The sequence below is a fragment of the Burkholderia lata genome (genome assembly GCF_902499025.1).
Lineage (GTDB): Bacteria > Pseudomonadota > Gammaproteobacteria > Burkholderiales > Burkholderiaceae > Burkholderia > Burkholderia lata_C.
In genome coordinates this window covers 1-56937 of record NZ_CABVPW010000037.1, presented here as the reverse complement: position 1 = coordinate 56937, position 56937 = coordinate 1, and the positions used below count along the sequence as shown (strand labels likewise).

The window sequence follows — 56937 nt, the reverse complement described above, 5'->3', positions numbered from 1 at the left end:
TTTGCCGCATGCCGCGGCGCGCTTGCGCGCCGTGCATGCGTATCGAGGAACGCCGCGCCGCCGGCGCGGCAGGGACGGTTCAGCCGTTCGCCGCCACGGCGCCGCGCGTCGGTTCGTCGAGCAGCCGCTGCGCCAGCGCGAGCGCGTCGTCGCGGGTGGCTGCCGCGTTCAGCGGATAGCCCCACACCTTCTCGAACGCGCCCGAGAATGCGTTGAGCGCCACGCGCCGTGCCGCGTCGGGCTCGATCGCGATCATCGCGGGGATCCATTCGCGCGACTGCGCGCGGTTGGCCTTGCTCCACTTCGCGAGCTGCTTGCGCAGTTCGTGATCGTCCTCGCCGCGATCGTCGCCGGACGGCGCATCGTCGGTCAGAAGAACGAACGGTTCACGACGCGCCAGCAACGCGTCGAGTTCGGCAATCAGGCGGGCGGGATCGGTGTGCGTCGAACCGGTGTAACGCAACCAGACAAACGGGAATTCAGTCGTGGTGATTTGCATGTCAGCCTCCAAATGAGAACGATTCTCATTTTAAGGATCGAGGCCTGCGGCGTCATTTATTGTTCCGGCCAACTGCTTGCCCAATCCGGCCAAATGCGCACGGGTGGCGCCGGCCGCACCGGTCAGCGTTGCCGGTCGGTCAGGAATTGCGTCGGCGACTTGCCGGTCGCCTTGCGGAACATCGTCACGAAGCTGCTCGCGCTCTCGTAGCCGAGATCGATCGCGATCTGGTGCACGCGGCGGCCGGTCGTCAGCATGCGCAGCGACAGCGCGACGTGCAGCCGCCGGCGCCAGTCGCCGAGGCTCATCCCGAGCTCCTTCGCCGCGAGCCGCGTCAGGCTGCGCTCGCTGATACCCACGCGCCGCGCGAGTTCGGCCAGCGGCGACTTGTCGGCCGGATCGTCGAGCAGATGGTCGATCAGCTTGCGCAGCCGGCGATCGGCCGGCATCGGCAGGTACAGATCCTCGACCGGCGCCGCGACGAGTTCGTCGAGCAGCGTCGCCATCAGCCGGCCCTGCGGCCCGTCGATGTCGTACAGGTTCGGAAAGCTCGCCGCCTTCAGCAGCAGCTCGCGCAGCAGCGGCGACACCGACAGCGTGCAGCAGCGCGCGGGCAGGTCGAGCGCGACGTCGGGTTCGACCAGCACCGCGTAGAACGTCGCGCCGGCCGAGCCGCGTGCCGCATGCGCGACGTCGCCCGGAATCCACACCGTGCATTGCGGCGGCGCGCTCCACACGCCGCCGTCGATCTCGCAGTAGATGACGCCGCTCAGCGTGTAGAGCAGCTGCGCCTGCGGATGGCTGTGCCGCTCGAGCCGCCACTCGGGCTCGACGACCGAGCCGCCGAACACGACGAGCGGACGCGGTACGTGGAAGAGTTCGTCATCCGCTGCGGGATCGGTGGTCGGTGGAAGCTCGCGCATGAAACGATGGACGATGGAGGAAGCCGGACGCGCTGCCCGCGCGCCCTTTCGTGCTTATACCAGAAAGGCGCCGGCGCGGCCCTGCCGCCGGGCGGCCGCACGAGCCCATCTGCAGCCGCGCGCCGAAGCGAATACAATGCCCCGATCCCCTCGCCGCTGCGCCCACCTGCCGGAGCCGCCATGTTCGACCTGACCACGCTGACCACCTTCACGGCCGTCGTTCTGGGCCTGTTCCTGATTCCCGGCCCCGCCGTGCTGCTCGTGCTGAGCCGCACCGTGCAGGGCGGCCGCAAGACCGGCATCCTGACCGGCCTCGGCGTCGCCAGCGGCGACTTCGTTCATACGCTGTTCGCGGCGGTCGGCCTGTCGGCACTGCTGATGACGTCGGCACTCGCATTCAACGTCGTGAAGGTGGTCGGCGCCGCGTACCTGATCTACCTCGGCGTGCGCGCGCTGATCGAGAAGCCGTCCGATCCGTCGCTGCCGAGCGTGTCGCCCGTCACGCCGCTCAAGGCGTACCTGCAGGCGATTCCCGCCGAAGTGCTGAATCCGAAGACCGCGCTGTTCTTCCTCGCGTTCATGCCGCAGTTCGTGCATCCGGAACGCGGCTCGACGTTCGTGCAGTTCGCGGTGCTCGGGCTGATCTTCGTCGTGCTCAGCTCGCTCTACACGACGCTGATCGCGTGCTCGATCCGCCCGCTCGGCCGCATCGTGAAGCGGCTCACGTGGCTCACGCGCTGGCAAGGCAAGATCATCGGCTCGATCTTCATCGCGCTCGGGCTGCGCGTGGCGGTGCAGCAGCGCTAGGCGCACCGACGGGCCGCGCGGCCCCGGCGAGCGCAGGCAAACCGAACAACGACACGACAACAACCGGTAGCGACGCTCCGATACATGGCCGACTCCCCTCGCGCGCCGCGCAAACGCACTGTCCGGCGCATCGCCTGGCCGCTCGCCATCGTCGCGGTATTTACCTTGGCGACAGGCTGGCTGCTGACGCCCCGCGATCCGCGGCCGCCCGAGGTGCTGGCACCGCCCGGCACATCGCACGTGACCATCGCGCTCAGCGATCTCTACATGCCGTTCCTCACGCCGGAAGAAAACGCCGACCTGCGCAACCGGCTGCCCGACCACGTCGATATCGTCGCGCACTACACGCACACGACCACGTCCTACAGCCTGCTGTCGTGCAGTTACGGCCTCGGCTGCCTACCCGGTGGGCAATGGGACCAGCGTATCGACGACGCGATGCGCCCCCTTCCCGCCCGCGTCACGCCGCGCGGCGGCCCCGACACGCAACGCACGATCAGCTTCGACCTGCCGCACCGGCTCGACGGCGGCTATTCGATCGTCTCGTTTCACTTGACGCTATCGGCGGACGCACTGACACGCCAGCCGGGCTACCACGCGCTGCTCGCGAAAGCCCATCAGGCCGACACCGGAATGTCCCGCGACGTCGAGTCGAACCTCGATTACGCGGTCCGCTTCGACGACCAGGATGCCGCCCGCGAGCCGCGAGTCCTGCAGGACTGCCTGCAGACGATCCTGCCGAGCGGCGTGCCCTCGATCGGCATCCCGATCGTCGTCACGATAACGACGGGATCGCCGCACGTATCGCTGACCGGCAGTACGCGCTGCGCGCTGTCGGACGCCGCGGCCGACGCCCTTCGCGCGGTCGACGTGATCCCTGGCGTCAGCGTGCCGGCCGCACCGGGCCGGTTGCCGCCCGGCCGAATTGCCGGCGCGCAGGTCGGGCTCGACCTCGATCACCGGGACGGCGCCACGCTGCTGTGGGGCCAGATCGTGCCGACTGCCGCGATGCCACGCTGGTATCAGCGCAACGACGAAGGCGCCGATGCGTACCTGATCGAATTCGGCCCGTACCGCCAGCTCGAGATCCGCATGCGCTTCGACAACGCGCATCCGGTCAAGGGCATGCTGCCGATCCGCACCGAACGCTGGACGTTTTTCGACAACGCGCTCGTCGGCTACACGGCCGACATCGACTATGTCATGGACACCGAAAGCGGCACGGTCGTGTTCAATACGCACTGGGACCAGTATTTCCACGACGGCAAGACCGTATTCACGCAGACGACGAGCCGACCATGCGACAACGCCGTCATCTGCGGTGACGACATCGCCCGCAATCCGGAAGCGCAGGCCGCCAGCCCCGAGGTGCGGGCGGCCGGGCGCGATGCACTCGCCGAGATCAGGGGCTGGATGGCAAGGCCCTACGACGCGCTGCAGGCCGAAGCGCGTTCATACCTGCAAATCCGCTCGTCGTTGAAGCCCGTCGCCAATCGCTGACGCCACCCATGCCCGCAGACGCAGACATCCTCTACACCGACCCGCGGCTCGTCGCGATCTACGACCTGTTCAACGCGGGCGACCAGGATTTCGCGTTCTACGCCTCCGTGATCGGCGCCGCGCGGCAACGCATCCTCGATCTCGGCTGCGGCACCGGCACGTTCGCGCGCCGGCTCGCGGCGGCCGGGCATGACGTCGTCGCGATCGATCCCGCGCCGGCGATGATCGAATACGCGCGACGCCAGCCCGGCACCGACACCGTGCACTGGCTCGCGTGCGGGCTCGACGGGCTGCCGCGTGGCGCACCGCCATTCGATGCGGTCGTAATGACCGGGCACGCGTTCCAGTGCCTGCTGACCGACACCGAAATCGACGCGACGCTGCGCGGCGTGCGACGCGTGCTCGCCGACGGCGGCCGCTTCTTGTTCGACGCCCGCAATCCGCGCATCGCGCCGTGGCGTGCGTGGACACAGGCGCATTCGGCACGCAGCGTCGAGTCGCGCGAAACGGGCATCGTCGATCTTCATCATGCGGTGCGCTCCGTAGACGGCGCGATCGTCACGTTCGACACGCACTACCGTTTCCGCCGCGACGATACGGTGCTGACGAACACGAGCCGGCTACGTTTCATCGCGCAACCCGAACTGCGGGCGCGCGTGATCGCAGCCGGGTTCTCGTCGGCCGACTGGTACGGCGACTGGCAGCACGCGCCGTTCGACGACGCGACCAGCGCGGAGATCATCGCGATCTGCCGCGCGTGAGCGCGCGTCCGTTCTTCGACCGCGTCAGCCCGCCACGGGCAGCGTGTCCACCGCATACGCATGCCGCAGCGTGCGGCCCAGCACCGGATCCTCCAGCTCGACCTCGAACCGCTCGGCCGGCCGGATACCGCCGATCGCCGCGAGCGTGCCACACAGCATCGCGGTACCGTCGACGAAGCGGCCGTCATGGCGCGCGAACTGCGCGAGCAGGTCGTCCGGCGCACGCATCGCGGTCACCTTGCCTTCCTGGTACAGCACGCGCTCGCCGTCGATCGTCGCGTAGGCGCGCAGCACGAGCCGATCCCAGTGCCCAGCCACGTCGTCGAATTTCCACAGCGTGTTCGCACACGGCTTGCCGCACATCTGCTTCGACACGGTGATCCCGTAGGTCTCGACTTCACGATCGGTGTGGTCGGACGCGATGCCGACGAAGGTCTCGCCGCCGTCGCGCACCAGCACGAATTCCGCTTCGCCGCTGCTCTGCCCGCCCGATACCTGGATCGCGGGCGACGGATCGAGACGATCGGCCGCGACGCGGTAGAACACGGGCGTCGTCGCAGGGCGCTTGACGCCGAGTTCCTCCAGCTCGCGGATGTGCTTCTCCATGGCGACCGTGTCGCGGCCGGTCCAGCCCGCGATCACGAGCGTGTCGATCGCGATCGCGCGCTCGGTGCGGCCGTCGCGACCGTCGATCGCGAACGTGATGGTTTTCATCGAATGCTCCTCGTGGCCGGCAGCGCACGCGCTGCGTGCAGCCGCCCGCCGTGTGTCGGTGATCGGCCGTGCTTATGCCGGGTCGTAGTAGTGAATTTCCAGCAGCACGCAGCCGCCGTTCGACTTGAACGGGCCGTGCCATGCACCGGGCGGGCGGACTGCATACGTGTAGCCCTTGAACGGCGTGCCGCCGTTGCCGTGCTCGTCGTTGCCGACGGTCAGGTCGCCCTCGACGAGAAACACCTCCTCCCAATAGTCGTGGACGAACGGCTTCTTCGTGTGCAGCCCGGCCGGCAGGCGCAGCAGGCGCGTGCGGCTGCCGCGCTTGCGCTCGGTGTCGAGCGCGCCGGACAGGATCAGTTCCTGCGCGCCGGACGCCGGGTCATAGCCTTCCGGCAGCCGCCAGTCGCGCTGCATGTCCAGCGTATGGAATTCGTCGTGAAGCTTGTTGATGGCCATCTGTCTCTCCTGTGGCGATAGCGGGTAAGTCGAGCACGACGCGACGCGTCAAGCAGCACGCGGCGTCGACAGTTCCTGGTTAAGCGAATAGCTGCCGAGCATCGAATCGACGAGATGCGATGCGCGCTGCCAGTCGTACGTGCGATACGCATGCCCCTTCGTGACGAACGACGCGCCGGCGTAGAACAACTCGTACTGGTTGTGGCGCGATGCGAATTCGGAGCCGACCGCGTCCCACGCGAGCTTGAAGAACTTCACGCGCTCCTCGGACGAGCACACGGGCGACTTCTGCGTCTTCTCGATGATGCGCAGCAGGTCGGGGTTCTCGAAATCGCGCACGCTCGACGGCAGCATGATCATTCCGCCGCCGGCAAGCTCGCGCAGCGTGTTGAGCACCTTCGAATAGAGTTGCTGCGTGACGACTTGCGAGCCGTACAGCATGTTGCGGTCGGGCACGTAGAAGCCGTTGACGACGGTGCCCTTCGCTTCCATCCCGTAGACCCACGCCTCGACCATCGACGCTTCGGCCGCGAGCTGGCCCAGCGTTTCGCGCACCTGCGGGAACGCATTCGTGCCGTTGACCTCGGAGATCTTCAGCCCGAGCCCGACGAGGAAGCGCAGCTTCGTCATCAGCCGCACCTGGCATTGGTAGTTCTGGTACACGTGGGCGGGGGTCGCGTGGAACTGCTTCGCGCACATCGCCGTATTGCCGGCGACGAAGATCCGCTCCCACGGCACCTTCACGTCGTCGAAATACAGCACCGCGTCGTTCTCGTCGAAGCGGCTCGACAGCGGGTTGTCGAACACCGACGTCGCGTTCTCCTCGTACGACTTGCGCGACAGGATCTTCATGCCCTTCGCGTTCATCGGCACCGCGAACGACAGCGCGTACATCTCGTCGCCTTCGCGCAACGGCTGGATGCAGCTGCAGAACACCTCGTTCGCCATGATCCCGCTCGTCGCGAGCATCTTCGCGCCGCGCACCGTGATGCCTTCGGCATCCTGATCGACGATGCCGACCGCGAGATACTTGTCCTCCTGCTCGTGTGCGGACTTCGACTGGTTCGCCTGCGGATTCACGATCACGTAGGTCAGGAACAGGTCGTTGTCGCGTGCATGGCGGTAGTAGTCGCGCAGCGCGCCCGCACGGGCCGGATCGTATTGCTCGAACACGTCGGCACCCATATACATGCCGGACAGGCACGATGCGACGTGATCCGGCGAGCGGCCCATGAAGCCGTAATGCAGCTCCGACCATGCTTCCAGCGCGGCGCGGCGTTCGACGAGTTCGTCGTAGGACGTCGGCAGCTGCCAGATCCGGCTGACGCGATTGCCCGAGTCGGACGACACGAACGTCATCTTCTCGACGTTCTCGTCGCGCGCCTGGTAGTCGTACAGGCTCGCGTAGCTGCGGATCGAATTGCGGAATGCCGCGTGCGCGGTCACGTCGCCGACCGGCTGGCCGTTCAGGTAGACCTGCCGCCCGTCGCGCAGCGACGCGATGTGCTGAGTCCCGTTCTTGATCATGATGTCCTCCAGGGTGGAATGAAGCGTGGGTTACATTCAGGCAGACGGCGCGTGCATGCCGTCGAGCGAGCGGTAGCGGCCGCCGAAGAAGATCAGCGGGCGCCCTTCCGAGCGCGCGCAATGCCGCGTCACGCGGCCGACGAAGATCACGTGATCGCCGCCGTCGTACTGCGCATAGGGTTCGCATTCGAACGTCGCGAGCGCGTCGGGCAGCAGCACCGCGCCGTCGTCATCGACCGCGTCGGCACGCCAGCCCCACTTGTCGCCGTTCGCTTTCGCGAAGCAGTTCGACAGGTGCTGCTGCGTCTCGTCGAGCACGTTCACCGCATAGCCGCCCGCGCCGGCCAGGTCGCCGAGGCTCAGGCTGCGACGGTCGACCGAGAACAGGATCAGCGGCGGGTCCAGCGACACCGAATTGAACGACGCCACCGTGATGCCGATCGGCATCCCCTCCTTGCGCGGGGCGGTAATCACCGCGACGCCCGTCGCGAACATCGACAGCGCAGTGCGAAAGCGCCGCTGCTCGTCGGCACCCGTACCGGTTCCGGCATGGTTCTCGCTCATCTCGTCCTCCTTGGGTTGCATCGCCGGATTCCGCAGTGGAATCCGGACCAACAAAGCACCGTTATTTAGCTTTGTTATTTAGCTTTTATTAAATGCAAACACAAAGGCGGGTTCAAGCTGTCGTAAACCCTGACCTTGAAAGCTTTGTTTAAAAGACAACCCTACTGTCGGGATGGGTGTTGCGCGGCGCCCGCGAATGTCCACGTACACTGCGGCTACCCTGTTCCGCGGCGCTTTCGGGCACCGCGGGAGACCTCGCTTTCCGGAGCCGCTTCGATGCAATCCCGTCCGATCTACATGGACTACAGCGCGACGACGCCCGTCGATCCGCGCGTGGTCGACAAAATGGTGCCGTTCCTGCACGAGCAGTTCGGCAACCCGGCTTCGCGCAGCCACAGCTACGGCTGGGATGCCGAGCAGGCCGTCGAGGAAGCGCGCGCGCACGTCGCCGCGCTGCTCGGCGCCGATCCGCGCGAAATCGTGTGGACCTCCGGCGCGACCGAGGGCAACAACCTCGCGATCAAGGGCGCCGCGCACTTCTACCAGGGCAAGGGCAAGCATCTCGTCACGGTGAAGACCGAACACAAGGCCGTGCTCGATACGTGCCGCGAACTCGAACGCCAGGGCTTCGACGTCACGTACCTCGACGTGCGTGAAGACGGCCTGCTCGATCTCGATACCCTGCGGCAGGCGCTGCGTGCCGACACGATCCTGGTGTCGGTGATGCTCGCGAACAATGAAACGGGCGTGATCCAGCCGGTGGCCGAGATTGGCGCGCTGTGTCGCGCGCGCGGCATCGTGTTCCACTGCGACGCGGTGCAGGCAGCCGGCAAGATTCCGGTCGACGTGAATGCGTTGAACGTCGACCTGCTGACGGTGACCGCGCACAAGGTCTACGGCCCGAAGGGAATCGGCGCGCTGTACGTGCGCCGCAAGCCGCGCGTGCGGATCGAAGCGCAGATGCACGGCGGCGGCCACGAGCGCGGCATGCGCTCGGGCACGCTGCCGACGCACCAGATCGTCGGGATGGGCGAGGCGTTCCGGCTCGCGAAGGAAGAGATGGGGGAAGAAAGCCGCCGCGTCGGCGCGTTGCGCGACCGGCTGCTGGCCGGCCTGTCGACGCTCGACGAGGTTTACGTGAACGGCGATCTCGCTCGCCGGATTCCGCACAACCTGAACGTCAGCTTCAATTTCGTCGAAGGCGAATCGCTGATCATGGGGATCAAGGGCGTCGCGGTATCGTCAGGCTCCGCGTGCACGTCGGCATCGCTGGAGCCGTCGTACGTGCTGCGCGCGCTGGGCCGCAGCGACGAGCTCGCGCACAGCTCGATCCGCTTCACGCTCGGCCGCTTCACGACCGAAGCCGAAGTCGACAGCGTGATCGCGCAGGTGCGCGACACGGTCGGCAAGCTGCGTGAGCTGAGCCCGCTGTGGGACATGCATCTCGAAGGGGTCGACCTGAATACGATCGAGTGGGCCGCGCACTGAGCGCAACCGCAGCGTCAGGCCCGCCGGCGATCGCTGGCAGGCCCGCGGCGGGTACGCGTCAGCCTTTTTCCTGGCGTGCGATCAGGTGCGCGAGATCGAGCGTCGCGCGGTCGCCGTTGGTGACGAGGCGGTCGACCACCGAGCAGAGTGCCTTGAATTCGGTCTTCGTCACGCCCTCGAACAGCACGTTGTTGATGCGCTGCTGCGTATCGGCGAACGCCTTCAGCAGCTTCGAGCCGGCCGGCGTGACCGTGAGCCGCATCTTGCGTTTGTCGTCGGGGTCCGAGCGTTTGTCGATCAGGCCGAGCTTCTTCAGCTTGCCGGTCTCGATCGTGACGAATGCGCCGCTGAGGTGCAGGTGATCGGCGAGGCGGTTGACGGTCACGACGTCGTCGTGCGACAGATGCGAGACCGAGACGAGCAGCGAGTACTGGATGCCGGTGAGGCCGATCAGCGAACCGAAGCCGTCGCGCACCGACAGCAGGCGGGCCGCGAAAGGCAGCAGCCCGTTGATCAGGTGACGGAATTCCGTGTCCGTGCCGTCGATCAGGCAGGCCGGGTTGGTAATGGTCAGAACGGACTCCTCTTGCTGCTTGGCCATGACTTCGACGCTCCGTACGGTCATGCGAATTTAGCTTTGAAACGAAATTATACGGCAAAGGCACATATGCCCCGGGCCCGGCCCGGCCGATGCATGTGGCCCGATTTCCCGATACAGGAGTCTTGTCCATGCCCTTCCCACTTCATCCCGCGTCGGTCCGTGCGCTGCTCGAATGCTATCTGCGCGCGAAGGACCTGAACCGGCCCGCGCTGATCGCCGACTGCTTCGCGGCCGATGCCGAGCTGAGCTTTTCGCTCGCGAACGACGACATCGACTTTCCGCCGCGCGTGTCGGGCGCGACCGCGATTGCGCGCACGCTGGTCGAGGAATTCGGCGAGCGTTTCGAGCGATGCCGGACCTATTACGTTTGCACGGAACCCGAAGTCGACCCGCACGGCGTCAGCGGGATGTCGTGGCTCGTCGTGATGCGGCAGAAGGACAACGGCGCGTTGCGGATCGGGCATGGCACGTACCGCTGGCAGTTCGCGGGCAACGACGAAGGCGAAGACGTCGCGCGGATTGCCGCGCTGCATATTCATATCGCACGGATGGATACGATCGACGATCCGAAGTCGGCGAAACTCGATGCGCTGCATGCGGCGTTCGGATATCCGTGGCTGCCGGCGCACGCGTTCGCGCGCGGGCTCGCGGATGTGGCGGCAGCGCAGCCGGACTGGGCATTCCTGGCGCCGTTCCGGCAGGCAGCCGCGGCCGGTTGAAGCACGGCCGGCCGCGCAAGCGCGTCACGGCGCGGGCGCTAACCGTCGCGCCCGGCGAGAAGCTGCGCGGCCGTCATCACGCGCGGATCGTCGCTCGTCAGATCCTCGCCGTAGTAGGCAATCGTCGCGCGATCGTCGAGCACTAGCGGAATCGCGACCCGCCCGCACAACGTCCGCTCGACCGCTTCGCCGAACGTGAATCCGCACAGATACACGCCATCGACCACGCAATTGGTCGCGAACACACGCCCCTGCGCATCGACATAAAACTCGACGTAGCCGAGATCGTCCTCGGCAATACCGATCATCGTCGTCCCGAGCGCCTGTTCCCACGCGGCAATCTGGCGATCGTTGCGCGCCAGCGCATGAAACGCGAGCCCCATCCGCGCGCAGGTTTCCCCGCGGCGATCGGCGCGATCCGTTCCCACGATCAACCCGTCGAACGCGCGCAGAATCGCATTGCCCGGATGGTCGTCAGCGCGTGACGACACGCGGCCATCGGCATCGCCGCGCCAACCGGCTGCGACGAACAACGGCCTGACCGTCGACGGAATCTCGATCACGACAACACTCCTGTAGTTTTCACACGCGATACCGCACGCACGACGCCTTGACGGCATGACGCGCACGGGCCCATCACTGCACCCCGTCGAGCGCCTGCCGCACGCCTTCCCAATCCAGCCCGAACCGCGCGAGATACTTGCGCAGCCGGTCCGCATCGTTCGGTTGCTTCTTGCTCTGCCGCGATACCGCGAACAGCGTGCGTCCAGCTTCCGACAGGCTAGCCGATACGCGGCACACGTCGAGCACGCGTTCGAGCTGCGCACGATCGAACAGGTCGAGTTCCGCCGCACGTGCGCCGAACACCGCATCGACGCAAGCATCGGACGCACCCGCGCCGCCCGGGCCCGGCGACGACCACGTGCGCGTCAGCCGTTCGACTTCCTGCTCGGCGAGCGCCTCGGTGATCCGCCCCGCATCGGCGAGCGTCGCCATCCGCGTGACCGACGCGGACAGCTCGCGGAAGTTGCCGGCCCACGCCGCGCGCGCCGATGCGGCGAACGCGAGATAGCGCCGCTTCGCCTCGACGTTGAACCGCACCTGCTCGCCCTGCTCGCGGCCGAAACGGTCGAGCTCGAATTCGAGGTTCGGTTCGATGTCCTCGCGGCGCTCGGCCAGCCCCGGCAATTCGTATGTCCACAGGTTGATCCGCGCGTAGAGATCCTCGCGGAACGTGCCGGCCGCCACCATCTGCCGCAGGTCGCGGTGCGTGCCCGCGATCAGCTCGAAATCGCTGGTCGCCTCGACGTCCGCGCCGACCGGCAGGAAACGCTTCTCCTCGATCGCCTTCAGCAGCATCGCCTGTTCGTCGAGCCCGAGTTCGCCGATCTCGTCGAGAAACAGCAGGCCGCCGTCCGCCGCGCGCAGCAGCCCGGCCCGCGCCGACTGCGCGCCGGTGAACGCGCCCTTCACGTGACCGAACAGCGTCGACATCGCCGCGTCGCCGCGCAGCGTCGCGCAGTTGATCTCGATGAACGGCCCCGCGAGCCGATGGCGGCCGCGCTTCAGCTCGTACACGCGCTTCGCGAGAAACGACTTGCCGGCGCCCGTCGGCCCGACCAGCAGCATCGGCGCGCGCGAACGCACGGCCACGCGCTCCAGTTGCTCGATCAGCGCGTTGAAGCGCGCGTTGCGGGTCGCAATGCCGGCCTTCAGGAACGACACCGTTTCGTCGCGCTCGCGCGTGAAGCGCTGCGCGATCCGGTTGTAGCGCGACAGGTCGAGATCGATCACCGATATCGTGCCCGGTCCGCTCGGCCCCTCGTCGGTCTGCTGCGGCGGCCCCGTCTGCACGAGACGCGCGGGCAGGTAGCGCGCCTCCGCCAGCAGGAACCAGCAGATCTGCGCGACGTGCGTGCCGGTCGTGATGTGGATCAGGTAATCCTCGTGCTCGAGGTCGAACGGATACGCACGCGCGTAGTCATGCAGCGTCGCATAGACCTCCTCGAAATCCCACGGGTCGTGGAGCGTGACCGGCGTGAGCCGCACGTCGGTCTGCGGCGACAGTCGCGCGAGATCGTCCCGCACCTTGTTGGCGAGACGCGTGTAGTCCAGCGAATGCAGCAGTTCGAGCCGGTCGATCGGCAGCTCGGGCTGCTCGCACAGCGAAATCGTCGGCCGCCATTTGCGGTAACGGCGCGGCGCGCGGCCGCCCTGGTCGAGCACGGTGCCGAGAAAGCCGATGGCGACAGTCTTTCGCATGTTTATCTCATGGGATAAGAAGCGATCCGATTGTATCGGATTTTCACGATGACGCGATGCGGGAAGCATCGGCACCCAACCACCCAAGTCAAATAAATTCTCTTTATTTTCAATCGCTTAAAAAATATTCAACTCCCAAACGCGCCCGCTGGCACGCTCCTCGCTAAATAGAAAGCGCCGGATGTCCCGCTGGCCCGCGAGCCAGGGTTCACAAAGCCCTGCTGGTGCGCCGCCGCCGAACCTCGTTCGTCGCGGCAGCGCATGCCGCCATGGACAGATGAAGGCAAAGGGGCGCGCGCCAGGCTGCCTCGTCCGGGTTCGAATCCCGGGGCGCCCACTGTTCGGAAGCTCATTCAGGTCGAGCAGCCGGCGAAAGCCGGCCGGTGGCGGGTTCGAATCCCGTCCGAACGCTGTCCGTAACGACAGCCTTGTAATGAAAGCAGTACCCGCCGGTGCGGGCCGCAAGGCCCGCCGCGCGTCGGACCGGTTGCGGTTCCGCGCGATCGGCCGGGCGGCCGCACGGCCCGCGCGAAGGCGCACGACGACGCAATGCAGGACGCGTCACCGTGCCCTTCGACGCCGGGCCAGCGCGCCGCCCGCCCGGTTGCGTCGCCCCGCGATCCGCACGATGCGCGTCACCCGGCGGCCATTGAAGAAAAGGACAAGAATATGTGGAAGCGACATGTAGTGAAAAAGAACGAACGCGCGCTGCTGATGAGCGAGGGCGATTTCGTGAAGGTGCTGGAACCGGGCGTGTTCAAGGCCTTCGATCCGTTCAAGCGCCTGTCGGTGCAGACCGCGCGTCTCGACGCGCCGCTCGCCGACGCGGCACTGGCCGACTACCTGCGTCACGACGCGCAGGATGTGCTCGCGCAATACTTCGTCGCGATGGATCTCGCCGACGATGAAGCGGGTCTGCGCTACGAAGACGACGTGCTCGTCGAGATCCTGGCGCCGGGCACGCGCCGGCTGTACTGGCGCGGCCTGACCACGCACCGCCTCGAACGCGTCGATCTCGCGCAAAACAGCATGCTGCCGGCCGCGCTCGTGAAGCGCATCGCGCAGCCGGCGCTGCGTGCGCGCGGTGTGGCAGGCCTGACGGGCGTGCTGCTGGCGCAGGTACCGGCGTACCACGTCGGCGTGCTGAAGATCGACGGCAAGATCGAGCGGTTGCTGGACGCAGGAGTAGCGGCGTTCTGGCGCTTCAACCGCGACGTCGCGGTCGAACTCGTCGACCTGCGCGTGCAGGCGATCGAAGTCGGCGGGCAGGAAATCCTGACGCGCGACAAGGTCGCGCTGCGGCTGAACCTGTCGGCGACGTGGTGCTATGCGGACGTGCTGCACGCGTTCGGCCAGCTGCAGAAGCCGGTCGAGCACCTGTATCGCGAGTTGCAGTTCGCACTGCGCTCGGCCGTCGGCACGCGCTCGCTCGACGAACTGCTGGAGGACAAGCAGTCGATCGACGACGTCGTGATCGCGCAGGTGCGCGCCCGCCTCGGCCATTCCGGCGTGGAAGTGCGCAGCGTCGGCGTGAAGGATATCGTGCTGCCGGGCGACATGAAGACGATCCTCGCGCAGGTGGTCGAAGCGGAGAAATCCGCGCAGGCGAACGTGATTCGCCGCCGCGAGGAAACGGCGGCCACGCGTTCGCTGCTGAACACCGCGAAGGTGATGGAAGAAAACCCGACCGCGCTGCGGCTCAAGGAGCTGGAAACGCTCGAGCGCGTCGCGGAACGGATCGACCGCATCTCGGTGTTCGGCGGTCTCGACCAGGTGCTGAACGGACTCGTCAGCATCAAGGGTGCGTAATGCATCAAACGGCGCGGCACACGTGTGCCGCGCCGGACGAACGAATGAATCAGGTGAAGCAAATGACAGACATGGATTACCAGGTGATGGAACTGGCCAACGGCAAGCCGGTGAAGATGTGGACGCAAGGCGTCGCCGTCGAAGACGAAGCACGCGCGCAACTGCGCAACACCGCGCAGTTGCCGTTCATCTTCAGCCACGTCGCGGTGATGCCGGACGTCCACCTCGGCAAGGGATCGACGATCGGCAGCGTGATCCCGACGAAGGGCGCGATTATTCCGGCCGCGGTCGGCGTCGACATCGGCTGCGGAATGATGGCCGCGCGCACGACGCTGACGGCGTCCGACCTGCCGGATTCGCTGGCGGGGCTGCGCAGTGCGATCGAACGCGCGGTGCCGCACGGCCGTGCGCCGGGCCGCCGCGATCCGGGCGCGTGGGGCGACCGCACGCCGGCCGCCGTGACCGAATCGTGGAAGTCGCTGCAACCGGGCTTCCAGCGGATCGTCGACAAGTATCCGAAGCTGGAAAAGACGAACCACTACGCGCATCTCGGCACGCTCGGCACCGGCAATCACTTCATCGAAGTGTGCGTCGACGAAGCGGACCACGTGTGGTTCATGCTGCACAGCGGCTCTCGCGGCGTCGGCAACGCGATCGGCAGCCTGTTCATCGAACTCGCGCAGGCCGACATGCGGCAGCACATCGCGAACCTGCCGGATCGCAACCTCGCGTATTTCACCGAAGGCAGCCGGCACTTCGACGATTACGTCGAAGCGGTCGGCTGGGCGCAGGACTACGCACGGCGCAACCGGCAGGCCATGATGGATGCGGTGATCGGCGCGGCGCGCGGCGTGATCGCGAAGCCGTTCTCGGTCGACGAACACGCGGTGAACTGCCACCACAACTACGTGCAGCGCGAACGCCACTTCGGCGAAGACGTGCTCGTGACGCGCAAGGGCGCGGTATCCGCGCAGAAGGGGCAACTCGGGATCATTCCGGGCTCGATGGGAGCGAAGAGCTTCATCGTGCGCGGGCTCGGCAACCCGGACAGCTTCTGCTCGTGCAGCCACGGTGCGGGCCGGACGATGAGCCGCACCGAAGCGAAGCGCCGCTTTACCGTTGACGACCAGGTGAAGGCGACGCAGGGTGTCGAATGCCGGAAGGACGCGGGCGTCGTCGACGAAATCCCGATGGCCTACAAGGACATCGACGCGGTGATGGCGGCCCAGCGCAGCCTCGTCGAAGTGGTGCATACGCTGCGGCAGGTGGTGTGCGTGAAAGGATAGCGCGGTGCGCGGCCGATGGCCGGCGGCCGCGCACAACGAAAAGGAAGGGACAACAATGAAAACCGACCAGGCGATAACGACCGTGCGCAACGCGCATCCGGTCGACACGGCGGTGCGGGCGCGCGTGATGGCGGAGCTTGCGGAAGTCGAGCGCCGCCACGACGTGAGCGTGCTGTTCGCGTGCGAATCGGGCAGCCGCGGTCGTGAATCACGGCATCGCTCGTTCTCCCAGGTTCGACTACACGAGGGTGCAATACGGATTGCCCCATTCCTGCATGGGAAACATGCACCCTCAGTCGACTTGCGCGACGACGGCAGGTGAAGTCTCGCGGAGGCCGGTGCGAATCACATCGACAAGGCGTTTGATGTCGTCCGCGGTGTTGAACATGGCCAGCGACACGCGGATGCCACCGCGCTCCGGCGAAACCCGCACATCGTTACGTGCAAAATAGCCGGCCCATTTCTCCACCGGCAGATCGAGCACGTAGATGTGATTGCGCTGGCCACGCTCGCGCGGGCCCACAACACTGACGCCGAGCTCATCCAGCCTGGTCAGCAGCGTATCGCCGAGCTCGTTCACGTGCTTCTGAATCTCCAGCACGCCGACGCTCTCGATCAGCTTGATTGCCGCGTCCAGCGCATGCAGATCCGGAAGGTTGACGTTGCCGATTTCGAAACGCAGCGCATCCTTTCGAACGGCCATGTCGTCCGGACGGGCAATGTAGTCCGCCGGCGGGTTCAACATGCTCGACATCGCGAGGTAAGCCGGACGCAGCTCATCGAGGCCGTCTGCCACGTACAGCACCCCCAGACCTTGCGGTACCAGCAGCCCCTTGTGGGTTCCTGCAGCAAGCACCGAAATGTTCAACGCCTTGACGTCGAGCGGAATCACGCCGACCGACTGCATTGCATCGACGACCAGGTAGATGCCGCGTTCCTTGCACAGCTTGCCGATGCTCGCCAGGTCGTGCACCTGGCCGGCGTGGAAGGTCACGTGCGACAGCGTAACGACCTTCGTCCGTTCATCGATGAACGGCTCGAACGTCCTTGCCGTCGCGATCTCGTTATCCTTCAGCGGAGCGAAGCGAACCTCCACGCCCTTGCGCTGCAGGTTCAGCCACGCGTACGCGTTGTTCGGATGATCGCCTTCGATCAGCACGACGTTGTCGCCCGCTTCCAGCGGCACCGCGTTCGCCGCGATGTTCAGGCCTTCCGAGGTGTTCTTCGTGAACGCGATTTCCGATGGCGCCGCATTGAAGAATCGCGCGACGCTCGCGCGCGTTGCTTCGACACGACGCACCCAGACAGGTTTCGGACCGGCCATCTCGCTGCCTTCGGTCAGGAAGGAATACAGCGCGTCACGCACCGGCAGGCACAACGGCGTCTGGTGGGCCGAATCGAGGTAGAGCTGCCGCTTGGTGACAGGAAACTGTTCGCGAACGGATGCAAGCTTTTCGGTGGCAATCATTTTCATTCTCGCTTCAAGGAATATTGGAACGTAGCCTCAACAAAGGCGTTGGGTCGATTTCAGAAGACGGTCGGAAGCACGATCCCCGGCGGGCGCTTCGGTCAAACGTGGGCCGGGCCGCCGTGGTCGTGAATTTCACGCATTGCCGCGGCCTCCCGTTCGCGCTGCGCTTCGCGCTTCGCTTCGAATTTAGCGATGACGGCACATGCGATGCTGTTGCCAACCACGTTCGTCACGGTACGGCCCATGTCGATGAAGGTGTCCGCGGCCAGCAACAGCGCGATGCCGTCTGCCGGGATGCCGAAGAGCGGCAGGGTCGCGGCCACGACAACGATCGATGCGCGCGGAACACCCGCAATACCCTTGCTCGACACCAGCATCACCAGCAGCATGCCGAGTTGCTGCTCGAACGACATGTGGATGCCATAGACCTGCAGAAGGAACACGGAGGCGAACGCCTGATACATCATCGAGCCATCGGCGTTGAATGAGTACGCCAGCGGCAACACGAAAGACGTAATCCGGTTGGAGATGCCGAACTTCTCCAGTTGTTCGAGCATTTTCGGGAAGGTTGCCTCGCTGCTCGAAGTCGAGAACGCGATAAGCATCGGCTCCTTCACGATGCCGAGGAGGCGGAAGACCGTCTTGCCCAGAAACACAAAGCCGATCGCCACCAGACACGCGCAGAGCAGGAGCATCCCCGAGTACACGCCACCGATGAACCTCCCGTAGGTTCCGAGGACGCCCAAACCCTGCACCGTCACAACCGACGCAACTGCGGCGAACACGCCAACCGGCGCGAACCCCATCACAAAACCGGTCACTCGCAACATCACCTTGAATGCACCCTCGATGGCGTGGTTCAAACGCCGGATGGCCGGTTCCTTGTCGCCGTATGCCGAAACGGCAAATCCGAAGAACAGTGCGAACACCAGAATTGCGACTACGTCGTTCTGCGACATCGCATTGAAGATGCTCTGAGGCACGATATGCGCGATGAAGTTCTTCAAACTGAATGCAGCGGTGCTCACCTCGCCGGCAGAACCCGTGTGTGGCGGCGTGACGCCAATGCCGAGTCCCATTTGATTGGACAGCGCGAGCCCGAGGACCAGCGAAAGAATGGACGCCGCAACGAACCAGAGCATCGCGCGAATTCCTACGCGCCCCACGTCTCCCGGGTGTTCGCAATGGCTCATGCCTGCAACGACGCCGGTGAACACCAGCGGGGCAATAATCATCTTGATCAGCCGCAGGAAGATGTCCGTCAGCATCGACAGGTATCCGGCGATCTGCTTGTTGAGCTCGGCGGACCCCGTGGTGCCGTGAATGACTGCACCCATCACCACGCCGGCGACGAGTGCAATCAGAATCCACGTAGAAAGTCGAATGCGCTTCATGGTTGTCTCCTTCCAGGAACTACCAGTCGGACTTATCAAGAGTCCTGATTAATGCAACACTTTTTAATCACGCACGCAGGTGACGCGCGTGATGCTCGAGATGCGAAGCGATGAAGGTCGATATGAAAAAGTAGCTGTGGTCGTATCCGGGCCACCGGCGGAGTCGTAGCTCGACATCGCCTCGAGCGGCCGCCTCGACCAAAAGGTCCGGCCTCAATTGAGATTCGAGGAATTCGTCGGCTTCGCCCTGGTCGACCAGGATTTCCGGACCGCTCCAGCCCCTCTCCGCAATGAGCTGCGTCGCGTCATACTTTTCCCACTGCCCCCGGTCATCACCCAGGTATCCAGTCAACGCCTTCTCGCCCCAAGGACATTGGGCAGGCGCGCAAATCGGCGAAAAGGCTGAAATCGTCCGGAACAGCGACGGATTGCGCAGGCCGATCGTCAATGCACCGTGGCCGCCCATCGAGTGCCCGGAAATACCGAAGCGCTTCGCGTCGACCGGGAATTCCGACGCAACCCGTTCGCGTAGTTCGTCCACGATGTACGAATACATACGGTAGTGCTGCGACCACGGCTCCCGAGTCGCATCGACATAGAAGCCGGCACCTTGGCCGAAGTCATACGCATCATCGTTCGGAACGCCGGCGCCACGAGGGCTCGTGTCCGGGGCGATGACTGCGATACCGAGCGCGCTGGCCGCGCGCTGCGCGCCCGCCTTGGTGATGAAGTTTTGTTCGGTGCAGGTAAGGCCGGAAAGCCAGAACACGGCGGGAACGTGCCGGGTGACGGCTGCCGGCGGCAGATAGACCGCGAAGCGTGCATCGGACTTCAAAGCTTCCGACTTGTATGAATAGACGCGCTGACTGCCGTCAAAGCAGCGACTGCTCGAGATGAGATCAAGACTCATACCGACTCCGCGTGGGCTTGCGCCCGTCCCTTCAGTGCAACTGCTGTTCGGACGTCCATGCAATCCTCTGTAGTAGAAGCGAAACCATCGATCAACCCAGCAACATCACCGTCTTGTTCCAATTTTTGGTTCTCAAAATCCCACTGTCAAGGATTCATCTTTGCAGCATTCGCTGAGTACTTGATGCTGAATTGGCGCCTCTCCTTTACCGTGCAAGCCTAAGCGAGGACTCGCGCTGTTTTGTGCAGCGATCCTCGCTAGGGATAGTCCCTACGACAAACCCCATTTAATGGAACCATGAAGTGCCTTTTTACGGGAAATGGCGAGTACACTATCTCCACCATGCAGGCTGAGCGATTTGTAACTTCACCATGAGAGACATTGCGATGACGCAGACCGATAGCAACCGCATCGAGCACGACCTGCTCGGGGACCGCGAGGTACCCAACAACGCGCTTTATGGCGTTCATACCCTTCGGGCGCTCGAGAATTTCCCGATCAGCGGCATCCCCATCAGCCAATACAGCCGGCTCGTTCGCGCGCTCGCGGAAATCAAGCTGGCAGCCGTGCAGACCAATGCGGAACTGGGCCTCATCGACCCGGAGCGAACGAAGGCGATCGCGTCGGCCTGCACGGAAATCATCGCCGGCAAGCATCACGAGCACTTTGTCGTCGACGTCATCCAAGGGGGCGCCGGCACGTCGAGCAACATGAATGCAAACGAGGTCGTCGCAAACCGAGCCCTCGAGATCCTCGGCGCCGAACGGGGCGACTATCACCGCCTCCATCCCAACGAGCATGTGAACATCGGTCAGAGCACCAACGACGTGTACCCGTCCGCCATCAAGCTCGCGCTGCAGTTCTACATCGACGAACTGCTCGTTGCCATGGCTTACCTCCGCGCAGCTTTCGAGGCAAAAGCCGAGGAATTCGCCGGCGTGCTGAAGATGGGGCGCACGCAGTTGCAGGATGCGGTCCCGATGACGCTCGGGCAGGAATTCAGCACCTACGCCGTCATGCTTCAGGAAGACGAGGCCCGCCTGGCAGAGGCGCGTCTGCTGCTACTCGAAATCAATCTGGGCGCTACTGCGATCGGCACCGGCATTACCGCGCATCCCGACTATGCTGCCGGTGTCTGCCGACACTTGCGGGAGAACACCGGCTACGCTTTCCTCACTGCCGGGAACCTCGTTGAAGCGACTCAGGACTGCGGCGCTTTCGTCCAGGTTTCGGGCGTCCTCAAGCGCATCGCCGTGAAGCTCTCCAAAACATGTAACGACCTGCGCCTGCTTTCGTCGGGCCCGCGCTGCGGCCTGGGAGAAATTCAGCTTCCTCCGATGCAGGCCGGTTCCAGCATCATGCCGGGCAAGGTCAACCCGGTGATCCCGGAAGTCGTGAACCAAATTGCGTTCGAGGTTATCGGCAACGACTTGACCGTCACGATGGCGGCCGAAGCCGGGCAGCTTCAGCTCAACGCCTTCGAACCCATCATTGCGTTCAGCCTCTTCAAGAGCATTCAGCATCTCGCCGCCGGCTGCAAAACGCTGGCCGACCGATGCGTACGCGGCATCGTGGCAAATCATGAGCAATTGCGCGCCAGCGTCGAACGGTCAATCGGTGTGGTGACTGCGCTCAACCCGTACATCGGCTACGCGAATGCGACGAAAATCGCGCGCGAAGCGCTCGAAACCGGAGCCCGAGTCTACGACCTCGTTTTGGCGAGCGGCCTTCTGTCGAAAGCGGACCTCGACCGCATCCTGGACCCGCTGGCGCTCACCGTTCCCGAAAACCAACCCCGTTCATATTTGCTGACGCCTGAAATACCGGTCAGTTGCGAGCCGAGCGAGGGTGCGGTGACGCCTGCTCCGAAGGCCGCTCACTAATTCGCAAAGATGCCTGGGCGCCCTTCGGGGCGCTCTGCCCCCTAAATATTTCGGGTATCCTTGTGCGATCACATCCCGTACATATCGCCTGCCGCAGGCACCTCGGCTTGTCTGCAGAACGCGAAACTACGAAAGTCATGCACAAGGTCGACATCACGATTCCCGACGTACCCGAGCCAGAGGTTTCTCCAACCGAGCGCGCGTTTCACATCATCGAGATGACGGCTCAGCTCGGCCGGGTGACGACTTCGGATATCGTGACCGCGCTGGGCATTCCCAAGACGACCGCACACCGGCTGGTCAGCAATCTCGAAGACTTCGGATTTCTTGAGCACGGGATGGAACGCGGGCGATATCAGGTCGGCCCACGCTTGCTTGAACTCGCGACCAACATCCTGGCAGCATCCACCTCCAACGGGCCGATCCATGCGCTCCTGATGGAACTGTCGCGCCGCACTGCAGAGACCGTCAGTCTGGGCGTGATGCGGGGTTCCGAAGTGGTGTACATCGACAGTGCCATTGGCAATTCGCCGCTCACCCTGAACTTCCAGAAAGGGCATCGAGCGCCCGCGCACTGCACATCCAGCGGTCGGGTTTTTCTCGCAAACATGGAGAAAAAGCAGCTCGACGCCTACATGCTGAGCGGACCCTGGGAGCCCATAACGGCGTACACCATCGTGGACCCCGATCGGCTTCGGCTCGAGATCGAGCAGGTCCGCAAGCAGGGGTATGCGACGAACGACTCCGAGTTCGCAATCGGTGTAGTCGGCGCCGCTGTTCCGATCGCCAGCCCCAACGGTCGCATCATTGCGTGCCTGAGCATTTCGGCGCCGAAGGCACGCAAGTCGCTCGAGGAAATCACGCTTCTCGTGCCGATGATGCAAGCCGCGGCGCTTCGCATCACCAAGATTCTCAGTACGGTCGGCTCGGAAGATGTCGACGACGAGCCTGAAGTCAAGACGCCTCGGCGCAAGCGCTCCTAACGCGCCAACGGCGACCTGAGCAGTCGCCCTTCCAACCTCCTCGAACAGCCTGGCCTCGATCGGTTAGGCCGCCTCTCGCCTCTGCCGGGAAGTGGCCTTCGACCGTGCGTGCCGCATCACGACCGCGCAACCTGCTGTTCCCAAGCCGCGCGACGAGCTGCTCCATCGCGCCCCCTCCCGCGAAAGAACGGTTGGCGGTTCCACGACGACCGCAGAGGGCCAAGCACGGGGGTACCGTTGAATCAGTCGAGATGTATCGCAACAGACTGCGCGCGCTCGTCCTGACCGACGCGAATCACATCATTCGAACCCGAACGTCGTGGTGGCTCAAAGCCTGCAGCGCCTGCCGCACCGGGAAAATACCTATTAAATCTCATTTTATGGAACTTGGTAGTTCCGTTTTTTGGATGTATTCTACCAATCGGAGACGGAAACGCCGGTTCTCGGCGTCGGGCATTCCGGTAAGCGACAGGGGCAGACGTGACGGCCGATCCGGTACCGCCGCAAGCCCTCACTTGTCGAACCTCAAGTCCCCCGGCGCATCGCCTCGACGATTGATGAGGCCGTTTCCCTCGCTTGTTCCCACGTCGCTAGTCGAGTCAGACCATGCTCGACGCGTCATCGCTATTGAGGTCTTTATGAAATCACGAGCCGCAGTCGCATTCGCACCTGGCAAGCCTCTCGAGATCGTCGAGATTGACGTTGAACCGCCCCGCAAAGGAGAGGTGCTCGTCAAGATCACTCACACGGGCGTCTGCCATACCGACGCTTTCACGCTGTCGGGCGACGACCCGGAAGGGCTGTTTCCGGCCGTGCTGGGCCATGAAGGCGCCGGCATCGTCGTCGAGGTAGGTGAAGGGGTGACGAGCGTGAAACCGGGCGACCACGTGATCCCGCTCTATACGGCCGAATGCGGCGAGTGCCTGTTCTGCAAGAGCGGCAAGACCAACCTGTGCGTGTCCGTGCGCGCCACTCAAGGCAAAGGGGTCATGCCCGACGGCACCACGCGCTTCAGCTACAACGGACAACCCATCTATCACTACATGGGATGCTCGACGTTCTCCGAGTACACCGTCGTTGCCGAAGTCTCGCTCGCAAAGATCGACCCGAATGCGAATCCGGAGCAAGTTTGCCTCCTGGGTTGCGGCGTGACCACCGGCCTGGGTGCAGTCAAGAACACGGCGAAGGTGCAGCCTGGGGACAGCGTGGCGGTATTCGGGCTCGGCGGCATTGGCCTCGCCGTCATTCAAGGCGCGAAGCTCGCCGAGGCCGGTCGCATCATCGCGATCGACACCAACCCGGGGAAATTCGAACTGGCACGCGTGTTCGGCGCCACCGACTGCGTGAACCCGAAGGACTTCGACAAACCGATTCAGCAGGTCATCGTCGACATGACCGGCTGGGGCGTCGACCACAGCTTCGAATGCATCGGCAACACCCAGGTGATGCGCGCCGCGCTCGAATGCGCCCATCGCGGCTGGGGACAATCGGTTGTCATCGGCGTGGCCGGCGCCGGGCAGGAAATCTCGACGCGTCCGTTCCAGCTCGTCACCGGCCGACGCTGGCTCGGTACGGCGTTCGGTGGCGTCAAGGGCCGCTCGGAACTGCCGGGCATGGTCGAGGATGCGATGAACGGCAAGATCCAGCTTGCGCCGTTCGTGACGCACACGAAACCGCTCGCCGAGATCAACGAAGCATTCGACCTGATGCACGAAGGGAAGTCGATTCGAACCGTCGTTCACTACTGAACCACCGAAAAGGAGCATGACCATGTCCGTCGCCATTCACCCCACTGTCGATCACGGCATTCAAAAGGGCGCCGATCAGTTCGCGGGCGGCACGCTGCGCTGCCTGTGCACGCAGGATCCAGTCGAGGTTCGGATCGATGCCCAGGTCGCATTCAATCACGCGTGCGGCTGCACGAAGTGCTGGAAGCCGGCCGGTGCGCTGTTTTCCGTCGTGGGTGTCGTGCCGCGCGACAAGGTCACCGTGACCGCGCACGGCGAGAAACTGCACGTCGTGGACGATAAGGCATTGATCCAGCGCCATGCCTGCTCCACCTGCGGCACGCATCTGTTCGGGCGTATCGAAAATGCCGACCATGCGTTCTACGGCCTGGATTTCATCCATACCGAGCTGTCGCAGGATGCCGGCTGGGACGGGCCGGGTTTCGCCGCCTTCGTGTCGTCGATCATCGAAAGCGGCACTCCGCCGTCGTCGATGGCGGACGTGCGCGAAACGCTGCGCAGCAAGGGCCTGGAACCCTATGACTGCCTGAGTCCGGCATTGATGGACGCGCTGGCGACGCACACGGCCAAGGCCAAAGGCACGTACCGGGACGCGTGAGTTCAGTGCCACAGCCGAGCGCGGCAGCAGGTTGTCGCGCACGGTATGCTTCGGGCGCCGGCAACTGTCGGTGCCCGGGCCCGCCCTCTACCGCTGCCCGGTCTGTCGACACGACAGACCGTTACCCCCCCTCGCTCCGTCAACACTGTTCAGCACGACGGAAGACATCGATCCCGAATCAACGATCCGGCAACGGCCTGTCCAACGATCAATGGCCACGCCTGTATCGACGCGCCGATGCGGCAGCCAGCCCGCGCTGACGCATCACGTCACGCGCCGACGATCGAGATCGAGAACCCGTCCCAGCCCTTCTGCCCGACCGTCTGCACGGCGGTCGTCGTGAGGTTCGGAGCGGCCACGAGACGCGCGAACCCGTCGCGCACACCGACCACGTCAGGCTCGCGATTGTCCGGATCGGCCACGCGCCCGCCGCGCACGACGTTGTCGACGACGATCACCGTGCCGGGCCGCGACAGCTTCAGCGCCGCGTCGAGATAGACCGGGTTGTTGTCCTTGTCGGCATCGATGAAGATGAAATCGAACGGCGCTTCGCCCGCGTCGACGAGCCGCGCGAGGCTGTCCTTCGCGCTGCCGACCACCACCGTCACGACTTCCGCGAACCCGGCATGCGCGATGTTCCGCGTCGCGACCTTCGCATGCTCGGGGTTCAGTTCGAGCGTCACGAGCGTGCCGCCCGGCGGCAACGCGCGCGCGAGCCAGATCGTGCTGTAGCCGCCGAGCGTGCCGACCTCGAGAATCCGCCGTGCGCCGCGGATCGTCGCGAGCAGTTGCAGCAGCTTGCCCTGGTTCGGCGCGACGTTGATCGCGGGCAGCCCGGCCGCGTCGCTCGCCGCCAGCGCGGCGTCGAGCGCGTCGTCGGACGGCACGAGCGTCGCGGAGAAATACGCATCCACCTGGTTCCAGTGATCCTGGTTCATCGTGTACCCCTCGTTTGCGGAAAGGGCATTTTATGCGTCGCGCCGCCATAAGCAACAAACCATTCGTTCTAAGGGTAGCCGCGCACGTGCTCCTATAATCGCCCGACCACCACAACAACAGACGGAGCACCCATGACCGATCAGGCCGCATCGAACTGGCGCCTCGAAACCATCGCCGTGCACGGCGGATATCGTCCCGACCCGACCACGCGCGCGGTCGCCGTACCGATCTACCAGACCGTTGCGTACGCATTCGACGACACGCAGCACGGCGCCGACCTGTTCGACCTGAAGGTCCAGGGCAACATCTACACGCGGATCATGAACCCGACGACGGACGTGCTCGAGCAGCGGATCGCCGCGCTCGAGGGCGGCATCGGCGCGCTGGCACTTGCATCGGGGCAATCCGCGGTCACGTACGCGATCCAGACGATCGCCGAAGCCGGCGACAACATCGTGTCTGCGAGTTCGCTGTATGGCGGCACCTACAACCTGTTCGCGCATACGCTGCCGCAATACGGGATCACGACGCGCTTCGCCGATCCGCGCGACCCCGCATCGTTCGAGCCGCTGATCGACGCGCGCACGAAGGCGATCTTCGCGGAATCGGTCGGCAACCCGCTCGGCAACGTCACCGACATCGCCGCGCTCGCGGAAGTCGCGCATCGCCACGGGATCCCGCTGATCGTCGACAACACGGTGCCGTCGCCGTACCTGCTGCGCCCGTTCGAGCACGGCGCGGACATCGTCGTGCATTCGCTGACGAAGTATCTCGGCGGCCACGGCACGAGCCTCGGCGGTGCGATCGTCGATTCGGGCAAGTTCCCGTGGGCCGAGCACGCGGACCGCTTCAAGCGGCTGAACGAGCCCGACGTCAGCTATCACGGCGTCGTCTACACGGAAGCGTTCGGGCCGGCCGCCTATATCGGCCGGGCGCGCGTGGTACCGCTGCGCAACATGGGCGCGGCCATCTCGCCGTTCAATGCCTTCCAGATCCTGCAGGGCATCGAAACGCTGGCGCTGCGCGTCGAGCGGATCAGCGACAACGCGCTGAAGATCGCGCAGCACCTCGCGCGTCACGAGCACGTCGAGTGGGTGAACTATGCCGGCCTGCCCGATCACCCGGACCATCCGCTCGTCGCGCGCTACCTGTCGGGCCGCGCGCCGGGCATCCTGACGTTCGGCGTGAAGGGCGGACGTGACGGCGGTGCGAAGTTCCAGGACGCACTGAAGCTGTTCACGCGGCTCGTCAACATCGGCGACACGAAATCGCTCGCGACGCACCCGGCATCGACGACGCACCGGCAACTGTCGCCGGCCGAACTCGCGAAGGCCGGCGTGAAGGAAGAAACGGTGCGGCTGTCGATCGGCATCGAGCATATCGACGACCTGCTCGCCGATCTCGACCAGGCGCTCGCGCACCTGTGACGGAAACGGGCGCGCCGGCTTGCTGGTGCGCCCCGCCTCGAATGGGTTGACCTTGAAGCGGCTTCAAGGTGTTCAATCCCCGGTTGATGCCGGGGCAACGCCCGGCGTGTACGAACGTACAATGCAGCGGGCGGCACGATGCCGAGCCCGCCGCGGTACGCCAACCGTCCGAGAGGCCTCATGACACCGACCGCGAAGCTTGCGCTGCTCACGTTACCGCCCGTGCTGGCGGCCTGCTTCGGTGCCCTCGCGGCCGCCTGGCGCGCACCCGGCCCGAAAACGTCCAGCGTCATCCAGCATTTCACCGGCGGCATCGTGTTCGCGGCCGCCGCGCTCGAGCTGCTGCCGCAGGACCGCGCGCATGCGCTGTTTCCGGTCGTCGTCGGCTTCGTGCTCGGCATCGCGCTGATGCTCGCGATCCGCGCGCTGTCGGGCGCGATCGAGACGCGCTTCGAAGAAGCGCGGCTGCCCATGAGCCTCATCATCGTCACCGCGATCGATCTCGTCATCGACGGCCTCGTGCTCGGCATCGCGTTCTCGGCAAGCGACGAAAGCGGCATCATCCTGACCGTCGCGCTGACGCTCGAAGTGCTGTTCCTCGCGCTGTCGGTCAGCGCGGCGCTCGCGGCCGCCGGCATCGGCCGCCTGCTGTCGATCGTCGTACCGGTCGGGCTCGCGGCACTGCTGAGCCTCGCGGCCGTGGCCGGCAATGCGGCGTTCGCCGGACTTCCGCCCACTCTCTACGCGGCGCTGCTCGGGCTGGGCACCGTCGCGCTGCTGTACCTCGTCACCGAAGAATTGCTGGTCGAAGCGCACGAGGTCCCTGAAACGCCATTCGCGACGGCCGCATTCTTCATCGGCTTCATCGTGTTCTTCCTGCTCGAAGGATCGGTGAAGGCCGGATAAGCCGGGCGCCGCCGCGCACCGGCTACCACGTGGTCGCGCCCGTCGGATACGTATCGACGATGCGCGTGCCGTTCACAGGCGTCACGCCCTCGTTGCGCAGCGCGGCCCACAGATCGATCGCATGTTCGCGCGACTTGCGGCTGCCGTCGTCGGTCAGCACGTTCAGCACGATCACTTCATCGCCTGTCGACAGTTGCAGCTGCTCCTTCAGCTTGCGCGACTGATGCGACGCGGTGCGGACGTCACCAAGCAGGATCCGCTTCTGCGCGGCAGTCGATCCGCCGCCCACATCGGCCGGCACGAACGTCAGCCGGCCGTTGTCGACTTCGCATTGCCCGCGCGTGAACGTCGCGCTCCACTCGCCGGCCGGCACGGCCGCGAACTCGCAGCGCATCCGCTCGTTCGCGCGCCGGCCGACGTCATGGGCCGACGCGTGCGACAACGCACGCTCCGGCCAGCCGGCCGCCATCGCGGCCGTCGACACCAGGCACGCCGCGAGCACGATTCCTTTCGCGAAATTGCGCATGGCACTCTCCTCTTCGTGTGGGGTGCGGCCGGCAGGCACCGCGCCGGTCGGCCGCGAAAGAACGATCAACGCACCGCAAAGCGGTTGTCGTGCGCATCGACCAGCGGCGCCGCCTCGCCGCGATGCACCGTCGCGCGATGGATTTCCTGGTTGCGCGCGACGGTGGCCGGGCTCGCCGGGTAGTCGTGATTCGGGCTCGGGATCACGCCGTCGTGCCGCGCCCGCACCAGCTCCTGACGGACTTCCTGCCGGGTCTTCTGCTGCGCGGCCACGGCCTGCGAAAAGGCCGCCATCGACAGTGCGGCAGCGGCGATGACGATCATCGGTCGCGGAATGTTCATGTTGTTCGCTCCTTGCTGGAAATCCGTGACAGGAGCGTTTACTTTGAGCCGACAGCGGTGCGGAATCGTGATCGCAGCATGACGGTTTCGTCACCGCTTCGACATGCACTGCATCGCACTGCGAATGAAAAATCGCCACGCGTTTCTGCGCTCATGACGCGGCGATGACATTTTTCTCATTTGTCCCTCACCTTCACGATCCGAACGCTTTCCAGAATCGGCAGCGCCATTGCGACATTCCGCGCCCGCCGGCACGACGCGCGGCGCCGAATCGACCGATGCACGAAACGATCATCTTGAACCTCAGGGGCACACCATGAAAACTCCCGTTCGGCTCGCCGTGATGTCGGGTGCACTGCTCGCGACCGCTCACTCGGCACATGCGTCGGAAGTCACGTTATACGGCCTGTTCGATACATCGCTGACGTACGTCTGGAACGCCAACGCGGACGGCAGGAACCTCGTCGGCCTCGGCAACGGCAACCTGCTCGGCAACCGCTTCGGCGTGAAGGGCGCGGAAGACCTGGGCGGCGGATTGAAAGCGATCTTCACGCTGGAAAACGGCTTCAATCCGAACACCGGCGCGCTTGGGCAGGGCAACCGGATGTTCGGCCGGCAGGCATTCGTCGGCCTCGAAAGCGCGCGCTGGGGCACGCTGACGCTCGGCCGCCAATACGACGCGCTCGCGGATGTCGCGTGGCCGGTCACTGGCGACTTCTACTTCGGCAGCGTCTATGCGACACCCGGCGACGTCGACAACTACGACACGTCGTCGCGCACCGACAACGCGGTGAAGTACACGTCGCCCGTGATCAACGGACTCCAGTTCGTCGGTATGTATGCGCTCGGCGGCGTGGCAGGCAAGAGCGGCGCCGGGCAAACCTGGTCGGCCGGCCTGTCGTACAGCAACGGCCCGGTCGACGTGGCGGGCGGCTACTACTACGCAGCCAATCGCTCGTCGCTCGCCAACGGCATCCGCACCGGCTGGAACGGCACCTCCGACGGCACGTTCGACGGGTCGCTGGTCAATGGCGGCTACATCTCGGCAAAATCGATCGGCATCGCGCGCGGCGCGCTGCGCTACAACTTCGCACCATTCGCGATCGGCATCGACTACAGCAACGCGCTGTACAAGGCCGATGCGATGTCCGCATTTCGCAGCACGCAGAAGTACGACACCGCGCGCGGTTTCTTCAACTATCAGGCGACGCCCAGCCTGCTCATCGGCGTCGGCTACAGCTACACGCGTGCCGGCGGCGATACGAGCGCGACCTACCATCAAGTGTCCGCCGGTGCCGACTACGTGCTGTCGAAGCGCACCGATCTCTACGCGGTCGGTGCGTGGCAACGCGCGAATGGCGAACAGCGCACACTCGACGGCGGCACGCAAACGGCACAGGCGTCGATCGGCTCCTATGGCTATGGCGGCACGCGCACGCAGGGCATCGTCAATCTCGGGTTGCGCCACCGGTTCTGATCGCGGCGGCCCTACGCGCGTCGCATGACGAAAATTTCATGTTCCGATCAGGTTCGCGAAGCGTCGTATCGCTACGATCGGAAACGTGACGGGCAGCGCCCGTTCCAGACCACGCAAGCGGGTCGCTGCCGCACGGCACGTCACGCGTTAGGCCCGGACACGTCGAGTGCCGGGCTTCTTTTTTTGGTTGCGCGCCAATGATCAGGGCGTTGAATTGCGCTGTGGAAACAGGCAGTTGTGCGTTTTCACGTACAGGTTCGGATTGCCGCAGCGATGCCCGGCATAGTCGATCTGCTCGCCGGGCATGAGGTCGGCCGGCACCGGATTTTTCGCGGCGGCCGGTGCCGCCAGCTCGGTTGGCGTTGTGCCGGAACGTGTCGATGCGCAGCCTGCGAACAACGGGACGATCAGGACTGCGATCAAGGTTAGGCGAATGGCGGGACGATGCACTTTTCAAGTCCGGTGTGAAAGTCAGAACAGAGCCGCCCGCTTTCCATACAGCTGTCGCGAACGGCGCGAATGCCGCCGGCCACGTCGACCCTCGGCAGTCTTCATGTTCCGCTTCCCGCTCATCGCGCTCATGACGCGAACATGACGATTACGTCACGTCGGTCGCGCCCGAACGGCGCCTCTCCTCATCACGCAATCTGACGCATTTTTCATCTCGCGATCACGATCACGCACGGCTGCTTTCGCATACTGGGTCCATGGTTCGCCACCCGGCGGCCCTGATCAAGGAGAGCACTCGATGAAAACGGCAAAACTCGCAGCACTGTTCGTCACCGCCACGCTGTCGCTCGGCATGGCCACGCAGGGCGCATTCGCGCAGACGCAAACGCAAGGCAAGACCCGTGCGCAGGTCGTCAATGAACTGAAGCAGGCGCAGCACGACGGCGTCGTGCCGGTGAGCAAGACGCAGTACCCGCCGACCGGCGAGCTCGTCGCGCGCAACAAGGAGCTTCACGGGATTTCGGTGCATGGCGGCGAGAAGAAGCCGCAGACCGACAACCACGACAACCTGACCGCGCAGAAATGACGCTCGGTCATGCGACCGCGGGCAGCGCGCCGCGCGCGGCCGCCTTCCGGCGGACGCACGGGCGGGCCCGCCGGCGGTGTCAGGTATGGATGGCCGCCGGCCGTTTCAGCTCGGCCGGCCGTCGCGGAAAGCGCAGCCAGAACGTCGTGCGGCGGCCCGGGTCGCTGTCGACGCCGCATTCGCCGCCGTGGTTGTCCATGATCGACCGGACGATCGCGAGGCCGAGTCCCGTCCCCGACGCCGAGTTGTGCCGCGACGGATCGACGCGATAGAAGCGCTCGAAGATCTTTCCGACATGCCGGGCCTCGATACCGGGCCCCGTATCCGACACGGCAATCGTCGTCGCACCACCCTGCTCCACGCAATCGATCGTCACGACGCTGCCGCGCGGCGCGTACCTCAGCGCGTTGGACAGCAGGTTGCTCAGCGCACGCTGGTACAGCGTCAGATCCGCATCGACCCACGCATGGCCGTCGACCTTCACCGTCACGCCGGCATCCTCCGCCAGCGGCTCGTAGTAGCCGGCGACGCGCCCCGCCTCTTCCGACGCATCCAGGCGCCGCACACTGATCGACGTGCCGGCCTGTTCCGAACGCGCGAGAAACAGCATGTCCTCGATCATCCGGGACAACCGCTGGTATTCGTCGATGCTCGACTCGATCACGTTTCGGTATTCATCCGCGCTGCGCGGCTGCGACAGCACGACCTGCGCGGCCGCCTGCAGGTTCGTGAGCGGCGTGCGCATGTCGTGCGCGAGATTCGACGAAAACTGGCTCAGCCGCGTGAACGATTCGTTCAACCGCTCGAGCATGCCGTTGAACGCGTGCTCGAGTTCCTTCAATTCGCCGGCCGTATCGAGTTCCGGCAGCGGATGGGCGAGCCGGCTCGTCGACATCTGCTCGGCACGCGCCGCGAATCGCCGCAGCGGGCTCAGCCCGAGCGCCGCAATGCCATACGCAATCGCGGCCGCGAGCACGACACCGAACACCTCGATCACGACGATCGTATAGGCGTGCGTGCGTAGCAGCAGCACGTCCGCGCTGCGGTCGTACTGCACCACGACGCGCACCACGGGCGCGCCGGCACCGGCAAGCGACACGGCCGTCACGAGATACTGCTGCCGCGCGCCGGGCGGCGCGACGCCAACCGGCACGCGCGCTGCATCCAGCGACATCAGCGGCGCCACCGGACGAAAACCGGGCGTGCCGATCAGGCGCGTACCCGTGGCATCGAAGATCGCCAGATCCATGTTCGGATGGCCATGCAACTGGTCGATCCAGATGTCGGTATTGCGCGCGACTTCGGCCGTCGAACGTGCTTCGGCCAGGTGCGCGCCCAACGCGGCGGAAATGCCGGCCATCTGCTCGGCCGCCGTCGCTTCGACGCGGTTGCTCAGCGCCTCGTACAGCGCAACGCCGCTCGACGCGAGAATCACCGACGTCGACAGGATGATCAGCGCGGTCAGGCGTCCGCGCAGCGTGCGCGGCAGCAGGCGCGCGATCATGCCGCGCTGCCGCCGCGCGCCTCGAGCACGTAGCCCATTCCGCGCACCGTGTGGATCAGCTTCGGGTCGTACGCGTCGTCGATCTTCGAGCGCAAGCGCCGGATCGCCGAATCGACGACGTTCGTGTCGCTGTTGAAGTTCATGTCCCAGACCTGCGACGCGATCGTCGCGCGCGGCAGGATCTCGCCCTCGCGTCGCATCAGCAGCCACAGCAATGCGAATTCCTTCGCGGTCAGCAGGATCGTGTCGCCCTGCCGCGTGGCCTTGCGGCGCGTCAGGTCGAGTTCGAGATCGGCCACGCGCAGCGTGTTCGAATCGCGCGGCTGGCCGCGCCGCAGGATCGACTTGATGCGCGCGGTCAGCTCGACGAAATCGAACGGCTTCGCGAGATAGTCGTCGGCGCCGAGCTCGAGCCCCTTCACGCGATCGCCGACGTCGTCGCGCGCGGTCAGGAACAGCACGGGCGTCGACTTGCTGCGCCGCAGGTTCTGCAGCAGCGTCCAGCCGTCCTGCCCGGGCAGCATCACGTCGAGCACGAGCAGGTCGTATTCCTCGGTCTCGGCCTGGTGCTGGCCCGTGATGCCGTCCTCGACCCAGTCGACGACATAGCCGGCTTCCGTCAGCCCCTTGCGCAGGTATGCGCCCGTCTTCGGTTCATCTTCGACAATCAGAATTCGCATCACGCATTACCCTTGAAGAAACCCAGCCGGCGCAGCACGCCCGAGCCGAAGCCGCCGCGCAACGCCGCACGCCACGACACCGCATGGCTGACACGGTACAGCACGGGCAGCACCAGCAGCGTCAGCGCCGTGGACGACAGGATACCGCCGATCACGACCGTCGCGAGCGGGCGCTGCACCTCGGCGCCGGTGCCGGTCGCGAACGCCATCGGCAGGAAGCCGAGCGACGCGACGAGCGCGGTCATCAGCACCGGCCGCAGCCGCGTGAGCGCGCCGTCGTGCACCGCGGCCTCGAGCGGCATCCCTTCGTCGCGCAGGTTGCGGATGAACGAGATCATCACGAGCCCGTTGAGCACGGCCACGCCGGACAGCGCGATGAAGCCGACCGCCGCCGTGATCGACAGCGGAATCCCGCGCAGCCACAGCGACACGACGCCACCGCTCAGCGCGAACGGAATGCCGGTGAACACGAGCAGCCCGTCCTTCACGTTGTTGAACATCACGAAGAGCAGCACGAACACCATGAACAGCGCGAGCGGCACGACGAGCTTCAGGCGCTCGCTCGCGCTCTGCAGCTGCTCGAACTGCCCGCCCCACGACACCCAGTAGCCGGCCGGCACGCGCACGTCCTGCTGCAGCTGCTCGCGTGCGTCGGCGACGAACGAGCCAACGTCGCGGCCGCGCACGTTCGCGCTGACGACCACCCGCCGCTTGCCGTCCTCGCGGCTGATCTGGTTCGGGCCCGGCGTGACGTCGATCGTCGCGAGCTCGGCGAGCGGCACGTACGGCGCCGCCGCGAGCGGCGCGCTGGCGCCGGCCGCCGGTGCGGGCAGCGCGATCGGCAGCCGCTTGATCGCCTCGATGTCCGAGCGCAGCTCGTCGGGCAGCCGCACGACGATGTCGAAGCGGCGGTCGCCCTGGAACAGCGTGCCGGCCTTCTGCCCGCCGACGGCCGCGGCCACCGAGTCCTGCAGGTCGGCGACGCTCACGCCGTAGCGCGCGAGCTTGTCGCGGTCGAGGTTGACGGTCAGCACGGGCAGGCCGGTGGTCTGCTCGACTTTCACTTCGGACGCGCCCGGTACCTTCTGCAGCGCGGCCGCGATCTGCTCGCCGGTCTGGTTCAGCACGGCCATGTCGTCGCCGAAGATCTTCACGGCGACGTCGCTGCGCACGCCGGAAATCAGTTCGTTGAAGCGCAGCTGGATCGGCTGCGAGAATTCGTAGGCGTTGCCCGGCAGCTCGGCGAGCGCTTCCTCGATCTCGCGCACGAGCTGGTCGCGCGGCTTCTTCGGGTCGGGCCACTTCTCGGCCGGCTTCAGCATGATGTAGCCGTCCGACAGGTTCGGCGGCATCGGGTCGGCCGCGATCTCGGCCGTGCCGGTGCGCGCGAACACGCGCTCGATCTCGGGAAAGCGCGCCTTCAGCGTCTTCTCGATCGACTTCTGCATCTCGACCGACTGCGACAGGCTCGTCCCGGGGATCCGCAACGCGGACACGGCCAGGTCGCCTTCGTTGAGGCTCGGGATGAACTCGCTGCCGAGCCGCGTGGCGAGCCCGAGCGTGACCAGCACGATCGCGCCCGCGCCGATCATCACGCGCGCCGGGCGCGTCATGAACGCGGCGAGCACCGGTTCGTACGCGCGCCGCGCCCAGCCCATCAGCCGGTTCTCCTTCTCCTCGACGCGCTCGCCGATGAACAGCGCGACGGCCGCCGGAATGAACGTGACGGTCAGCACCATCGCGGCCGCGAGCGCCATCACGACGGTAATGGCCATCGGATGGAACATCTTGCCTTCCACGCCGGTCAGCGCAAAGATCGGCAGGTACACGACCATGATGATCAGTTGCCCGAAGATCAGCGCGCGGCGTGCCTCCTGCGACGCGCCGAACACCTCCGCGAAACGCTCGTCGCGCGTGAGCGGCCGGCCGGCGGCGGCCTGCGCATGCGCGAGCCGCCTCACGCAGTTCTCGACGATCACCACCGCGCCGTCGACGATGATCCCGAAGTCGAGCGCGCCGAGGCTCATCAGGTTCGCGCTCACCTTCGCGTTCACCATCCCGGTGAAGGTCATCAGCATCGACAGCGGGATCACGAGCGCGGTGATCAGCGCCGCGCGCATGTTGCCGAGGAACAGGAACAGCACGGCGATCACGAGGATCGCGCCTTCGAGCAGGTTCTTCTTCACCGTCGCGACGGCCTTCTCGACGAGCACGGTGCGGTCGTACACGGGAATCGCCTTCACGCCTGAAGGCAGCGTGCGGTTCACGTCGTCCATCTTCGCGGCGACGGCCTTCGCGACCGTGCGGCTGTTCTCGCCCATCAGCATGAAGACCGTGCCGAGCACGACCTCCTCGCCGTCCGAGGTCGCCGCGCCGGTGCGCAGCTCGCGGCCGATGTCGACCAGCCCGACGTCCTTCATCCGAACCGGCACGCCGCCGACGTTGGTCAGCACGATGTTGGCAATGTCGTCGACGGTGCGCGCCTGGCCCGGCACGCGCACCAGATACTGCTCGCCGCGTTTCTCGATGTAGCCGGCGCCGACGTTGTCGTTGTTGCGCTCCAGCGCGCGCACGACGTCGGCGAGCGTCAGCCCGTACGACATCAGCTTTGCCGGGTTCGGCGCGACGCGGTATTCCTTCACGTAGCCGCCGATCGAGTTCACCTCGGTCACGCCGCGCACGTTCCGGAGCTGCGGTCTGACGACCCAGTCCTGCAGTTCGCGCAGGTCGGCCGCCGTGTAGCGCGTGCCGTCGGGCTTGCGCGCGTTGGCGTCGGCTTCGACGGTCCACAGGTAGATCTCGCCGAGGCCCGTCGAGGTCGGCCCCATCGCGGGCGCGATGCCGGCGGGCAGCTTGTCCTTCGCTTCCTGGATGCGCTCGTTGACGAGTTGTCGCGCGAAGTAGATGTCGGTGCCGTCCTTGAAGATCACGGTGACCTGCGACAGCCCGTAGCGCGAGATCGAGCGCGTCTGCTCGAGGCCCGGCAGGCCGGCCATCACCGTCTCGACCGGATAGGTGATGCGCTGCTCGGCCTCGAGCGGCGAATAGCCGGGCGCGGACGTGTTGATCTGGACCTGCACGTTGGTGATGTCGGGCACCGCGTCGATCGGCAGCTTCTGGTAGCTGAACACGCCCAGCGCGGCCACGGCCGCGATCGCCAGCATCACGAGCCAGCGATGCGCAATCGCAAAGCGGATCAGGCGCTCAAACATGACGGGATTCCTTGAAACGGGGCACGGTCACCCTCGACGGACGGGCCGCCCGGCCGGTCACGCGGCGGGCCGGAAAGCGGGCCGCATAGCGGGCCGCGAGGCGTGCAACGGCACACACGTAGCGCTCATTCATGTTCCGCGCTCCCCTTGCCGAGTTCGGCCTTCAGCACGAAGCTGTTCGACGCCGCGTATTCCTGGCCCGGCTTGAGGCCCTTCAGCACTTCGGTCGCCCGTTCGTCGCGCCGCCCCGTCTCGACGGCCTGGGCGACGAAGCCCTTCGGCGAGCGCACGAAGACGGACGGTGCGCCGTCGACGTCCTGCAGCGCGTCGCTCGCGACCGCGAGCGGCACGCCCTGCTTGCCCGCGTCGACCGACACGTTCACGAACATCCCGGGCCGCCACACGCCGTCCGGGTTCGGCAGCACGACGCGCGCCGGCGCGGTGCGCGTCTGTTCGCCGAGCAGCGACCCCACGTACGCGATCGGGCCGCTCGAACGCGAATCGAACGCGGTCGCAATGACCGTCGCGTCGCGGCCGACGCGCACGTCGTTCAACCGCTGCGCCGGCACGGCCATCTCCGCCCATACCGTCGACAGGTCGGAGATCACGAACATGCTGGCATCGGCGGCAATCGCTTCGCCGGGCGTCGCATGCTTCTCGACGATCGTGCCGGCGAACGGCGCGCGCAGTTCGTAGCGGTTCAGCGCACCCGCGCCGACCGGTGCGTTCAGCGCAGCCAGCTTCTGCCGCGCGTTCTGCACGGCGATCTCGGCTTCACGCAACTGCACCTGCGCCTGCTGGTAGTCCTGCTCGGCCGAAATGCGCTCCTTCCACAGCGTGCGCTCGCGCTCGTAGGTCGCGCGCGCACCCGACAACCGGCGCTCGGCCGTCAGCAGCTCGCTGCGCCGGTCGGCAAGATCGGTGCTCGCGATCACGGCCAGCACCTGCCCCTTCGCGACGTTTTGCCCGAGCGACACCGACACCTGCTCGACGATACCGGCCACGCGCGGCACCACGTGCGCGGTGCGATCCTCGTTGAACTTGATCTCGCCCGGCAACTGGAACGGCGTCGCGATCTGCGCGGGGCCGGCCTTCGCCAGCGCGATCTTCGAGGTCGCGAGCTGCGCATCGGTCAGCGCGATCGCGCCGTCGGCGCGGGCGAACGGGAACGACGCGGCTTCGTTGCCCGCCTTCACGTCGATCGTCGCGTCGAACACGTGCGGCTTGCCGATCGACTGCGCGGACACGAACTTCTGGCCGGCCGCGTCGAAACGCAGCGGTTCGTGCGTGCGGTCGTAGCGAACCAGCGTGCCGGACACGGTGACGCCCTTGTCGGCCGGCTTGCCGTCGACGAACGGATAGACGACCAGGCGCGCATCGCCGGGCTTTTCCGTCATCACGATTTCGACGGACAGCTTGCCGCGCTTGAGCACGACACCGCCGCGCTCACCGGTGGCGTCGGCGGAAGAAGCGGCCGCGGACGCCGCCGATGCGGACGCGCCGTTGCCGCCGCTGTTGCGCGTGACACCGAGTGCGCCGATGACGATCCCGGCACTGCCGAGCACGACCGCCGCGATGATCAGGATTCTGCTGCGTGACATGGTGATCCTTCAGGTAAAAGAGGCGTCCGTTGCGCTATTGCGCGACCGATGCAACCGGCGCGAGCGGCGTACCGACGAGCCGTCCGATGTCGGCGCGGGCCGTATGCGCATCGGCGAGCGCGCGCACGTATTGCGACTGGCCCTGGAACAACGTGCGCTGCGCGTCGAGCACGTCGAGGAAGCTGAACTTCCCGAGTTCGTAGCCGCGCGACATCGCGTCGAGCGCGAGGCGCGCGGCCGGCAGGATGTCGGCCTTCAGCCGTTGCGCTTCCTGTGCGGCGGCTTCGAAATTCGCGTATGCCTGCGTGAGGTCCAGCCGCAGGCGCGTGCGTTCGCGATCGAGATCGGCATTCGCGCGCGTGGCCTTGTGCGTCGCCTCGAGCAGCGCGCCCTTGTTCGTGTTGAACAGCGGAATCGGGATCGACACGCCGACCACCGCCTGGTTGTCCGGCACGCCGCCCGTGGTCACGCGCTTCACGCCTGCGCTGATCGTCACGTCCGGAATGCGCCGCGCGCGTTCGAGCGACACGGCCGCGTTCGAGCGCAGCATCTCGGCGCGCGCGATCCGGGCGAGTGGAGAATCGTCGAGCTGCGCGGTCAGCGCGGGCAGCGACTCGACCGGCGGCACGGCTTCGAGGTCGCCCTGCACGGCAAGCCCGCCGTCGCGTGCTTCGCCCATCACCGCGTTCAGCTTCTCGCGCGCGACCTCGACACGGCCGCGTGCGGTCACGACTTCGATCTGCACGCCGGCCGCCGCCACGTGCGCCTTGGTCGCCTCGACCGGCGACACCTTGCCGGCCTGTGCGCGGCGGTTCGCGAGATCCGCGGAGCGTGCGGCGATCGCGGCCGATTCCTCGGTCACCTGAAGCTGGCGCTGCGCGGCGAGCAGCCCGTAGAACGCGGCGATCACGTCGGCACGCACGACGGCGCCCTGCTCGTCGAGCGATGCATTGGCCGCTTCCCTGCCGTACGACGCGACATCGAGCCGCGCGCTGCGCTTGCCGCCGAGTTCGATCGTCTGGTTGATCAGCGCGGTCGATGTGCGTTCGGCGCGGCGAAACCCTTCCTGCAGGAACGACACTTCGGGATTGGGGCGCGCACCGGCCTGCAGCAGCGCGCCGGCCGACGCATCGACGTCCGCGCGCGCGCCGCGCAGCGCCGGATTGTTCCGGGCCGCGACCGATAGCGCATCGGCAAGCGTCAACGAGGTGGAAGGGGGAGCGTCGGGTGGCGGTGCGCCGATCGGCGCGGCGCTGCCGGCGGCAGCGGGCGCCGGCCCCGGCGACAGCGACGGCTGCGCATGAGCCGTCGCGGCCATCGCGAAGACGATGGCCACGGCGAGGTTGAGCTTGAGCATGTTCGGTTCTGCGGTAACGGTTCGCGACCGATGCTACGGTTCGGCCGCAGTGCGAACATGAGGCGAAGATGATATTTCCGTCATGTTGGGCGCGGCCGCGCGCACGCGTGCGGCGCCCTGCGGGAGTCGTGTCCCGCTTCGGCAATCAGGAGGATTCGATGAACGTACTGCGCGACGGCCGCACGGAAGATAGGGAGTACGGGGAATCGGCACACGTGCGCGGCGATTCCCCGCAGGCGAATCAGGCAGTTCCCTGCTTCGCCCGCCGACGCTGCACGAGCCAATCAAGCAGTTGCCGCCCGTCGCGCTCGCCGAACCAGCGCGCATGACCGATCAGGTAGCCGTCGTACGCGATGTCGACGATGGCCGGTGCATCGATGATGCAGCCGAAATAAGCGACTTCCGACAGCGCGAACTCCGTATGCACGATCGGCAGCAACGCGACCAGCGCCGCATAGGCTTCGTCGCCCAGCGGTTCGACCGATTCGTACCCGTCGAGAAGCGCGTCGATCTGCGCGTACTCGACGCGGCGCGCATCGGCCGGCGCCATCCAGTCGACCGTATTGCGCTCGATCGCGAGCGCGAGGTCCATCACCGCGCAGGTGCGATCCGACAGCCCGAAATCCAGCACGGTCCGCACCTGCGCGCCGGGCCCCGCGTCGGTCCACAGCAGGTTCGACGCATGCCAGTCGCCGTGCGTCCACAGCGGCGGCAGCGCGGGCAGCAACGGCACGAGGCGCGCGTGATACGGGCCGATCGCGTCGGCCACGTCGCCGCGCCAGTCGCGCGCGCCGAGCGCGCGCACGAGCAGCGGCTGCGCGTCGACCCAGCGTTCGAGCGCGCCCGCCAGATCGGTGGACGACAGCACGCGAAAACTCGACAGCAGCGTGCGCACCGGCCGGGCCGGCGCATCGTAACCGGCCGACGCACGATGCAGCTCGGCCAGTGCGCGGCCGGCCGCGTATGCATGCGACGGATGCGTGAACGGCTGCCACGACATCACGCCGCGATACGGGTCGACGCCGGGCGCCCGCACGTGCACTTCGTAGGTCCAGTCGCCGGACGCGAACGCGGTCGCGCCGTCGCGATCCGCGAGAATGTCCGCCACGGGTATGCCGCGCTCGCGCAGATGCGCGATGAAGCGATGCTCCTCCTCGAGCCCTTCGACATCGCGCAGGCTCACGTGATGACGCTTGACGAACAATCCGCGTCCGTCCGTCATCTGCACCAGGACGGCCGCCGCGAACTGCCGCGGGCTGTGCCACGTCAGCCGCGCCGGCTCGCCGGCGCCGTCGATCCGGGCGAGCACCGCCGCCACCTCGTCGTGCGTCATCAGCGGCCAGTCGCGTTCGGCCTGCTCGCCGTCGACACCGAATTGCGGAGGCGCGACGTCACGCGACAGGGATCCGTCCGGCTCGAGTGGGAATGACATGAACGACGTTGCTCCGTAGTTGAATCCGAATCGGCGCGTGAATCAGCGCGCGCCACCGCCTGTTGCCAGCGCACCGCCGGCCGCCGCGCGCAGCGCCGCGGCCGTCCGGCTCCAGTCGCGCCAGCCGACGACGGCCAGCCCGATGAACAGCGCATAGAGTCCGGCCGTCAGATACAGTTCCTTGAACACGAACATGCCGACGTACACGACGTTCACGACGATCCACAGCCCCCACGACGCAATGTAGCGCCGCGCGGTCCAGTATTGCGCGACAAGGCTGAACGCGGTCAGCGACGCATCGACGAACGGCAGTGCCGCATCGGTCCAGCGCGCCATCATGCCGCCGAGCAGCGCGCTGCCGACGACGGCCGCGATCAGGTCGGGCAGCATCTGCATCGGCCGCACGCCGGTGACGGGCGCGACGTCGCCCGCAGGCGCCGCGCTGCCATCGGCCTCACTCGCACGCTGCGCGAGCCAGCGTTGCCAGCCGTACACCTGCAGCAGCGCGAACGCGCCTTGCAGCAGCATGTCCGAATACAGCTTCGCGTCGAAGAAGATCCAGCCGTACAGCGCGACCGACACGAGCCCGACCGGCCAGCACAGCATGCGCCGCTTCGCGGTCAGCCAGATCGCGAGCGCGCTGACGATCACGCCGGCGATTTCGAGTGGGGACATCGTCTGTGCTCTCCAGGTTAGCTGCCGGGGCCGCGCATCACGCGGCCGGTTCCGGACGGTCAGAAATCATAGGTCAACGACACGCGCGCGGTGCGCGGCGCACCCGGGAACAGGTACGCATCGCCCTGCTGCTCGCCCGCGTCGCGCCAGTAGAACTTGTTGAACAGGTTGTCCACCGACACGCGCAACACCGTGCGATGGCCGCCGATCTTCGTCGTATAGCGCGCGCCGAGATTGAACACGAACCACGACGGCACGCGCGCGGTGCCTTCTTCGTTCGCGTTGCGGGCCGCGCTGTACTCGACGCCGCCCAGCACGTTCAGCCCCGCGACGCCCGGCACCGCGTAGTCCGCATACAGCGTCGCGCGCAGCGCCGGTACGTTGATGATCTGGTGCCCTTCGTACGCCGGCGACCCCGAATCGTACGCGCGCGCGCGAATCGCCGCGACGCTGGCCGTCAGCCCCAGGCGCTCGGTCACGCGCCCGGCTGCGCCCAGCTCGATCCCCTGGTGCCGCTGCGTGCCGCGCTGCACGAACGTGTAGCTCGTGCCCGATGCGTCCGGGTCGGCGAACTGGAACGGCTTGCTGATCGAGAACACGGCGGCCGTGAGGCTCAGCCGGTCGAGCCAGTCGTATTTCGCGCCGACCTCGATCTGGTGCGACTCGACGGGCGGCAGGAACGCATACGCGTTGGTCGCCCGCACGGGCGCCTGGTCGCCGAGCGACAGCGCCTTGCTGTACGACGCATACAGCGACAGCACGTTCACCGGCTTGTAGACGAGCGCCACCTGCGGCAGGAACACCGAGCGATCGGTATGCGTCGTGTCGCCGTCGAGGCTGCTCCAGCTGCGCTGGCGCAGCAGCACTTCCTTGCCGCCCGCGAGCACCTGCCAGTGTTCGCCGATGCTGATGCGGTCGAGCCCGAACACGCCGTATTGCCACGCATCGAGGCGCGGATACGACGGGCCGGGCGAATTCGGCGACGGCGAGAACGTCGTGTCGGGCCCGTAGATGTTCTCGCTGCCCACATAGTCGTACACGGCGTCGGCCATGCTCACGACGCGGCGCTGCACGCTCACGCCGAGCGTCAGCTCGTGCCGCAGCGGCCCCGTCGCGAACTTGCCCGTCGTGACCGCGCGCAGGTCGTCGTTGCGCCGGTATTCGCCGGGGCTGCGGAAGTCGTACACGTCGTAGTCGCCGTTCGCGCCGAAGAAGAACGGCGACGTCGCGCCGGCCGTACAACTCGCCGCGTACGAGCAGCCGTATGCGAACGCGCTGTTGTCGTCGATCATCGTGCGGCTGCGGCCGGCGGCGATGTAGACCTTCCAGTCGTCGTTGAACTGGTAGTCGAAGCGCGCGTTCAGGTTCAGCGCGTCGGTCGTCACCGGTTTTGCCCACGGCTGCGTGCCGAGCGCCTTCGACGTCGTCTTGATCGACGGCGCGACGGTGCCGCCAAGCAACTGGTAGCCGGGTGCGGAACGCTGGATCCACTGCTGGAATTCGGCATTGAGCTGCAGGCTCGCGCGCGGGCTGATGTCCCAGTCGGCGGCGATCGAGCCGAACGTGCGCCGCCCGTTCGTGCCGTCGATGTACGAGTGCATGTTCTCCTTCGCGGCATTGATCCGGAAGCCGAACTGATTGTCGGGGCCGAAGCGGCGGCCGAGATCGACGGCCGCCGACGTCGAGCCGCGGCTGTCGACGCCACCCGTCACGCTCGCGACGTTCGCCGAGCGCTTCGTCACGAAGTTGATCACGCCACCGGGCGCGACGACGCCGCTGTCGATGCCCGCGAGCCCCTTCAGGATCTCGACACGCTCCTTGTTCTCGAGCGGCACGTTCTGCTCGCCGGACACCGTCAGACCGTCGATCCGGATCGCGCTCGCGAGATCGACCGGGAAGCCGCGGATCGCAAAGCCTTCGAAATAACCGACCGGCGCATAGTCGTTGACGACCGACGCGTCGTTGCGTACGACGTCGCTCAACCGCTTCGCCTGCTGGTCGTCGAGCTGGGCGCGCGTGACGACGCTCACCGACGCCGGCGTATCGCGCAGCGGCGTGTCGTCGAGCCCCGCAACCGACGCGTTGCGTACGCGCAGCGCGTTGCCGCGCTCGCCGCTCACCGTGATCGTCGGCAGCGTCGCGCTGCCGGCTGCCTCCGTGTCCGGCGCCGGCGTGTCGCCCTGCGCCGCGGCGGCCTGTGCCGCGAAAAGCGTGATGCCGAGACCGACGCCAAGCCCGACCTTCGCGCGCCGCCGCCGTGCGGGCGACGCTGTTGTTCTATTCACCGTCATTGTTCTGGATGGAAAACTCGCCACTCGACCCTGTCGAAACCCGTTACGAAGCTGCGAAGCGTGCCCGCGACCGCATGTCACCTCCGCCGGACGCATGCGCCAGCGCGACATTCATCAGACGAACCGGACGATCTGGCACGCAAGCGGGCCGCTCGGTCGGGAAGACGCAGGATGGGACATCGGATTCAGGTGACGCACCGGGCACCGACGCGACTGCCGACTGGTTCGTCGGAGGGGTGTCGGGCAGCCGGCGGCATCGCGCGGTCTTGTCATGCGAGGGGACGCTTCGAACGCCCCGGTGCGGGCGCGACGCATTTGCGCGCACCGTTCGATGGAACCGCGGCGTGCCCGTCGCGCGCGACATCGCGGCGCGGCGCGCATTTTACCCCGGGCGGGGCGGGTCGCCCTGGAATCGGGCGAAACAGGACGCGGCGAAGGCGGGAATGGGGACAGCGCGATTCGTGCGGTACGACAACGGTGCCGACTTGCGCGTGACTGGCGTCGTGCGCGGCCGCCTCAATCACCGGCGCGGTTGCGCGCCGGACAGACGGCCGGAAACCGGAGCGGGAACGTTCTCCCGCTCGCGATTCGGCGGCCGGTTGCTCAGAACCCCTGCATCGTCACGGTCGGATCGACGACCAGGTGCACGACGCCGTAGATGACCGCGCCGACGAGCACCGCGAGGATGATCGCCACGAACGGCAGCATCGTGAAGTTGGCGTTCGCGAGATCGGTCGCGTGCGCCTTGCTGTTGCGTACGCCGAAGAAACTCCACAGAACCAGTTTGATCATGCCGAGCAGTTTCATGATTGCGCTCCTTTCATCTATCGGTTGACGCCATCGTCGATCCGACCGGCATCCGAAAAAAGAAGCAGTTGTGTGCGCTTTTCGCGCAGCAGGCCATCTGCGGCGGCATGTCGCATGGGTGCGTCAGCGGTCGAGCACGAGCGGTTCCGACCCTTGTGCGGGCCGCGCGACGCACAGCAGCGCGCAGCCCCGTTCGACCGGCGCATCGGGCGCCTGCTCGTAGTCGACCGCGCCGGACAGCACGCGCGTCGCGCACGTGCCGCACGACCCGGAGCGGCATTCGGACGGCACGTCCACGCGCTGCCCTTCCGCGAATTCGAGCAAGCTGCCGTCGGCGGGCGTCCACGCGGCTTCGCGGCCCGTGCGCCGGAATACGACCGGCACGGTCTCGACCGGCGTTCCGGTCGTGCGGGTCGCGCTGCGCGTCACGCTCGACGGCCCGAACGCCTCGAAACGGATCCGTTCGTCCGGTACGTTCAGCGCGCGCAGCCCGTCGTACAGGTCGCGCATGAACGCCGACGGCCCGCACAGGTAGAAGTCGTAATCGTCGAACGAAAGGATCCGCTTCAGTTGCGTAATGTCGATGCGGCCGGCTTGTGCTGCCGAGCCTTCGTGAGGATGACTGTCGAACCAGTGAAGCGACAACCGTTCGTCATCGGCCGCGATGCGTGCCAGCTCCGTCGCGAACGGCCGGTCGGCCGCTTCGCGCGCACCGTGTACGAACACCACGCGGCGCGACGGTTGAGCGTCGGCCAGTGCACGGCGCAGCATCGCGATCATCGGCGTGATGCCGATGCCGGCCGACACGAGCACGGCCGGGCGCGGACTCGCAAGATCGAACGAGAAGCGGCCGCGCGGCATCTGCGCGTCGAGCGTCATGCCCGCCTGCGCGTGATCGTGCAGCCACGCCGAAACGCGCCCTTCGCGCTTCACGGTGATCCGGTAATGCCCACCGCCCGGCGCATCGGAGAGCGTGTAGCTGCGAATCGCAGGCGAATCGCTGCCCGGCAGCGCGACGCGCAACGTCAGGTGCTGCCCGGCTTCGTAGGCGGGCAATGCGCCGCCGTCCACCGGTTCGAAATGGAACGAGCGGATCGCGCGCGCTTCGTCGACGATCTTTGCGATGCGCAGCGGCCGCCATGCGGGTGCCGATGTCGATGCGGTCGCCGATACCGATTCAGGTGCGGATGGGGACGGCACCACCGCCGCGCTTGCGCCCACACCCGAAACCGCAACCGCCGCCATCGCCGCGAACTGCGGCGCGCGCTCGACCGCCGACCACCGGAACGGCAGCACCGCGCGCATGCGCCGCACTTCCCGCACATGGAACCGCACGACCCGCTGCGCACCGTCGAACGACGCGACGAGCGGCCCGTCCCACACGATCTCGGCACGCGCGGCGACATACAGCAGGTCGCCGTTGTCGAAATCGACGAACAGCAGCCCCGCACGCGGATCGTGCTGCAGGTTGCCGAGTGTGTTGAAGAAGCGGTTGCCGCTGAAATCCGGCGTCGTCAGCGTGCGCGCATCGTCGACGCGCACGAAGCCCGGCATCCCCCCGCGATGCGACACGTCCGCGCCGCGTGCGGCGCCCGCGTCCGCCGACATGTTGGCGCTCGCGACGAAGAACGTATCGGCCTGCGCAAGTAGCGCACGATCGGCGTCGTTCAACGCGTCCGACACGTCAGGCCCCGTCGATGCATCGACTTCCCGTGCGACGAACGTCGGCTTGCGGCCCTGGATGTACTTCGCGCAGTTGCCGAAGCTCTGCTCGACCGCGATCGTCAGCGCGTCGCCGTCGATCGCGCGCACGACGCCGTTGACGCGATTGCGCCGCCGCGTATCAAATTCGATGCCGAGCCCGCCGAGCGGCGCGCCCGGCTGCCATGCGCCGGCCAGCGGATCGCCCGGCAGCGCGCGCGCCGCGATACGCAGCGTGCGCGCATCCGGCGACGTCACGAACCCCGGCGTGCCGGCCCGCAGCGTCGCCCACGGCTGGCCGTGCGCATCGACGCCGCCGAGCACGAAGAACGGCAGTTGCGCGAAAAACGTCCGGTGCTGGTCCGGCATGAAGCGCCGGATCCCGCGCCGGCCGGCCGAACCCGCAGCCTCCGTCACCCCGGCGCGCCGCTGCACGGCGAGCTCGCCCGCGTGAAACGGCGCGGTGTCGAGTTCCCAGCCCGGCACGACGGCGGTCGGAACAGTCGGGGCATTCATCGCGTTCTCCCTGGGCAGGCTCGGCTTCGGTGGACGTTACGCGGCGAGCAGGCCCGCGCGCGTCGTCGGCATCGCGACGAAGCCCGGCAGCGCCTCGATGCGCGCCAGCCACGCACGCACGTGCGGATACGGTTCGAGCGACACGCCACCCTCCGGCGCGTGCGCGATGTACGAGTACGCGGCGATATCGGCGATCGTCGGCTGCGCGCCGGCCGCGAACGGCTTGCCGGCCAGCTCGCGGTCGATCACGTCGAGCACCTTCTCGGCCGTGCGCTTGGCGGCCTCCTGATCGAGCTTCGCGCCGAACACGGTCACGAGCCGCGCGGCGGCCGGCCCCGATGCGATCGGCCCGGCCGCATACGACAGCCAGCGTTGCACGACCGCCGCGCCGACCGGGTCGTCGGGCAGCCAGTGTGCATCGCCGTAGCGCTTCGCGAGATACACGAGGATGGCATTCGAATCGGCAATCACCGTGCCGGCATCGTCGATCACGGGCACCTGCCCGAGCGGATTGAGCGCGAGGAACGCCGGTTCGCGCTGCGCGCCGGCCGCGAGATCGACGTCGACGGTTTCGGACGGGAGGCCGAGCAGCGACAGGAACAGCCGGACGCGATGGGCGTGCCCCGAGAGCAGGAACGAATAGACGCGAATCGGTGCGACGGGCTTGTTGGCGGCAGACATGGAAACTCTCCGGAATCTCGCGCCGCCGGGGATCGGCGACGAACCACTGCAGCGTAACGCTCGCCGTTCGTCACCAGAAGACGGATAATCGCGGAAACATTATCCGCTTTCATAGGACAATCGACGATGGCCGACCTGCGCGACGTGAACCTGAACCGGCTGGCGATCTTCGTCGCGGTGGTCGACACCGGCTCGCTGACGGCCGCGGCCGAGCGGCTCGGCCTCGCGAAGACGGTCGTCAGCACGCACATGCAGCGCCTCGAATCCGAGGTCGGCGCGAACCTGCTGGTGCGCACGACGCGGCGGCTGAGCGTGACCGACGCGGGGCGCGCGTTCTATGACGCATGCCGCGACATCGTGCGCGCCGCCGAAACCGCGCTCGACGCGGTGTCGTCCGACACGGGGCCGCTGCGCGGCACGCTGCGCGTGAGCGTGCCGATCGACTATGGGGCGCTGGTCGTCGCGCCTGCCGTGGTCGACTTGCGCGACCGGCACCCGGGGCTCGACGTCGAACTGGTCGCGAACGACCGCGTGGTCGATCTCGTCGCGGACAACCTCGACGTCGCGATCCGCATCGGCCGCCTCGCGGATTCGAACTATCGCGCGGTGCAGCTCGGCACATACGAGAAATGGCTGGTCGCGAGCCCCGCGTTCGTTGCGCGCCACGGGCGGCCGCAAGATCCGGACGCGATCTCCGCGCTGCCGTTCGTGATGCTGTCGACGCTGCCGCACCCGCATACGGTCGAGCTTGAAGACGCGAACGGCGCCACGGCTTCCGTGCGCTGTGTCGCGCCGGTCGTGTCGAACACCGCGACCACGTGCCGCGCGATCGTGCTCGCGGGTGGCGGCTTCGGGCTGCTGACGGATTTCTCGACTGCCGACGACGTCGCGGCCGGCCGGCTCGTGCGACTGCTGCCCGCGTGGCGCTCGGCGCCCGCCGGAATTCACGCGGTGTATCCGTCGACGCGGCTGCCTTCGCCGAAAGTACGGGCGTTTGTCGATGCGATGAAGGCGAGGATCGGGGAGACGGCGGGGGCGCGGGTGAGCGCGACGCGAGCGAAACCCGCAAGCAACTGATTCCGGATCGCCGGCCCCGTCCGGCATGACCGCCTGCGATCCAGGCGCATTGGCTCACCTCCAATATGCTTTCTCCGGGCTTTCTCATTCAAAGCGAATACGCCCTTTATTATTTCCAAAAAACAGGCATTTCCTTTCCCGTTTTTCTACTAATCTTATTTCCGGTAATACGCTGATTTGCGTTTACCGAAACGTTTCAATTCTCCACTTTGTTCCATCAAGGAGTCTGAAATGCAAACCGCCGCAATTTCATGGGGAACCACGCCGTCGATCCGCGTCTACACGGCCAACGGCAACAAGATCACCGAACGCTGCTACGACGGCCAGAACTGGTACACGGGCGCGTTCAACCAGGCAGGCGACAACGTGTCCGCCACGTGCTGGCTGGCTGGAAGCGCAATCCACATCCGCGTGTATGCAACCAGCGGCGGCTCGACGACCGAGTGGTGCTGGGATGGCGACGGCTGGACCCGGGGCGGCTATACGGGTTTGTAATCGAACGTGCCTGGGGCGCGAGGGGGTTTCGCGCCACGATCGGCGCAACGCGAACCAGATTTCGCTTTGCGCCGCTTTTTAATTCGCCCAACGTTGTTTTTATCAATCTACAGCCATATGGAATCGGAATAAAAATAATGACAGTTTACTGACATTGGCTTTTCATTCCGAAATATCGCCGATTTTTTATTTATGTAAAAGGCGATTAAATAGAGCAGGAAAGCAGCACAGCGCCCGGTGCGCCGTGCAGCTAATGCTTTATTTTCATTTTCAACCGGCCATGCGAAAGCGCAATGCCTACCCGTTACCCGATCTCCCGCAACGTCCCCAGCAGCACCTTCCTGCAACTCGCGACCATCTGCGCCTCCGGATCGCGATAGTCGGTGAGCAGCCACGCGGCGCCGACGTTCGTCATCGCGCCGACGAGCGCGAGCCCGATCAGCCGCTGCTCGGTACGCTCCGCGGGCGTCGCCGCTTCACGCGGCGCGCCGATCGCCATGATCAGCTTGCCGAAGTCGATCAGCATGCGCTGGTAGGTCATGTCGGTATCCGCGCTCACGCCCATCACCTCGAGCAGCAGCACGCGCGCCGCGCACGGGTCGCGCAGGAACGCGAAGAACGCGGCGAGCCCCGCATCGACGCTCTCGCGCAAGTCGCCGCCGCGCTCGGCCACCGCCCGCGCGACCGCTTCGTGCAACTGCTGCGCATGATGCAGGTAGGTGCAGCGCAGCAAATCCTCGGTGCTCTCGAACGCCGCATAAAAATAGCGATCGTTCAGCTTCGCTTCCTGGCAGATCGACCGCACGGTCGCCTTGCGGAACCCGACCGTGCCGAATACGCGCGTCGCCGCGCGGATCAGTGCGTCGCGCCGCTCCGCGGCCCGCACCTCGGGCGCCACGCCGCCATACGACCGGCCCCTTTTTTTCGTTTCGAGTGCTTTCTCCATTCCGCTATTTGACATCAGGACACCCGAAAACTAAAGTGGTGACGACAAACACCACATTAGACACGCCGCCGGCGCAGTGCAAGCGGAACAGGAGGAGCACGGATGAACGGGTTTTCCGGCAAGGTCGCCGCGATCACGGGCGCCGGTTCGGGCATGGGGCGCAGCCTCGCGGTCGAGCTCGCGCGGCGCGGCTGCGAGGTGGCGCTCGCCGACGTCAACGAAACCGGGCTCGCCGGCACGGCCGCCGCCTGCGCGCAGCACGGTGTGCGCGTGAGCACGCGGCGGCTCGACGTGTCCGACCGCGATGCGGTATTCGCGTGGGCCGATTTCGTGCGCGCCGAACACGGCAAGGTCAACCTGGTCTTCAACAACGCGGGCGTGTCGCTGGCCGCCAGCGCCGAGACCGCGCGCATCGCCGATCTCGAATGGATCGTCGGCATCAACTTCTGGGGCGTCGTGCACGGCACGCAGGCGTTCCTGCCGCATCTACGCGCGTCGGGCGACGGGCACGTCGTCAACACGTCGAGCCTGTTCGGCCTCGTCGCGATGCCGACCCAAAGCGCGTACAACGCGACCAAGTTCGCAGTGCGCGGCTTCACCGAGGCGCTGCGGATGGAGCTCGAACTCGACGGCGCGCCGGTGAGCGCGACCTGCGTGCATCCGGGCGGCGTCGCGACGAACATCGTCGACGCGGGCCGCGTCGATACCAGTATTCATTCCCTCACCGGGCAGGACGAAGCGACCCATCGCCGCCAGGCGAACCGCCTGATCCACGCAACGACGGCCGACGATGCCGCTCGGCAAATCCTCGCGGGCGTCGAGCGCAATGCGCGCCGCGTGCTCGTCGGCGCCGACGCGCGCCGGCTCGACCGGATCGCACGCCTGCTCGGCGCCGGTTACCAGTGGCTGATGCTGCGCCACGTGCGCCGCGCCCGCGCCCGCAACCTCGAACGCGCGCACGCCCCGGCCGCGCTCCCCACCACGCCGACCAAGGACCTCGCATGACCTCGACGACGACCGACCGGCGCGACGCGCCGCCCGCCCCCGGCGCCCGTGGCGACAGTTACGACCTCGACGTGCTGATCGTCGGCGCCGGCCTGTCCGGCATCGGCGCCGCGTATCACCTGAAGCAGCGCTGCCCGTATGCGAGCGTGGCGATCGTCGAGGCGCGCGACGCGATCGGCGGCACCTGGGACCTGTTCCGCTATCCGGGCGTCCGTTCGGATTCCGACATGTTCACGCTCGGCTACAGCTTCCGGCCGTGGCACAGCGACAAGGCGATCTCGGACGGCCAGACGATCCTCGACTACATCCGCGACACCGCGCGCGCCTACGGCATCGACAAGACGATCCGCTACGGCCAGAAGGTGGTCGCGGCCGACTGGGACTCGAACCGCGCGCGCTGGACGGTGCGCATCGAGCGCACGCGGGACGGCGCGACCGACACGCTCGTCTACACCTGCCGCTTCCTGTTCATGTGCAGCGGCTACTACGACTATGACGCCGGCTACCTGCCCGACTGGGCCGGCATGGACACGTTCGAAGGCAAGCTCGTGCATCCGCAGCACTGGCCGAAGGACCTGTCGTACGCGAACCGGCGCGTCGTCGTGATCGGCAGCGGTGCGACGGCCGTCACGCTCGTGCCGTCGATGGCGGCCGACGCGCAGCACGTGACGATGCTGCAGCGCTCGCCGACCTACATCGTGTCGCTGCCCGCGCGCGACAAGATCGCGAACGCGTTGCGCCGCGTGCTGCCGTCGCGGCTCGCGCACCGGCTCGTGCGCGTGAAGAACGTACTGCTGACGATGTACCTGTACAACGTGTCGCGCCGCAAGCCCGACCGGACGAAGCAGTTCATCATCCGCGCGGCCAGCAAGCAGGTCGGCCCCGGCTTCGACGTCGCGAAGCACCTGACGCCGCGCTACATGCCGTGGGACCAGCGCGTGTGCCTCGTGCCGAACGGCGACCTGTTCAAGTCGATCCGCTCGGGCCGCGCGTCGATCGTCACCGACGAGATCGAGCGCTTCACGCCGACCGGCCTCAAGCTGAAGAGCGGCCAGCAGCTCGACGCGGACGTGATCGTCACCGCGACCGGGCTGAAGGTGAAGATGCTCGGCGGCGCGCGCGTCACGGTCGACGGCCGCGCGGTCGACCTGCCGGACACCGTGTCGTACAAGGGGATGATGTACAGCGACGTGCCGAACCTCGCGTCGTCGTTCGGCTACACGAATGCGTCGTGGACGCTGAAGGCCGAGCTGATCGCGCGCTACGTGTGCCGGCTGCTCAACCACATGCGCGCGAATGGCTACGACACGTGCGTGCCGCGGCTCGGCACCGGCGATCCCGGCAACGTGCCGGCCGTCAACCTGAGCTCGGGCTATATCCAGCGTGCGGCCGGCATCCTGCCGAAGCAGGGGCATAGCAAGCCGTGGAAGTTCCACCAGAACTACGTGCTCGATCTCGCATCGCTGAAGTTCAGCGGACTCGCCGATTCGGCGATGCAGTTCGAACGCCGCGCGAAAGCCGGCCCGGCCGCCACGACGCCGGTTGCCGAACCCGCACTCGAAACCCGCTGAGGCCGACATGACCCATACGCTCCATCTGATCCAGAACGTGCTGCTCGGCGTCGTCGCGGCGCTCGCCGCGCTCGCGCTGTTTACCGGTTACGTGGCCCGCCGCGTGACGCGCGCGTTTCCGCCCGAAGGCCGCTTCGTCGACATCGGCGGCGACCGCATCCACTACGTCGAATACGGCAACGGCCCGCCGATCGTGTTCGTCCACGGGCTCGCGGGGCAACTGCGCAATTTCGCGTACCTGCCGCTCGCGCGGCTCGCGCAGCAGCATCGCGTGATCATCATCGACCGGCCGGGCGCCGGCCGCTCGCTCCGCGGCGCGGGTTCGCAGGCGAACGTGTTCGCGCAGGCCCGCACGGTCGCCGCGTTCATCGACGCGCTGCGGCTCGACAAGCCGGTGCTCGTCGGTCACTCGCTCGGCGGCGCGATCGCGCTCGCGGTCGGCCTCAATCATGCGGACCGCGTAAGCCGGCTCGCGCTGATTGCGCCGCTGTCGCACGAGCAGAGCGAGCCGCCGGCACCGTTCAAGCCGCTGATGCTGCCGTCGCCGCTGGTGCGTCGCTTCGTGTCGTGGACCTTTGCGATTCCGCTGACGATCCTGACCGGCCGCAAGGCCGTGCGCCAGGTGTTCGCGCCGGAAGACGTGCCGCGCGACTTCCCGGTCAAGGGCGGCGGGCTGCTCGGGATGCGCCCGCACGTGTTCTACGCGACCGCGACCGACCTGCTGTCGGCCCCCGTCGACCTGCCCGCGATGGAGCGCCGCTATCCGGATCTCGCGCTGCCGGTCGACGTGCTGTACGGCCGCGCCGATCCGATCCTGAACTGGCGCGAGCACGGCAAAGCGCTCGCGAAGAAATCGGCACGCGTGCGGCTGAAGGTCGTCGAGGGCGGGCACATGCTGCCGGTCACGATTCCGGAAGCCACCGCCGACTGGTTGCTCGAAGTCGCGGCCGCACCGGTCCATGCTGCCGTGCAAGCGGCGCGGGTCGAGCACCAGGCCGGCGCTTGACGAAGCAAAGCCTGATTCCGTGCCGCGCGGTTGGCGCCGGCGGCGGAATCAGGCTTCGTCGTCGGGCACCGACAGCCCGAGATCCGAGATCACCTCCCGCGCGCTGCGGAACGCCTCGACCGCAGCCGGCGCGCCCGCATACAGCGCGCTGTGCAGCAGCACCTCGCGGATCTCGACGAGGCTCGCGCCGTTGTTGAGCGCGCCGCGAATGTGACCCTTCAGTTCCGTGCTGCGGCCCAGCGCCGCCAGCATCGCGCACGTGCACAGGCTGCGCGTCTTCAGGTCGATCCCGCCCCGCTGCCACGTGCTGCCCCACGCGTGCTCGTTCAGCCAGTCCTGCAGCGGGCGCGAAAAACCGTCGAGGTCGCGCATCGCGCGCTCGACGAACGCGTCGCCCATCACGTCGATGCGTCGCGCCTTGCCGTATTCCCTGTCCTGTTCGCTCATGTCGGTGTCCTGTGTGGAGTCGTGGCCGCTTCGGCGTCGTCGGCAGCCGGGGATGTCGCGCCATGTTCATCGGGCCGGCGCATTTCGTCAAAGATGCGGCCCTCGGTTCGAGGGCGCCCGCGTCACGCGATATCGAACGCTACGTAACATCGCGCCGCGCGTTACGGCGGCTTTCGGGAACATCACCACCACCGCGGTAACGCACCGTGCGTACCCGTCGCGAGAAAGCGCCGTTACTCCGTTTAAATCGCGCGTATATCCCCGATTCCTGCAATAAAGCGCGACACCGTTTCGGGAAAGCTGTCGTGGCGCGGAATTTGCAGTGGAGGCTTGGACACACTTCCAATGTCGAGGCCAACATGCACAAACTCTTCAAGAAGACGACGGTAACGATGGCCGTCTCGTCGCTGCTCGCGCTATATGGTTGCGGCTCGGTCGATGGACCGACGACGCCGCCGACGATCAAGCCGAGCACGTCCGGGACGGGCGGCAGCTCGGGGACTTCGGGGACGTCGGGTTCTTCCGGGACGTCGGGTTCTTCTGGTACCTCGGGTTCTTCCGGGACGTCGGGTACCACTTCGGGCACTTCCGGTACCTCGGGCACCTTCGGTACGTCAGGCACTTCCGGCACGTCGGGTACTTCCGGTACCTCAGGCACTTCCGGTACCTCGGGCACTTCCGGTACCTCAGGCACTTCCGGTACCTCGGGCACTTCCGGTACGTCGGGTACCTCCGGTACGTCAGGCACTTCCGGTACCTCGGGCACCTCCGGTACGTCAGGCACTTCCGGTACCTCGGGCACCTCCGGTACGTCAGGCACTTCCGGCACGTCGGGCACTTCGGGTACCTCGGGCACTTCCGGTACGTCGGGTACTTCCGGTACGTCGGGTACCTCCGGTACGTCCGGCACTTCCGGCACGTCGGGCACTTCCGGCACCTCGGGCACTTCCGGCACGTCGGGTACCTCCGGCACGTCGGGCACCTCCGGTACGTCGGGCACCTCCGGCACGTCGGGCACTTCCGGCACGTCGGGTACCTCCGGCACGTCGGGCACCTCCGGCACCTCGGGTACCTCCGGCACGTCGGGCACTTCCGGCACGTCCGGTACGTCGGGCACCTCCGGTACGTCGGGCACTTCCGGCACGTCCGGTACGTCGGGCACCTCCGGTACGTCCGGCACCTCCGGCACCGGCGTCACCCCCCTCGGCAATGTCCTCCAGAAATCCGGCAACCTCGTGACCGCAGTCGGCACGACGGTCGCGAACGGCGGCGCGCAGATCGGCGGCGTGCAGATCCCCGGCACGAACCCGACGACAGCCACCAGCGTCGGCAACGCAGTGACGAGCCTCGGCAATGGCGTGCAGGCGCTCGGCAACGGCGTCGCGGCCGGCCTCGGCTCGATCGGCGTATCGGCGAACCCGCTCGGACCGACGCTGACGTCGACCACCGGCCTGCTGACCGGCACCGGCGGCGCGGTCAACAACCTCGGCAACGCCGTGAAGAGCCTCGGCTCGGGCCCGCTGTCGCCGCTGTCGCCGGTCACGACGCTCGTCGGCGATGTCGTCAACACCGTCGGCGGCGCCGTCAATTCGACCGCGTCGGGCCTCAACACGGCACTGAACAGCTCGCCGGTCCAGCAGCTCGAGACGCAGCTCGGCAAGGTGATCAACCCGATCACGAACACGCTGACCGGCGGTGTCACGACGCCGGGCGCCACGCAGACGCTCGGTGGCGTGACGCTGCTCGGCACGCCGCTCAACGGCCTGCTGAGCGCGCTCGGCAACGGCCTCGCCAGCGCCGGCACGAAGGTCGGCGGCGCAACCGACAACCCGGTCGGCGGCGCGCTCGGCGGCGTCGTGGCGCAGCTCGGCAACACGGTGACGTCCACCGGCGGCCTCGTCCACGACAACAACGCCGGCAGCTCCAGCAGCGGCACGGGCGGCAGCAACCCGCTCGCCCCGATCACGGGCCTGCTCGGCACGCTGACGGGCGGCCTGGGCGGCGGCAGCTCGAGCGGTTCGGGCGGCATCATCGGCGCGAGCAGCGGCGGCCCGCTCGGACCGGTCACGGGCCTGCTCGGCTCGCTGACGGGTGCGCTCGGCGGCCTCGGTTCGAGCGGCACCAGCGGCACCGGCGGAACGAGTGGCACGGGCGGCACCAGCGGCACCGGTGGCACCGGCGGCGCGGGTATCGGCGGCCTGCTGGCGCCGGTCACCAACCTCGTCAACTCGCTGACGCCGCTCGGTGCCAGCCTCACCGGCACGGTCACGACGCCGGGCGGCAACGTGACGGGCACGCTCGGCGGCCTGCTGTCGAGCGGCCCGGTCGGCACGGTGGCGGGTGCGCTGACGACGCCGGCCGGCGCCGCGGGCGCC

General features: G+C 66.6%; 50 protein-coding genes, 1 tRNA gene and 1 pseudogene. 23 read left to right on the top strand and 29 right to left on the bottom strand.

The annotated features are described in order from the left end of the window. Positions 1–79: 79 nt before the first annotated feature. The gene (locus tag BDI24065_RS30825) at positions 80–499 is read right to left on the bottom strand and encodes an ATP--cob(I)alamin adenosyltransferase (RefSeq protein ID WP_175034408.1); all 420 of its coding nucleotides are present in this window, start codon (positions 497–499) and stop codon (positions 80–82) included. Positions 500–621: 122 nt separating this feature from the next. Then, positions 622–1422, bottom strand: a complete 801-nt coding sequence (locus BDI24065_RS30820; protein ID WP_175034407.1) for an AraC family transcriptional regulator — start codon at positions 1420–1422, stop codon at positions 622–624. Positions 1423–1602: 180 nt separating this feature from the next. Between BDI24065_RS30820 and BDI24065_RS30815 the strand changes: the two genes are divergently transcribed. The 3 genes from BDI24065_RS30815 (at position 1603) to BDI24065_RS30805 (ending at position 4490) form a co-directional block, all read left to right on the top strand. Then, complete coding sequence (locus BDI24065_RS30815; protein WP_069250940.1) at positions 1603–2229, top strand: LysE family translocator; 627 nt, start codon at positions 1603–1605, stop codon at positions 2227–2229. Between the two features lie 84 nt (positions 2230–2313). Then, positions 2314–3729 (top strand): hypothetical protein, encoded by a 1416-nt coding sequence (locus BDI24065_RS30810; RefSeq protein ID WP_175034406.1) that lies wholly within the window; start codon positions 2314–2316, stop codon positions 3727–3729. An 8-nt stretch (positions 3730–3737) separates the two neighbouring features. Next, positions 3738–4490: a class I SAM-dependent methyltransferase gene (locus tag BDI24065_RS30805; RefSeq protein ID WP_175034405.1), complete on the top strand. Its 753-nt coding sequence runs from the start codon at positions 3738–3740 to the stop codon at positions 4488–4490. A gap of 24 nt (positions 4491–4514) precedes the next feature. Here BDI24065_RS30805 and BDI24065_RS30800 read toward each other — a convergent pair whose 3' ends face one another. The 4 genes from BDI24065_RS30800 to BDI24065_RS30785 form a co-directional block, all read right to left on the bottom strand. Continuing rightward, on the bottom strand, positions 4515–5204 hold the full coding sequence (locus tag BDI24065_RS30800; protein WP_175034404.1) for a DUF2848 domain-containing protein: 690 nt from the start codon (positions 5202–5204) through the stop codon (positions 4515–4517). Between the two features lie 72 nt (positions 5205–5276). Then, positions 5277–5663: a hypothetical protein gene (locus BDI24065_RS30795; RefSeq protein WP_011356002.1), complete on the bottom strand. Its 387-nt coding sequence runs from the start codon at positions 5661–5663 to the stop codon at positions 5277–5279. A 48-nt stretch (positions 5664–5711) separates the two neighbouring features. Continuing rightward, positions 5712–7190 (bottom strand): 4-hydroxyphenylacetate 3-hydroxylase family protein, encoded by a 1479-nt coding sequence (locus BDI24065_RS30790; protein WP_175034403.1) that lies wholly within the window; start codon positions 7188–7190, stop codon positions 5712–5714. 36 nt (positions 7191–7226) lie between these two features. After that, positions 7227–7775, bottom strand: a complete 549-nt coding sequence (locus tag BDI24065_RS30785) for a flavin reductase family protein (protein ID WP_175034402.1) — start codon at positions 7773–7775, stop codon at positions 7227–7229. Between the two features lie 255 nt (positions 7776–8030). Between BDI24065_RS30785 and BDI24065_RS30780 the strand changes: the two genes are divergently transcribed. After that, entirely contained in the window at positions 8031–9242 is a 1212-nt protein-coding gene (locus BDI24065_RS30780) for an IscS subfamily cysteine desulfurase (protein WP_175034401.1), read from the top strand. Positions 9243–9300: 58 nt separating this feature from the next. On the opposite strand, the gene BDI24065_RS30775 is transcribed toward BDI24065_RS30780, so the two are convergent. Then, a complete protein-coding gene (locus BDI24065_RS30775; RefSeq protein WP_175034400.1) occupies positions 9301–9843 on the bottom strand; it encodes a MarR family winged helix-turn-helix transcriptional regulator in 543 nt (180 codons plus the stop codon). A 128-nt stretch (positions 9844–9971) separates the two neighbouring features. On the opposite strand from BDI24065_RS30775, the gene BDI24065_RS30770 reads away from it, so the two are divergent. Further along, entirely contained in the window at positions 9972–10562 is a 591-nt protein-coding gene (locus BDI24065_RS30770; protein WP_175034399.1) for a nuclear transport factor 2 family protein, read from the top strand. A 38-nt stretch (positions 10563–10600) separates the two neighbouring features. Here the strand turns inward: BDI24065_RS30770 and BDI24065_RS30765 are convergent, their stop codons facing one another. Beyond that, on the bottom strand, positions 10601–11125 hold the full coding sequence (locus BDI24065_RS30765; protein ID WP_175034398.1) for an SUKH-3 domain-containing protein: 525 nt from the start codon (positions 11123–11125) through the stop codon (positions 10601–10603). Between the two features lie 73 nt (positions 11126–11198). Further along, a complete protein-coding gene (gene rtcR / locus BDI24065_RS30760; protein ID WP_175034397.1) occupies positions 11199–12824 on the bottom strand; it encodes an RNA repair transcriptional activator RtcR in 1626 nt (541 codons plus the stop codon). Between the two features lie 338 nt (positions 12825–13162). Here rtcR and BDI24065_RS30755 point away from each other — a divergent pair. The 4 genes and pseudogenes from BDI24065_RS30755 to BDI24065_RS30740 all read left to right on the top strand — a co-directional run. Next, positions 13163–13235, top strand: a tRNA-Phe gene (locus BDI24065_RS30755). Positions 13236–13493: 258 nt separating this feature from the next. Continuing rightward, complete coding sequence (locus BDI24065_RS30750; RefSeq protein ID WP_175034396.1) at positions 13494–14633, top strand: slipin family protein; 1140 nt, start codon at positions 13494–13496, stop codon at positions 14631–14633. Positions 14634–14695: 62 nt separating this feature from the next. After that, positions 14696–15919, top strand: a complete 1224-nt coding sequence (locus BDI24065_RS30745) for an RtcB family protein (RefSeq protein ID WP_302479481.1) — start codon at positions 14696–14698, stop codon at positions 15917–15919. A 55-nt stretch (positions 15920–15974) separates the two neighbouring features. Next, positions 15975–16121, top strand: a pseudogene (locus BDI24065_RS30740) (DNA polymerase beta superfamily protein); the annotation flags it as partial. 90 nt (positions 16122–16211) lie between these two features. On the opposite strand, the gene BDI24065_RS30735 reads toward BDI24065_RS30740, so the two are convergent. The 3 genes from BDI24065_RS30735 to fghA all read right to left on the bottom strand — a co-directional run bounded on the left by BDI24065_RS30735 (position 16212) and on the right by fghA (position 19694). After that, on the bottom strand, positions 16212–17387 hold the full coding sequence (locus BDI24065_RS30735) for an aminotransferase class V-fold PLP-dependent enzyme (RefSeq protein ID WP_175034395.1): 1176 nt from the start codon (positions 17385–17387) through the stop codon (positions 16212–16214). A gap of 101 nt (positions 17388–17488) precedes the next feature. Beyond that, entirely contained in the window at positions 17489–18784 is a 1296-nt protein-coding gene (locus BDI24065_RS30730) for a dicarboxylate/amino acid:cation symporter (RefSeq protein WP_175034394.1), read from the bottom strand. Between the two features lie 67 nt (positions 18785–18851). Beyond that, positions 18852–19694, bottom strand: a complete 843-nt coding sequence (gene fghA / locus BDI24065_RS30725; RefSeq protein WP_175034393.1) for an S-formylglutathione hydrolase — start codon at positions 19692–19694, stop codon at positions 18852–18854. A gap of 386 nt (positions 19695–20080) precedes the next feature. Here fghA and BDI24065_RS30720 point away from each other — a divergent pair, with 386 nt between their 5' ends. The 4 genes from BDI24065_RS30720 (at position 20081) to gfa (ending at position 24906) form a co-directional block, all read left to right on the top strand. Then, positions 20081–21577: an aspartate ammonia-lyase gene (locus tag BDI24065_RS30720; protein ID WP_175034392.1), complete on the top strand. Its 1497-nt coding sequence runs from the start codon at positions 20081–20083 to the stop codon at positions 21575–21577. A 137-nt stretch (positions 21578–21714) separates the two neighbouring features. Beyond that, positions 21715–22560, top strand: a complete 846-nt coding sequence (locus tag BDI24065_RS30715; protein ID WP_175034391.1) for an IclR family transcriptional regulator — start codon at positions 21715–21717, stop codon at positions 22558–22560. Between the two features lie 638 nt (positions 22561–23198). Continuing rightward, positions 23199–24308, top strand: a complete 1110-nt coding sequence (locus BDI24065_RS30710) for an S-(hydroxymethyl)glutathione dehydrogenase/class III alcohol dehydrogenase (RefSeq protein WP_175034426.1) — start codon at positions 23199–23201, stop codon at positions 24306–24308. A gap of 22 nt (positions 24309–24330) precedes the next feature. Then, on the top strand, positions 24331–24906 hold the full coding sequence (gfa, locus tag BDI24065_RS30705) for an S-(hydroxymethyl)glutathione synthase (protein ID WP_175034390.1): 576 nt from the start codon (positions 24331–24333) through the stop codon (positions 24904–24906). Positions 24907–25175: 269 nt separating this feature from the next. On the opposite strand, the gene BDI24065_RS30700 is transcribed toward gfa, so the two are convergent. Then, positions 25176–25844: an O-methyltransferase gene (locus BDI24065_RS30700; protein WP_175034389.1), complete on the bottom strand. Its 669-nt coding sequence runs from the start codon at positions 25842–25844 to the stop codon at positions 25176–25178. 132 nt (positions 25845–25976) lie between these two features. Between BDI24065_RS30700 and BDI24065_RS30695 the strand changes: the two genes are divergently transcribed. Further along, positions 25977–27272, top strand: coding sequence for an O-acetylhomoserine aminocarboxypropyltransferase/cysteine synthase family protein (locus BDI24065_RS30695; RefSeq protein ID WP_175034388.1), 1296 nt, complete (start codon positions 25977–25979; stop codon positions 27270–27272). 180 nt (positions 27273–27452) lie between these two features. Then, the gene (locus BDI24065_RS30690; protein WP_175034387.1) at positions 27453–28178 is read left to right on the top strand and encodes a ZIP family metal transporter; all 726 of its coding nucleotides are present in this window, start codon (positions 27453–27455) and stop codon (positions 28176–28178) included. Between the two features lie 22 nt (positions 28179–28200). On the opposite strand, the gene BDI24065_RS30685 is transcribed toward BDI24065_RS30690, so the two are convergent. Together BDI24065_RS30685 and BDI24065_RS30680 are read right to left on the bottom strand one after the other, a co-directional pair. Continuing rightward, positions 28201–28704 (bottom strand): hypothetical protein, encoded by a 504-nt coding sequence (locus tag BDI24065_RS30685; RefSeq protein ID WP_175034386.1) that lies wholly within the window; start codon positions 28702–28704, stop codon positions 28201–28203. Between the two features lie 65 nt (positions 28705–28769). Next, positions 28770–29045, bottom strand: coding sequence for a DUF4148 domain-containing protein (locus BDI24065_RS30680; RefSeq protein ID WP_175034385.1), 276 nt, complete (start codon positions 29043–29045; stop codon positions 28770–28772). A gap of 316 nt (positions 29046–29361) precedes the next feature. On the opposite strand from BDI24065_RS30680, the gene BDI24065_RS30675 reads away from it, so the two are divergent. Then, entirely contained in the window at positions 29362–30522 is a 1161-nt protein-coding gene (locus BDI24065_RS30675) for a porin (RefSeq protein WP_175034384.1), read from the top strand. Between the two features lie 201 nt (positions 30523–30723). Here the strand turns inward: BDI24065_RS30675 and BDI24065_RS30670 are convergent, their stop codons facing one another. Next, positions 30724–30945 (bottom strand): hypothetical protein, encoded by a 222-nt coding sequence (locus tag BDI24065_RS30670; RefSeq protein WP_175034383.1) that lies wholly within the window; start codon positions 30943–30945, stop codon positions 30724–30726. Positions 30946–31270: 325 nt separating this feature from the next. On the opposite strand from BDI24065_RS30670, the gene BDI24065_RS30665 reads away from it, so the two are divergent. Then, positions 31271–31558 (top strand): DUF4148 domain-containing protein, encoded by a 288-nt coding sequence (locus tag BDI24065_RS30665; protein ID WP_175034382.1) that lies wholly within the window; start codon positions 31271–31273, stop codon positions 31556–31558. 79 nt (positions 31559–31637) lie between these two features. On the opposite strand, the gene BDI24065_RS30660 is transcribed toward BDI24065_RS30665, so the two are convergent. From BDI24065_RS30660 to BDI24065_RS30610, 11 genes are all read right to left on the bottom strand, one after another. Further along, entirely contained in the window at positions 31638–33062 is a 1425-nt protein-coding gene (locus BDI24065_RS30660; RefSeq protein WP_175034381.1) for a heavy metal sensor histidine kinase, read from the bottom strand. After that, positions 33059–33742 (bottom strand): heavy metal response regulator transcription factor IrlR, encoded by a 684-nt coding sequence (gene irlR / locus BDI24065_RS30655; RefSeq protein WP_039349341.1) that lies wholly within the window; start codon positions 33740–33742, stop codon positions 33059–33061. The genes BDI24065_RS30660 and irlR overlap by 4 nt, the downstream gene beginning before the upstream one ends. After that, complete coding sequence (locus BDI24065_RS30650; RefSeq protein ID WP_175034380.1) at positions 33742–36954, bottom strand: efflux RND transporter permease subunit; 3213 nt, start codon at positions 36952–36954, stop codon at positions 33742–33744. Before BDI24065_RS30650 ends, irlR begins: the two co-directional genes overlap by 1 nt. A 125-nt stretch (positions 36955–37079) precedes the next feature. Continuing rightward, a complete protein-coding gene (locus BDI24065_RS30645; RefSeq protein ID WP_175034379.1) occupies positions 37080–38555 on the bottom strand; it encodes an efflux RND transporter periplasmic adaptor subunit in 1476 nt (491 codons plus the stop codon). A gap of 34 nt (positions 38556–38589) precedes the next feature. Then, positions 38590–39912 (bottom strand): TolC family protein, encoded by a 1323-nt coding sequence (locus tag BDI24065_RS30640; protein ID WP_175034378.1) that lies wholly within the window; start codon positions 39910–39912, stop codon positions 38590–38592. A 241-nt stretch (positions 39913–40153) separates the two neighbouring features. Beyond that, complete coding sequence (locus BDI24065_RS30635) at positions 40154–41344, bottom strand: phosphotransferase enzyme family protein (protein ID WP_175034377.1); 1191 nt, start codon at positions 41342–41344, stop codon at positions 40154–40156. 42 nt (positions 41345–41386) lie between these two features. Then, the gene (gene pnuC / locus BDI24065_RS30630) at positions 41387–42019 is read right to left on the bottom strand and encodes a nicotinamide riboside transporter PnuC (RefSeq protein WP_175034376.1); all 633 of its coding nucleotides are present in this window, start codon (positions 42017–42019) and stop codon (positions 41387–41389) included. Positions 42020–42078: 59 nt separating this feature from the next. Continuing rightward, entirely contained in the window at positions 42079–44310 is a 2232-nt protein-coding gene (locus BDI24065_RS30625) for a TonB-dependent siderophore receptor (protein WP_175034375.1), read from the bottom strand. A 603-nt stretch (positions 44311–44913) separates the two neighbouring features. After that, entirely contained in the window at positions 44914–45117 is a 204-nt protein-coding gene (locus tag BDI24065_RS30620) for a DUF2970 domain-containing protein (protein ID WP_043178166.1), read from the bottom strand. A gap of 123 nt (positions 45118–45240) precedes the next feature. Next, positions 45241–47334 carry a pyridoxamine 5'-phosphate oxidase family protein gene (locus BDI24065_RS30615; RefSeq protein WP_175034374.1) on the bottom strand — a complete coding sequence of 698 codons (2094 nt, stop codon included), beginning with the start codon at positions 47332–47334 and terminating at the stop codon, positions 45241–45243. Positions 47335–47370: 36 nt separating this feature from the next. Beyond that, positions 47371–48015 (bottom strand): glutathione S-transferase family protein, encoded by a 645-nt coding sequence (locus tag BDI24065_RS30610; protein WP_175034373.1) that lies wholly within the window; start codon positions 48013–48015, stop codon positions 47371–47373. Between the two features lie 126 nt (positions 48016–48141). On the opposite strand from BDI24065_RS30610, the gene BDI24065_RS30605 reads away from it, so the two are divergent. Further along, a complete protein-coding gene (locus BDI24065_RS30605) occupies positions 48142–49092 on the top strand; it encodes a LysR family transcriptional regulator (RefSeq protein WP_175034372.1) in 951 nt (316 codons plus the stop codon). Between the two features lie 231 nt (positions 49093–49323). After that, positions 49324–49587, top strand: a complete 264-nt coding sequence (locus BDI24065_RS30600) for a fucose-binding lectin protein (RefSeq protein WP_175034371.1) — start codon at positions 49324–49326, stop codon at positions 49585–49587. Positions 49588–49891: 304 nt separating this feature from the next. Here BDI24065_RS30600 and BDI24065_RS30595 read toward each other — a convergent pair whose 3' ends face one another. After that, on the bottom strand, positions 49892–50533 hold the full coding sequence (locus BDI24065_RS30595; protein WP_254609885.1) for a TetR/AcrR family transcriptional regulator: 642 nt from the start codon (positions 50531–50533) through the stop codon (positions 49892–49894). Positions 50534–50635: 102 nt separating this feature from the next. On the opposite strand from BDI24065_RS30595, the gene BDI24065_RS30590 reads away from it, so the two are divergent. Genes BDI24065_RS30590 through BDI24065_RS30580 form a run of 3 tightly spaced genes read left to right on the top strand, consistent with a single transcriptional unit; the run spans position 50636 to position 54115 of the window. Next, positions 50636–51538 (top strand): SDR family NAD(P)-dependent oxidoreductase, encoded by a 903-nt coding sequence (locus BDI24065_RS30590; RefSeq protein ID WP_175034369.1) that lies wholly within the window; start codon positions 50636–50638, stop codon positions 51536–51538. Beyond that, a complete protein-coding gene (locus BDI24065_RS30585) occupies positions 51535–53109 on the top strand; it encodes a flavin-containing monooxygenase (RefSeq protein ID WP_175034368.1) in 1575 nt (524 codons plus the stop codon). Before BDI24065_RS30590 ends, BDI24065_RS30585 begins: the two co-directional genes overlap by 4 nt. Before the next feature lie 7 nt (positions 53110–53116). After that, complete coding sequence (locus BDI24065_RS30580; RefSeq protein ID WP_175034367.1) at positions 53117–54115, top strand: alpha/beta fold hydrolase; 999 nt, start codon at positions 53117–53119, stop codon at positions 54113–54115. 48 nt (positions 54116–54163) lie between these two features. Here the strand turns inward: BDI24065_RS30580 and BDI24065_RS30575 are convergent, their stop codons facing one another. After that, entirely contained in the window at positions 54164–54562 is a 399-nt protein-coding gene (locus BDI24065_RS30575) for a carboxymuconolactone decarboxylase family protein (RefSeq protein ID WP_175034366.1), read from the bottom strand. Between the two features lie 359 nt (positions 54563–54921). Here BDI24065_RS30575 and BDI24065_RS41200 point away from each other — a divergent pair. Continuing rightward, the coding region (locus tag BDI24065_RS41200) for a collagen-like triple helix repeat-containing protein (RefSeq protein ID WP_175034365.1) at positions 54922–56937 on the top strand (2016 nt) is incomplete at its 3' end.

Bases quoted from the DNA above. Each gene is read 5' to 3' on its own strand.
- BDI24065_RS30645 (WP_175034379.1), bottom strand. From the start codon at position 38,555: ATGTCACGCAGCAGAATCCTGATCATCGCGGCGGTCGTGCTCGGCAGT.
- BDI24065_RS30600 (WP_175034371.1), top strand. From the start codon at position 49,324: ATGCAAACCGCCGCAATTTCATGGGGAACCACGCCGTCGATCCGCGTC.
- BDI24065_RS30810 (WP_175034406.1), top strand. From the start codon at position 2,314: ATGGCCGACTCCCCTCGCGCGCCGCGCAAACGCACTGTCCGGCGCATC.
- BDI24065_RS30795 (WP_011356002.1), bottom strand. From the start codon at position 5,663: ATGGCCATCAACAAGCTTCACGACGAATTCCATACGCTGGACATGCAG.
- BDI24065_RS30590 (WP_175034369.1), top strand. From the start codon at position 50,636: ATGAACGGGTTTTCCGGCAAGGTCGCCGCGATCACGGGCGCCGGTTCG.
- gfa (WP_175034390.1), top strand. From the start codon at position 24,331: ATGTCCGTCGCCATTCACCCCACTGTCGATCACGGCATTCAAAAGGGC.
- BDI24065_RS30825 (WP_175034408.1), bottom strand. From the start codon at position 499: ATGCAAATCACCACGACTGAATTCCCGTTTGTCTGGTTGCGTTACACC.
- BDI24065_RS30665 (WP_175034382.1), top strand. From the start codon at position 31,271: ATGAAAACGGCAAAACTCGCAGCACTGTTCGTCACCGCCACGCTGTCG.
- BDI24065_RS30620 (WP_043178166.1), bottom strand. From the start codon at position 45,117: ATGAAACTGCTCGGCATGATCAAACTGGTTCTGTGGAGTTTCTTCGGC.
- BDI24065_RS30750 (WP_175034396.1), top strand. From the start codon at position 13,494: ATGTGGAAGCGACATGTAGTGAAAAAGAACGAACGCGCGCTGCTGATG.
- BDI24065_RS30610 (WP_175034373.1), bottom strand. From the start codon at position 48,015: ATGTCTGCCGCCAACAAGCCCGTCGCACCGATTCGCGTCTATTCGTTC.
- BDI24065_RS30800 (WP_175034404.1), bottom strand. From the start codon at position 5,204: ATGAAAACCATCACGTTCGCGATCGACGGTCGCGACGGCCGCACCGAG.
- BDI24065_RS30735 (WP_175034395.1), bottom strand. From the start codon at position 17,387: ATGATTGCCACCGAAAAGCTTGCATCCGTTCGCGAACAGTTTCCTGTC.
- BDI24065_RS30805 (WP_175034405.1), top strand. From the start codon at position 3,738: ATGCCCGCAGACGCAGACATCCTCTACACCGACCCGCGGCTCGTCGCG.
- pnuC (WP_175034376.1), bottom strand. From the start codon at position 42,019: ATGTCCCCACTCGAAATCGCCGGCGTGATCGTCAGCGCGCTCGCGATC.
- BDI24065_RS30595 (WP_254609885.1), bottom strand. From the start codon at position 50,533: ATGGAGAAAGCACTCGAAACGAAAAAAAGGGGCCGGTCGTATGGCGGC.
- BDI24065_RS30730 (WP_175034394.1), bottom strand. From the start codon at position 18,784: ATGAAGCGCATTCGACTTTCTACGTGGATTCTGATTGCACTCGTCGCC.
- BDI24065_RS30820 (WP_175034407.1), bottom strand. From the start codon at position 1,422: ATGCGCGAGCTTCCACCGACCACCGATCCCGCAGCGGATGACGAACTC.
- BDI24065_RS30660 (WP_175034381.1), bottom strand. From the start codon at position 33,062: ATGATCGCGCGCCTGCTGCCGCGCACGCTGCGCGGACGCCTGACCGCG.
- BDI24065_RS30710 (WP_175034426.1), top strand. From the start codon at position 23,199: ATGAAATCACGAGCCGCAGTCGCATTCGCACCTGGCAAGCCTCTCGAG.
- BDI24065_RS30580 (WP_175034367.1), top strand. From the start codon at position 53,117: ATGACCCATACGCTCCATCTGATCCAGAACGTGCTGCTCGGCGTCGTC.
- BDI24065_RS30790 (WP_175034403.1), bottom strand. From the start codon at position 7,190: ATGATCAAGAACGGGACTCAGCACATCGCGTCGCTGCGCGACGGGCGG.
- BDI24065_RS30695 (WP_175034388.1), top strand. From the start codon at position 25,977: ATGACCGATCAGGCCGCATCGAACTGGCGCCTCGAAACCATCGCCGTG.
- irlR (WP_039349341.1), bottom strand. From the start codon at position 33,742: ATGCGAATTCTGATTGTCGAAGATGAACCGAAGACGGGCGCATACCTG.
- BDI24065_RS30775 (WP_175034400.1), bottom strand. From the start codon at position 9,843: ATGGCCAAGCAGCAAGAGGAGTCCGTTCTGACCATTACCAACCCGGCC.
- BDI24065_RS30745 (WP_302479481.1), top strand. From the start codon at position 14,696: ATGACAGACATGGATTACCAGGTGATGGAACTGGCCAACGGCAAGCCG.
- rtcR (WP_175034397.1), bottom strand. From the start codon at position 12,824: ATGCGAAAGACTGTCGCCATCGGCTTTCTCGGCACCGTGCTCGACCAG.
- BDI24065_RS30715 (WP_175034391.1), top strand. From the start codon at position 21,715: ATGCACAAGGTCGACATCACGATTCCCGACGTACCCGAGCCAGAGGTT.
- BDI24065_RS30650 (WP_175034380.1), bottom strand. From the start codon at position 36,954: ATGTTTGAGCGCCTGATCCGCTTTGCGATTGCGCATCGCTGGCTCGTG.
- BDI24065_RS30685 (WP_175034386.1), bottom strand. From the start codon at position 28,704: ATGCGCAATTTCGCGAAAGGAATCGTGCTCGCGGCGTGCCTGGTGTCG.
- BDI24065_RS30700 (WP_175034389.1), bottom strand. From the start codon at position 25,844: ATGAACCAGGATCACTGGAACCAGGTGGATGCGTATTTCTCCGCGACG.
- BDI24065_RS30605 (WP_175034372.1), top strand. From the start codon at position 48,142: ATGGCCGACCTGCGCGACGTGAACCTGAACCGGCTGGCGATCTTCGTC.
- BDI24065_RS30640 (WP_175034378.1), bottom strand. From the start codon at position 39,912: ATGCTCAAGCTCAACCTCGCCGTGGCCATCGTCTTCGCGATGGCCGCG.
- BDI24065_RS30615 (WP_175034374.1), bottom strand. From the start codon at position 47,334: ATGAATGCCCCGACTGTTCCGACCGCCGTCGTGCCGGGCTGGGAACTC.
- BDI24065_RS30625 (WP_175034375.1), bottom strand. From the start codon at position 44,310: ATGACGGTGAATAGAACAACAGCGTCGCCCGCACGGCGGCGGCGCGCG.
- BDI24065_RS30585 (WP_175034368.1), top strand. From the start codon at position 51,535: ATGACCTCGACGACGACCGACCGGCGCGACGCGCCGCCCGCCCCCGGC.
- BDI24065_RS30720 (WP_175034392.1), top strand. From the start codon at position 20,081: ATGACGCAGACCGATAGCAACCGCATCGAGCACGACCTGCTCGGGGAC.
- BDI24065_RS30770 (WP_175034399.1), top strand. From the start codon at position 9,972: ATGCCCTTCCCACTTCATCCCGCGTCGGTCCGTGCGCTGCTCGAATGC.
- BDI24065_RS30680 (WP_175034385.1), bottom strand. From the start codon at position 29,045: ATGAACATTCCGCGACCGATGATCGTCATCGCCGCTGCCGCACTGTCG.
- BDI24065_RS30815 (WP_069250940.1), top strand. From the start codon at position 1,603: ATGTTCGACCTGACCACGCTGACCACCTTCACGGCCGTCGTTCTGGGC.
- BDI24065_RS30780 (WP_175034401.1), top strand. From the start codon at position 8,031: ATGCAATCCCGTCCGATCTACATGGACTACAGCGCGACGACGCCCGTC.
- fghA (WP_175034393.1), bottom strand. From the start codon at position 19,694: ATGAGTCTTGATCTCATCTCGAGCAGTCGCTGCTTTGACGGCAGTCAG.
- BDI24065_RS30635 (WP_175034377.1), bottom strand. From the start codon at position 41,344: ATGTCATTCCCACTCGAGCCGGACGGATCCCTGTCGCGTGACGTCGCG.
- BDI24065_RS30675 (WP_175034384.1), top strand. From the start codon at position 29,362: ATGAAAACTCCCGTTCGGCTCGCCGTGATGTCGGGTGCACTGCTCGCG.
- BDI24065_RS30785 (WP_175034402.1), bottom strand. From the start codon at position 7,775: ATGCAACCCAAGGAGGACGAGATGAGCGAGAACCATGCCGGAACCGGT.
- BDI24065_RS30575 (WP_175034366.1), bottom strand. From the start codon at position 54,562: ATGAGCGAACAGGACAGGGAATACGGCAAGGCGCGACGCATCGACGTG.
- BDI24065_RS30690 (WP_175034387.1), top strand. From the start codon at position 27,453: ATGACACCGACCGCGAAGCTTGCGCTGCTCACGTTACCGCCCGTGCTG.